At 55.2% G+C, this 40,914-nt stretch carries 48 protein-coding genes; 22 read left to right on the top strand and 26 right to left on the bottom strand.

Annotation, left to right across the window (positions count from 1 at the left end):
• Positions 1-181 precede the first annotated feature (181 nt).
• The 3 genes from AC3WTM_RS28000 to AC3WTM_RS27990 form a co-directional block, all read right to left on the bottom strand.
• Positions 182-1,153 (bottom strand): DNA replication terminus site-binding protein, encoded by a 972-nt coding sequence (locus AC3WTM_RS28000; protein ID WP_102685583.1) that lies wholly within the window; start codon positions 1,151-1,153, stop codon positions 182-184.
• A gap of 197 nt (positions 1,154-1,350) precedes the next feature.
• On the bottom strand, positions 1,351-1,536 hold the full coding sequence (locus AC3WTM_RS27995; protein WP_043094363.1) for a hypothetical protein: 186 nt from the start codon (positions 1,534-1,536) through the stop codon (positions 1,351-1,353).
• A 59-nt stretch (positions 1,537-1,595) separates the two neighbouring features.
• Complete coding sequence (locus AC3WTM_RS27990) at positions 1,596-3,098, bottom strand: 3'-5' exonuclease (protein ID WP_033050535.1); 1,503 nt, start codon at positions 3,096-3,098, stop codon at positions 1,596-1,598.
• Between the two features lie 147 nt (positions 3,099-3,245).
• On the opposite strand from AC3WTM_RS27990, the gene AC3WTM_RS27985 reads away from it, so the two are divergent.
• Together AC3WTM_RS27985 and AC3WTM_RS27980 are read left to right on the top strand one after the other, a co-directional pair.
• Positions 3,246-3,566, top strand: coding sequence for a hypothetical protein (locus AC3WTM_RS27985; protein ID WP_102685584.1), 321 nt, complete (start codon positions 3,246-3,248; stop codon positions 3,564-3,566).
• A gap of 100 nt (positions 3,567-3,666) precedes the next feature.
• Complete coding sequence (locus tag AC3WTM_RS27980) at positions 3,667-4,008, top strand: hypothetical protein (RefSeq protein ID WP_016502326.1); 342 nt, start codon at positions 3,667-3,669, stop codon at positions 4,006-4,008.
• Positions 4,009-4,178: 170 nt separating this feature from the next.
• On the opposite strand, the gene AC3WTM_RS27975 is transcribed toward AC3WTM_RS27980, so the two are convergent.
• Positions 4,179-5,045 carry a replication initiation protein gene (locus tag AC3WTM_RS27975; protein WP_011154372.1) on the bottom strand — a complete coding sequence of 289 codons (867 nt, stop codon included), beginning with the start codon at positions 5,043-5,045 and terminating at the stop codon, positions 4,179-4,181.
• A gap of 1,024 nt (positions 5,046-6,069) precedes the next feature.
• On the opposite strand from AC3WTM_RS27975, the gene AC3WTM_RS27970 reads away from it, so the two are divergent.
• From AC3WTM_RS27970 to AC3WTM_RS27935, 8 genes are all read left to right on the top strand, one after another.
• On the top strand, positions 6,070-6,549 hold the full coding sequence (locus tag AC3WTM_RS27970; protein WP_023049062.1) for a hypothetical protein: 480 nt from the start codon (positions 6,070-6,072) through the stop codon (positions 6,547-6,549).
• A 209-nt stretch (positions 6,550-6,758) separates the two neighbouring features.
• Positions 6,759-7,892: a ParA family protein gene (locus AC3WTM_RS27965; protein WP_033962545.1), complete on the top strand. Its 1,134-nt coding sequence runs from the start codon at positions 6,759-6,761 to the stop codon at positions 7,890-7,892.
• A 153-nt stretch (positions 7,893-8,045) separates the two neighbouring features.
• On the top strand, positions 8,046-9,062 hold the full coding sequence (locus tag AC3WTM_RS27960) for a ParB/RepB/Spo0J family partition protein (RefSeq protein WP_031312470.1): 1,017 nt from the start codon (positions 8,046-8,048) through the stop codon (positions 9,060-9,062).
• A 390-nt stretch (positions 9,063-9,452) separates the two neighbouring features.
• On the top strand, positions 9,453-9,758 hold the full coding sequence (locus tag AC3WTM_RS27955; protein ID WP_023049065.1) for a hypothetical protein: 306 nt from the start codon (positions 9,453-9,455) through the stop codon (positions 9,756-9,758).
• 929 nt (positions 9,759-10,687) lie between these two features.
• On the top strand, positions 10,688-11,671 hold the full coding sequence (locus AC3WTM_RS27950) for a ParB/RepB/Spo0J family partition protein (RefSeq protein ID WP_031312472.1): 984 nt from the start codon (positions 10,688-10,690) through the stop codon (positions 11,669-11,671).
• A gap of 65 nt (positions 11,672-11,736) precedes the next feature.
• A complete protein-coding gene (locus tag AC3WTM_RS27945; RefSeq protein ID WP_023049068.1) occupies positions 11,737-12,363 on the top strand; it encodes a hypothetical protein in 627 nt (208 codons plus the stop codon).
• 186 nt (positions 12,364-12,549) lie between these two features.
• Complete coding sequence (locus AC3WTM_RS27940) at positions 12,550-12,909, top strand: histone-like nucleoid-structuring protein, MvaT/MvaU family (RefSeq protein WP_023049070.1); 360 nt, start codon at positions 12,550-12,552, stop codon at positions 12,907-12,909.
• Positions 12,910-13,052: 143 nt separating this feature from the next.
• The gene (locus AC3WTM_RS27935) at positions 13,053-13,538 is read left to right on the top strand and encodes a hypothetical protein (RefSeq protein ID WP_023049071.1); all 486 of its coding nucleotides are present in this window, start codon (positions 13,053-13,055) and stop codon (positions 13,536-13,538) included.
• A gap of 49 nt (positions 13,539-13,587) precedes the next feature.
• Here AC3WTM_RS27935 and AC3WTM_RS27930 read toward each other — a convergent pair whose 3' ends face one another.
• The 10 genes from AC3WTM_RS27930 to AC3WTM_RS27885 form a co-directional block, all read right to left on the bottom strand.
• The gene (locus AC3WTM_RS27930; protein ID WP_023049072.1) at positions 13,588-14,844 is read right to left on the bottom strand and encodes a tyrosine-type recombinase/integrase; all 1,257 of its coding nucleotides are present in this window, start codon (positions 14,842-14,844) and stop codon (positions 13,588-13,590) included.
• Positions 14,825-15,250 (bottom strand): hypothetical protein, encoded by a 426-nt coding sequence (locus AC3WTM_RS27925; protein WP_023049073.1) that lies wholly within the window; start codon positions 15,248-15,250, stop codon positions 14,825-14,827. The genes AC3WTM_RS27930 and AC3WTM_RS27925 overlap by 20 nt, the downstream gene beginning before the upstream one ends.
• A 359-nt stretch (positions 15,251-15,609) precedes the next feature.
• Complete coding sequence (locus AC3WTM_RS27920) at positions 15,610-16,296, bottom strand: GNAT family N-acetyltransferase (protein ID WP_102685585.1); 687 nt, start codon at positions 16,294-16,296, stop codon at positions 15,610-15,612.
• A gap of 25 nt (positions 16,297-16,321) precedes the next feature.
• Positions 16,322-16,711: a hypothetical protein gene (locus tag AC3WTM_RS27915; RefSeq protein WP_102685586.1), complete on the bottom strand. Its 390-nt coding sequence runs from the start codon at positions 16,709-16,711 to the stop codon at positions 16,322-16,324.
• A 123-nt stretch (positions 16,712-16,834) separates the two neighbouring features.
• Positions 16,835-18,568, bottom strand: coding sequence for a DUF4942 domain-containing protein (locus AC3WTM_RS27910; protein ID WP_158247791.1), 1,734 nt, complete (start codon positions 18,566-18,568; stop codon positions 16,835-16,837).
• Positions 18,569-18,626: 58 nt separating this feature from the next.
• Positions 18,627-18,977 (bottom strand): hypothetical protein, encoded by a 351-nt coding sequence (locus AC3WTM_RS27905; RefSeq protein WP_102685588.1) that lies wholly within the window; start codon positions 18,975-18,977, stop codon positions 18,627-18,629.
• Positions 18,978-18,989: 12 nt separating this feature from the next.
• Positions 18,990-19,265, bottom strand: coding sequence for a hypothetical protein (locus AC3WTM_RS27900; RefSeq protein ID WP_033045049.1), 276 nt, complete (start codon positions 19,263-19,265; stop codon positions 18,990-18,992).
• Positions 19,266-19,279: 14 nt separating this feature from the next.
• Complete coding sequence (locus tag AC3WTM_RS27895) at positions 19,280-19,564, bottom strand: hypothetical protein (RefSeq protein WP_102685589.1); 285 nt, start codon at positions 19,562-19,564, stop codon at positions 19,280-19,282.
• A 13-nt stretch (positions 19,565-19,577) separates the two neighbouring features.
• Positions 19,578-19,817, bottom strand: coding sequence for a hypothetical protein (locus tag AC3WTM_RS27890; RefSeq protein WP_033045051.1), 240 nt, complete (start codon positions 19,815-19,817; stop codon positions 19,578-19,580).
• A 53-nt stretch (positions 19,818-19,870) separates the two neighbouring features.
• Positions 19,871-20,371 (bottom strand): hypothetical protein, encoded by a 501-nt coding sequence (locus tag AC3WTM_RS27885; protein WP_102685590.1) that lies wholly within the window; start codon positions 20,369-20,371, stop codon positions 19,871-19,873.
• Positions 20,372-20,493: 122 nt separating this feature from the next.
• Between AC3WTM_RS27885 and AC3WTM_RS27880 the strand changes: the two genes are divergently transcribed.
• Complete coding sequence (locus AC3WTM_RS27880) at positions 20,494-21,213, top strand: hypothetical protein (protein ID WP_102685591.1); 720 nt, start codon at positions 20,494-20,496, stop codon at positions 21,211-21,213.
• Positions 21,214-21,228: 15 nt separating this feature from the next.
• On the opposite strand, the gene AC3WTM_RS27875 is transcribed toward AC3WTM_RS27880, so the two are convergent.
• The 9 genes from AC3WTM_RS27875 to AC3WTM_RS27835 all read right to left on the bottom strand — a co-directional run bounded on the left by AC3WTM_RS27875 (position 21,229) and on the right by AC3WTM_RS27835 (position 26,102).
• Entirely contained in the window at positions 21,229-21,426 is a 198-nt protein-coding gene (locus tag AC3WTM_RS27875) for a hypothetical protein (RefSeq protein WP_102685592.1), read from the bottom strand.
• 165 nt (positions 21,427-21,591) lie between these two features.
• Positions 21,592-21,849, bottom strand: coding sequence for a hypothetical protein (locus AC3WTM_RS27870; protein ID WP_047297019.1), 258 nt, complete (start codon positions 21,847-21,849; stop codon positions 21,592-21,594).
• Positions 21,850-21,965: 116 nt separating this feature from the next.
• Complete coding sequence (locus AC3WTM_RS27865; RefSeq protein ID WP_084341938.1) at positions 21,966-22,319, bottom strand: hypothetical protein; 354 nt, start codon at positions 22,317-22,319, stop codon at positions 21,966-21,968.
• Positions 22,320-22,385: 66 nt separating this feature from the next.
• Positions 22,386-22,778: a hypothetical protein gene (locus AC3WTM_RS27860; protein ID WP_102685593.1), complete on the bottom strand. Its 393-nt coding sequence runs from the start codon at positions 22,776-22,778 to the stop codon at positions 22,386-22,388.
• 269 nt (positions 22,779-23,047) lie between these two features.
• Positions 23,048-23,578, bottom strand: a complete 531-nt coding sequence (locus AC3WTM_RS27855) for a protein-tyrosine phosphatase family protein (protein ID WP_102685594.1) — start codon at positions 23,576-23,578, stop codon at positions 23,048-23,050.
• A 26-nt stretch (positions 23,579-23,604) separates the two neighbouring features.
• Positions 23,605-24,285, bottom strand: coding sequence for a hypothetical protein (locus AC3WTM_RS27850; RefSeq protein ID WP_102685595.1), 681 nt, complete (start codon positions 24,283-24,285; stop codon positions 23,605-23,607).
• Positions 24,286-24,362: 77 nt separating this feature from the next.
• Entirely contained in the window at positions 24,363-25,244 is an 882-nt protein-coding gene (locus tag AC3WTM_RS27845) for a prohibitin family protein (protein ID WP_102685596.1), read from the bottom strand.
• A gap of 298 nt (positions 25,245-25,542) precedes the next feature.
• The gene (locus AC3WTM_RS27840; protein ID WP_033045061.1) at positions 25,543-25,779 is read right to left on the bottom strand and encodes a hypothetical protein; all 237 of its coding nucleotides are present in this window, start codon (positions 25,777-25,779) and stop codon (positions 25,543-25,545) included.
• Positions 25,776-26,102 (bottom strand): hypothetical protein, encoded by a 327-nt coding sequence (locus AC3WTM_RS27835; protein ID WP_060763795.1) that lies wholly within the window; start codon positions 26,100-26,102, stop codon positions 25,776-25,778. The genes AC3WTM_RS27840 and AC3WTM_RS27835 overlap by 4 nt, the downstream gene beginning before the upstream one ends.
• Positions 26,103-26,235: 133 nt before the next feature.
• Between AC3WTM_RS27835 and sppA the strand changes: the two genes are divergently transcribed.
• Positions 26,236-27,171, top strand: a complete 936-nt coding sequence (gene sppA / locus AC3WTM_RS27830; RefSeq protein ID WP_060763794.1) for a signal peptide peptidase SppA — start codon at positions 26,236-26,238, stop codon at positions 27,169-27,171.
• 66 nt (positions 27,172-27,237) lie between these two features.
• Here sppA and yejK read toward each other — a convergent pair whose 3' ends face one another.
• Together yejK and AC3WTM_RS27820 are read right to left on the bottom strand one after the other, a co-directional pair.
• On the bottom strand, positions 27,238-28,239 hold the full coding sequence (gene yejK, locus AC3WTM_RS27825; protein ID WP_043859657.1) for a nucleoid-associated protein YejK: 1,002 nt from the start codon (positions 28,237-28,239) through the stop codon (positions 27,238-27,240).
• 24 nt (positions 28,240-28,263) lie between these two features.
• Positions 28,264-28,809 (bottom strand): hypothetical protein, encoded by a 546-nt coding sequence (locus AC3WTM_RS27820; RefSeq protein WP_060763793.1) that lies wholly within the window; start codon positions 28,807-28,809, stop codon positions 28,264-28,266.
• 260 nt (positions 28,810-29,069) lie between these two features.
• On the opposite strand from AC3WTM_RS27820, the gene AC3WTM_RS27815 reads away from it, so the two are divergent.
• Positions 29,070-30,560 (top strand): DEAD/DEAH box helicase, encoded by a 1,491-nt coding sequence (locus AC3WTM_RS27815; protein ID WP_033045069.1) that lies wholly within the window; start codon positions 29,070-29,072, stop codon positions 30,558-30,560.
• A gap of 103 nt (positions 30,561-30,663) precedes the next feature.
• Here AC3WTM_RS27815 and AC3WTM_RS27810 read toward each other — a convergent pair whose 3' ends face one another.
• Positions 30,664-31,722 carry an RNA-guided endonuclease InsQ/TnpB family protein gene (locus AC3WTM_RS27810; protein WP_102685597.1) on the bottom strand — a complete coding sequence of 353 codons (1,059 nt, stop codon included), beginning with the start codon at positions 31,720-31,722 and terminating at the stop codon, positions 30,664-30,666.
• Between the two features lie 166 nt (positions 31,723-31,888).
• Here AC3WTM_RS27810 and AC3WTM_RS27805 point away from each other — a divergent pair, with 166 nt between their 5' ends.
• The 9 genes from AC3WTM_RS27805 to AC3WTM_RS27765 all read left to right on the top strand — a co-directional run bounded on the left by AC3WTM_RS27805 (position 31,889) and on the right by AC3WTM_RS27765 (position 40,843).
• Entirely contained in the window at positions 31,889-32,344 is a 456-nt protein-coding gene (locus AC3WTM_RS27805; protein WP_028622355.1) for a hypothetical protein, read from the top strand.
• The gene (locus tag AC3WTM_RS27800; RefSeq protein ID WP_028622354.1) at positions 32,341-33,807 is read left to right on the top strand and encodes a 3'-5' exonuclease; all 1,467 of its coding nucleotides are present in this window, start codon (positions 32,341-32,343) and stop codon (positions 33,805-33,807) included. Before AC3WTM_RS27805 ends, AC3WTM_RS27800 begins: the two co-directional genes overlap by 4 nt.
• Complete coding sequence (locus AC3WTM_RS27795) at positions 33,804-34,607, top strand: hypothetical protein (RefSeq protein ID WP_028622353.1); 804 nt, start codon at positions 33,804-33,806, stop codon at positions 34,605-34,607. Before AC3WTM_RS27800 ends, AC3WTM_RS27795 begins: the two co-directional genes overlap by 4 nt.
• A 66-nt stretch (positions 34,608-34,673) precedes the next feature.
• A complete protein-coding gene (locus tag AC3WTM_RS27790; RefSeq protein WP_028622352.1) occupies positions 34,674-35,402 on the top strand; it encodes a phospholipase D family protein in 729 nt (242 codons plus the stop codon).
• Positions 35,403-35,858: 456 nt separating this feature from the next.
• Positions 35,859-36,218 (top strand): hypothetical protein, encoded by a 360-nt coding sequence (locus AC3WTM_RS27785; RefSeq protein ID WP_023049098.1) that lies wholly within the window; start codon positions 35,859-35,861, stop codon positions 36,216-36,218.
• 93 nt (positions 36,219-36,311) lie between these two features.
• On the top strand, positions 36,312-37,280 hold the full coding sequence (locus AC3WTM_RS27780) for an AAA family ATPase (protein ID WP_023049099.1): 969 nt from the start codon (positions 36,312-36,314) through the stop codon (positions 37,278-37,280).
• 75 nt (positions 37,281-37,355) lie between these two features.
• Complete coding sequence (locus AC3WTM_RS27775; protein WP_033962538.1) at positions 37,356-38,555, top strand: DUF3150 domain-containing protein; 1,200 nt, start codon at positions 37,356-37,358, stop codon at positions 38,553-38,555.
• An 80-nt stretch (positions 38,556-38,635) separates the two neighbouring features.
• Complete coding sequence (locus AC3WTM_RS27770; protein ID WP_023049101.1) at positions 38,636-40,450, top strand: nitric oxide reductase activation protein NorD; 1,815 nt, start codon at positions 38,636-38,638, stop codon at positions 40,448-40,450.
• A gap of 69 nt (positions 40,451-40,519) precedes the next feature.
• Complete coding sequence (locus AC3WTM_RS27765) at positions 40,520-40,843, top strand: hypothetical protein (RefSeq protein WP_173677896.1); 324 nt, start codon at positions 40,520-40,522, stop codon at positions 40,841-40,843.
• Positions 40,844-40,914: the final 71 nt, after the last annotated feature.

The raw sequence follows: 40,914 nt of genomic DNA, 5'->3' as shown, positions 1-40,914 counted from the left end.
CGGAGAATGCTGCATCTCACTGATATCTTGGTATTTTTTTTAATCAGTCATTTTCTACTTTTTCATCAGGCGTCACATCAGAGCATGAAGAGATAATCTTAGCACCATAATTATTAGGGTGCTAATCATTGAACATAATCCTTATTATGCGAAGTCTAAGCTGTTGATTTTGAAGGGTAATCTATCGGTCTGAGATGTTTTTTACTGACTCTCGGTACGTCGATAGCACCTCGGGTGTCTCTGGCGCGCCGGGCTCCTGAGCAACTGGGTCCGCAGTGGATGAGGCTACGAAAAAGCGCCCCCCAGGGAGTGCCGGCAACCGTTGCTTTACGTCTGGCCGTTTTGCTGATCGCGAGTCTCTATCGAAGTTCTTGAGGCCAACGATCCTTGCAGCGGGTTGCCCATCGAGTACGAAGAATGGAAGGTTGGCATGCAGCATTGCGTCATACCGGCTGCGCTCGGAAAACCACAGCATGGCCCGCGGATGCGGAGCGATGGGCTTCGGCACATCCAACATATCGGTTTCAGCCATGTTCGCGATGCTGCGCAGATCGATCCACTGGGGGCTATTCACCACCGGCTCGCCGGTGGCCATAGATTTTTCATGGGCCTCGGCGAGCAGCACCTCACGGACGTGGGCAACAGTGACACGCTCTTTACCTGAGGTGTGACCGGCCCAGGTGAATGTGATCTGTCTTGGGGCAGCATCAAAAACCTGGATTGCGCGCTTCAGCTGGTTGAGAGAGAAATTTTTCCCCAGGGCCTGGCGCATGATGTGAGAACGGCGGCTGACGGCAACGTTGCGAAACACTCGCTCAGCCTCGATCGCATCCACCAGCTCGCTCTTGCAGCGGTTCACCGCCCTGCCCTCATCGAGTATCGATCCGGAGAGGATAAAGTACCCCGGCAAACGCAGCACGGTTCCTGGAGCCTGGCCGAGATCGCGCTCAAACTCGCGTAACGCCTCTACAGCGGCCTTGATCGCGTCAGTTCCTGTCAGTACCTGGACGTGGATTCGAGATGGCGTCCTCTGTTCAGTGAGGAGCGGGATGCGCCATATCATCCCGCCGACAACCAATGCGGGCCACTTCTCATTGAAAGCCCCAACGGTTTCGACCAAGCGCTCGTAAGCGGAGACAATTGCGTCAGTCATCTAGGATTCCTCATAATACCACCCCTTCACTACGGCTATACCGTATGCCCTCCTCCCCCTCCGCACCATGTTAACCAGGTGCGACGCCGAGGGTGCGAAAAGCGATCTCGCGATTGAAGGGGTGGTATTATCGAGTATCCCAAAATCCGCTCATAAAAAAACCCGTTCGAAACGGGCTTTTTTTGCTACGTGTCAGCTCAACGAATTTGGACTGCCTCAAGGGACAACAGATCCTCAATGTGATCCGCTGCATCGGCCCGCAAACGGCTCTCCAACCTTTCTCGACTGATGTGTTCAGTTTCGCTCGGCTCAACGAGCAAGACTACATAGCCTTGATTCCGCAGCTGCTGAAGCAAAGCTGCCTGGTCGCTGGAAATGGGCATGAAAATATCTCCTGTGATCAGTGGGTGATTTTCAAAAGTCGAAGCATGCTCGAGGAGCACTACGCGGCAGCCACCTGTTTCTTCCTGAAAACCATCGGGGTATTTGGCTTGCGGCCGTCACGCCGGTCGACGAACTCTTTCATGATCTCCAACATCGTCGAGTTGACAGCAAGAACTCGCATGGCGCGGGTACACGCGACGTAGAGGAGGTTCATCTCATCAATCCATGGTTCCTTTTCGTTCTCTGGATTGAATGGATCGAAGGTGAAATCCTCAGCCAGTTGCACCGCATCCCACTCCAAGCCCTTCGAACGATGTGCGGTGCTGAGGGTGATGGTGGCTTCAAGCTCATCAGTGACCGCATTGCGCCGCAGCTTGGCAAACAACTCCGGGAGATCCGCGCTGTACTGCTCGATGATCTTGATCGAGCGGTTCATCTCAGGGTCTTGGCTTTCATCGGCAATCTGCTTGTAGAGATCGTAATCGGGATATTCCTGGAGGAGTTTTTTCCCCTTCACTCGGTCACGCCACCCCTTCGATAGCGCATGTAGGTCTTCAAGATCCTGGAGGTTGTAACCCTCGATCCCCCCAACCCAGTAGATCTTTGCACCAGTCTCTACATTGGCCAGCGCCGTCTCGATCACTCCAACCACCGTCCGGCAGAGTACGGTGCGATGTTCAAGGTCAGCAGGTAGTGCCTTGGAAACACGAGTCTCGCCGCCAAGCCCAGCCAGTTGGCGGGATTCACCCTTGAACGCGAGAACCATGTTGGCGACGTGCGCAACGGCAGACCCGAACCGAAACGACTGAGTGAGGTAGTGGACTTCCGCTTTGTCGAGCCAGGTTGCATTGAGAGCATCTACGGCCCCCCTGAAGCGGTACAGCATCTGATGGCCATCACCACAAACGACTACGCCCATTCCGTATGCCGCCTGCTGCGCAAGCACACCAGCAATCACTGGATTGATGTCCTGCGCCTCGTCTCCAAGCGCAATATCGTAACGATCCCGCAGATTTGGTTTCGAGAGTGCCCAAAGCTTGAGATAGCCGTCGTGAGTGATATTCGCAGCCTCGTTTTGGATGTCGCACATTTGCAACCAAAGCTGCCTGGCTCCCTCTACGATGCTGCCGGCGGCGCGCTTCATTCGCTCCGTTTTGAGCTTGTTGACGGGGCAGTGACATAGCTCGATGTCGTCATCCGCGCTGGCCAAATAATTGTTCAGCGTCTCTTGCACGCTGCGCACCAATTCCCAGTTCTGTGAGCCGATAATTCTTGCGATGTCGGTCAGGCGCAGGTTGCTCGTGAGCTTGTGTCTGTACTTCGATCCGATCGACGCATAAGCCAAGCCGTGGGCTGTTTTGCACGTCACGTTCGGCGGAAACTTTTGCTTGGCAGCAATCTCGACGCTTTTGTTGTAGCAGAGGTAGAGCAGACGGCATTGAGGCCGAGCCTTGGCATAGCCAACAAGCGTGGTGGTCTTCCCAGTTCCAGCAAAAGCCACAAGCTTGACGATACGGGCCAACGAGTTAATCGCAGGCCCCTGTTCGTGGGTGAAGTTCATCCCTTGGATCTCCGTTCTGATATGCCTCCATGGTTGCATAGCCACGCACAAACCCAAGCGGGGGCTGCTAGCTCTGCCATCTACAGGATTTGGGTATTCCTGGAGAGGTGGCAATGTCTTCTCACACCCGGAATCAGAGCAGCAACCATGACTTACGACGAGACCCTTGCTTCCTATCAGCGTCTTCTTGAAGCCAATCCAGGGAAAGCATTGCAAATCGGCGACGATTGCTACGCGGTGCTGATCAACGGAACTTTGAGCGGGGCATACGCCACCCTGGATGGGGCTGTTGATCTTGGGACAATTTTCCACTTTGATCGAGAAGCTTGGGATGCCGAATGCGAGTGTTGGGACGGTGATGTTTCTGGCATGCAAACAGCATTTTGCGTAGCCACTCCCTCCCTTGTTGATCTTCCGCAACCACCCGCGGGGAATGGCACGCCCAACCAAGGGAAAAAAGAATGCTAGGGTTTGCCGCCAATCCGATGCCGAACAAAGCCAGGGGAATTCCGTTTGGGATTTACGGGACTGCTGGCAGGATGAATGCAGATCAAGGGAGCCGTAGCTTATGACAGCCATCCAACTTTTCCAGCAGCGCCAATCGGAGCCGGTATGCACCGATCTGATTCAGATGATTCGTGACGGCATGATTCGCCGGCTAAAGCGATTTGTTGTAGAACCTTACGATGACGGCATCACCTGGGGGATTCAGACAGTCGCCATAGCAACACCTGATGCTGATGACGGCGACCAGTTTCCGGTGGTGATTGTCGACCTCCACGAAGACGACCAGGCTGCAATGTCATTTGCCCTGAGCGTCTTCGACGCGCTAAAAAATGCAGGCCGAGCATCAGGCGAGGATGTATGCCAATGGCGGCGAAGCCTCTTCACGCTTGTGCCTAATTACTGAGCACTGCGCGCCCCAGACCAGGCCAAGAAAAACCCGCCATTAAAGGCGGGTTTTTTGTGGAAGTGGCACCAAAAGGACGGCAAATGACGATTCGAATACCTAGGCGGAAAAAAACGGCACCGGCGACACTGCTCAAAAAGGCACAAACGGTCGTCAGATGACGACGCAAGCTAATCTGGTTGCTCTCCTTCCTCTGCCGAAACAGCGAACAGCAGACCGGCTTCTTGTGCTTCAGCCAACTCACCCAAAGGCTTCGTGATCAGCCATTCGCTTTCTTCGGCAGGGTCATACTCAGGAAGCGGGGGAAGATCTTCAGGGTCAAGTTCCAGATTAAGCGGGAGCTGTGCGAGGTCACAGAAGGTGAACTTGATTGCGATCACCTTCCGCCCTTCCCTCCTCAACTCGTAGCTGACATCCAGGTTGCTCTTAGTCTTCAGCTCCTCAACTGCCGGATCTATGACTCTCTGGCGAAGGTTGTTGAATCGTTGATAGGCATCCGACAAGCCAAGGGCGACCCGCAAGGCTTCAACCTCGATGTAGGCCCATCCAGTCTTCCGAAACTGCATCAGCATCTCGAATAGCCGGAACGAATGGCTTGAGTCCAGGCAGGCAACGCGCCGTAGATCATAGCTGGTCACTTTGCTGTACAGCATCGTGAGATAGGGCATGACATGGATGGTGAACGACAATTCAACGCGACCTTCACCATCCAGATATTTGGCCCGATCAACCCACCGCTTTCGCTCCATTCCAGACCCGTCAAAGGTCTTGATATCGCGCTCGTATAGCTCATCAGCTGCCACTTTCATCTGCTCATAGGCATGCCTGAGCTGGACGCCGTAGATATCCGAATAGTCCACGGCCGACACTGACACCTTTTTCGGCATGGGCCTTCTTGGATCGAGCTTGCTAATAGCCGCGAGGATCAATCGCTGCTCGTTGAGAGTCAGCCGGTACGATGCGGTAATCAGCGTATTGGATTTCGTGACCCGGAGCGGCTTAGGTTCCGGCTTGGTAGGTTTGGGTAAATTGGACATAACTGGCCCTACGATTAGTAACGAAACCCTACAGAGAGTTTCCCCTGTAGTCGATACCCAGGATTTTTTTAATCTCTCGACCCCAGTAACCACGGGCCCCGCAGATCACCACCTGTTCACTTGGCTCGGCGTCGCATGAATCTGTAGTCGATAGATAGCAGCCGTAATTTGTAGTCGATAGGCTTCCGTCCACCCCGTACAACAGCCGTAATCTGTAGTCGATGGTGCGCGGCACCTTCGATCCGCAGCCGTAATCTGTAGTCGATAGCAAAGAATTGGGTGGCACTGCTACGGGCAATGGCCGTCCAGGCATAGCCGTAATCTGTAGTCGTATCGAGCAAATGGCTGCTATCGCAGCCGTAATCTGTAGTCGATAGGCTCAGGTGAGGACAGGAAAGACTATTTATTGGCGATTCCACGCAGGAGTGGGGCAAAACATCGAGAAACGTCAAAGAAACGGCGAATAAATATAAATATCATTTAAAAACAAGGACTTACAGAGTTTTTGCTGTAGGCAAAGGCCAGGCTGGCAAATTCAGAGCACAAAATGGCTTGAAATCGAGCCATAAAAACTCAAACTCGTGCTACGTGCACAACCCAACAGCCGGAATCTGTAGTCGTTAGACGCAGCCCAGGGCCTTCATCTAGCCTGTGGATAACGGCCGGAATCTGTAGTCGTCACAGCCGGAATCTGTAGTCGCATCAGCCGTAATCCATAGTCGCAAAGCCGGAATCTGTAGTCGCAATGCCGTAATTTGTAGTCGATAGTCCTCTGGAGGCCCCGTGGCACAAGGGCTCCAGCCTTCTAAAAACAAGAGAACAACAAGAGAAAAACAATTAAAAGGCTTTTAAAACTGGAAAGCTGATTTTCTGAAGGTTGAGAAGCAAAGGCCAAATCCAAAGCCAAAAGCAGACTCAGAATCCGAGGGCCGTTTTTCCGACGACAATTCGGTTCGAAAGCAGCACACCCACCAGGTCGGCGAGGAGAAAATGATCCCAACCGAACACGACCTGGAGGAACCCAATGAATACTGCCGCTTTCGCGGGCGTCGCAGCTTATCTGCTCAGCATGGCTGCTATAGCGCCGGAGCCGGTAAGCCTAGCTGTAGGCGTTACGACGATCGTAGACGTCCAGCAGCACTACACCATCATCGACAAGATTGGTACTTCCTACACCGGCGGGCCGGTACTTAACCTTTCAGAGTGGGAGGTCAACCTCGAGGGTGTCACTGACATTCAGCTGGCCTTCAACGCTGAAGGGGTCCTGGATGTCGCTACGGTAAAAGCTGACAAGCTCCACCTGGAGGAGGTGCTGAATGGCTTGAAGAGCCAGCTGCAAATCAGCACTGATGAATCCAGCCTTGGCTTTGAGAACGTGACATTCTTGTCTGGCTCCACCGAGGTGGTTGTCGAATCGCATCCCCTGGATACCCAATTCACAGTCAATTACATCAGCGCCGACTTCAAACGCGCACGCACCCAAGCTCAAAAACAGTACGCCTAACTAAATCACAGAACAGCCCTCCTCTTTCCATACAAAAACCAGTTCGCTTCAAACCATAAAAAACAGCCATAAACCCGAACTGATCGGCAGGATACCTAGCCATCAGTTCGGGATAAGCAGCGGAAAAAAGGCCCGTACCATGATTTAGCCTTGAAAATATGGCGTTACGTATTATCATCCCCCTGTATTCAGCAAATGCAGGGATTGTCATGCAGCAGTCAAGCGAGCAGTTTGAAGAAGAAACGGTCAACTACACCGACTTCGACGCCCTCCTCTATCCCCCCCAGTTCGCGGCCGACTGCTTCGGCCTTACCACCCGTCGCCTCAAAGATATTGAAGACGAAAACGGCATCGAGATTCGCCGGGTTCCGCGAGGTACTGTCACCTCAAGGGCTTATACGCTTCGCGATATTTTTGACATCGCTGCGCTTCGCCGAGCGAAAGGCTACGCAAAGGGACTGCCTCGGCAGATTGTTATCTCAACGTTCGTGCAGAAAGGCGGTACCGGAAAGACGACAACCTCAGTCAACTTTGCTGTATTCCTTCAGCTTGCAGGTCTGAGGGTGCTTTGCGTTGATAACGATCCTCAGGGCGATTCGTCCAGCGTGTTTGGCTACGATCCAGATCTCGCACTATCAGATCTCGAGGCGATGGGAATACCAGCCGATCGCTATGTCGCCGGCCATTTTGGCAGCCTCCTGAGTCCCGATCTCCGGGTGAGATGCTTTGATCCGATGACTTTCGAGGAAGTCGTCAAGAAGCCATTCGGTGAGAACGGGCCACACCTGATTCCTGCCGATGCATATCTGGAAGACCTGGCCGTGGCACTCGATGCCGAAAACAATATGGACTTCTGGTACGCCGGGTGGCTTGAGCGGGCGCGTAGCGGAGAAATCCCAGGTGTCGATATCTCCTCTTATGATGTGATTCTGTTCGACAACGCGCCTACCGCCTCCAGGCTCACCAAGAACTCTATCGTTGCCAGCGACTTTGTGCTCTGCCCCGTGCGGATGGACAAATTTTCGTTCCGGGCTCTGATGCGGCTTAACGACTGGATGGTCCGATTTGCGAAAGCGTATCGCCGCTCTCCAGGAGTGCTCGCTATTCCTACGATGTTCATCCGCAACCGCAAACGCATCCTCAGTAACCTGGTTGTCCTGAATGATCTTTTCCCTGGTCGGGTATCAGAGGAAAAACTCTATTACTCCGAGGATTACGGAAAAGCACTTGATCAAGGCGTTCCCCTGCTTGTCTGGAAAGGTGCGTCTTCCAAAACGATTGACTCGATGCGCAGCGTGTTTGGTGAAGCGCTGAAACGAATACGCGATCTGGCCGCGCAGTGATTGAGGTGGTGCTCGGAGCACCAGGGTCGTTAGATTTGAGTGGTGCTCGGAGCACCACCAGCGAAAATCAGAAAATAATGGTGCTCGGAGCACCACTTAAATCTTGAGAATTGAGTGGTGCTCGGAGCACCACCACTAGGTTTCGGAGGAAATATGGCCAAGTCGGAGGATTACCCAGGTCAAAAAAAGACCCCCCCTCAATGGGTCACTGGAGTTCGCCCACCCGCGGAAATTGCTGAGCCTAATCTCAGGGTCTCCGTTGCAGACATGCTCGCCGCACAACGGGCAGAACAGGAGGTCAGTGCGCCAAGTCCGGCCGCAGTGTTAGCTCCAGCACCAGGTCATAATGATGAGGCTGTTGCCGCAAGTGATAGCGGCGTTCTTGCTGAGGTGAAGGTCGATTCGATTCGGGTATCTCCGTTTCAACCTCGTTTGACCTTCAGCGAAGCAGCTATTGAGGATCTAGCGAACTCGATCGCCTCTGTTGGACTGGTAAAGCCGTTGACGGTCCGCCCTGTCGGGGATGGAGTTTATGAGTTGATCGGCGGCGAGCGCCGTTGGCGTGCTCACAAGCTGCTGGGCAGGGAAACCGTGACCGCCTATGTACGCTCCGTTACGGATGCAATGGCGAAGATTCTGGCCCTAACCGACAACGAGGGACAGGAAGCTCTGACCGAGTATGAGCGCGGCCGTTCTTATGCCGCGATCATGCGAGCAGGGGAGGAAAGCTCGATTCGTGCTCTCGCGCGCAGGGTAGGGGTCAACCATTCGATAGTTAGCAGGTGTCTTCTCCTAATGGATCTGCCAGAGGAAGTGCGAGCAATACTCGACACGAATCCGGGGCTTATCGGCGGGAAATGGGCAAAGGACTTCATTGAATTCAGTCGTACCGAGCCGGCGCTGCTTCTGCAAGCAGTTACCTCTATGCGCGATCATCAATGGACGCAGGAGCATGCCCTACGATGGTTAGCGAAGGAGCTTGCCTCGCGTGATCAGCAGAAGACGCCGGGCAAGTTCACCGATAAAGAAATCAGTGGGATAGGCAAGGTTCGTGTAGATGGGAAAAAAGTCGAGTTTCGATGCGAGAAAACGGTAGATGCGAAGCGGCTGGCGGAACAATTTGAGGCTTTCTTGAAGACCATTGATCGCTCCCTGATTACAAGCGAATGATTATCAGTAGTGTCGTAATGAATTATTTCAGACGCGAAACTGGTTAGAAAACGCGAACACGAAGGCGAAATGCCATGACAGAATATGGTTTTCAGACTTCGAGATAGGGATATATGGCAACCGCAGTCGCGCAACCAGAGCTCAGGGTGCAACCGCAGACACGATTCACCACGCTCGCACAGCTGTCAAAAATTGAGCCTGAGCATTTGCTCGGCCTGAGCCGTATCGAGCTGTTTTCTGTGATTTCAGAGCACTGGCTGAAGTGTTCGGCCCCAGCGCGGATTCACATGTTGAGCAGCGAAGATCGGTTCATCCGAGGCGAGGCGCGGGCTCAAAACAAAGCACTAAGCGTCACGCAAATTTGCGCAGACCAAGCGCCAGGGGTTATCTATGAGCAATTCAACCAAACACCGTATCTCGCTGGCGTATGAGCACGAAGGTGAGGTGCGGCAGGCTTCAGCTGAGCTGAACCTAACGAAGACCAGCATCATCTTTAGCGGACTCCCGAGCATAAAATTCAAGGTCTCCCTGAGCGATCCTGAACAGGTCATATTGCAGTTGCCGACAGACCGCAAAGGAAAAAAACCAACGGTGTCTTGCGACATCTCCTCGATTCCTGAGCTGGAAGCGGCGATGGCAGAGGTGCGCAGGCAAGGCTGGCTCAGGCCGAAGGTGTCGGTGAGTGAGTGCGAATGAACCGTGGCCGATGCCTAGATCCGAGCTCGATCCGATCGGAGTCGATATTCAGGACGCGCACAAGCTCATTCGCTTCCCTGGTTGCTTGAGCGCGCGCGGAGAGTAGGGCGAGCGCCATGGGCTTAGCTCAGAAGCTCAAAGGTTGGCTATCCACGGGCCATCCCATACTCCGGACGGGAAATGATCTACATAGATCTCCGCGATAACCTATGCTTTTACCACCGCCAGTTCGCTTTCCTTCTGTAGGAACGGGTCGGCTTAGCGGCGCTCAGAAAAGCTCAAAAAACATCAAATTAATGAAACTTATCACGCCTTAAATGGTCTGTGATGGCCTAATGTTTGCTGTAGACATGGCCCTAGCTTATGCTGTGCTGTGAGACAACTTTTTATAGGTGTTGCCGTCCTGCAACCAGTTTACGAGCTGAAAAGATGACGAACCTTTGACGCCGTTTTTGTGTAGTGATGCAGGACTGTATATTTATACACTGATTAGCATGCAGCCTTTGCCTTGACAGAAAATACCGAGATTCAGCCATGATCACAAAGATGCCGCCTCATGTAGTCAGAAGCTTTCCCTACTGGGAGACGCCACCAGAGCCGGGCCAGGATTTACATGAATTGAAATGGGGTGTCATGGAAGTCCTTTCAGACAAGTCGCTTAGATTCGTTGACACAAAACCAGATCAGGAAGCTCTCGAGGAATTAATAAGCCAACTTCAAGAGAAGATTTAATATTGATTTAGATTTGTTTTACTGGCTTCTGTAGATCACAACCCCTGCTTAAACGGCAGGGTTTTTTTTGCGCGAATGTCGACGCCGGGCCAACAAGGTGGCCGCAAATTCAGACGCAAAAGCGACCTGAAAAGGCGTCATTTATTTATGTGTTTGACATATCGTTCCTTGATAAAACCTGGAGCGAGAAGCTGCTTATGCAAAGCTATGATTTGGAGTTTCACGACTACGCTCAGCTATTTCCGCTAATTATCGGTGATGACTACCAAGCCCTGCTTGAAGATATCGATACCAACGGACAGCGTGCCCCGATCGTTCTCCATGAAGGCAAGATCCTTGATGGGCGTAACCGATATCGCGTTTGCAAGGATCTGCTGATCGAACCCCAAACAGAGGAATACACTGGAGATGATGCGCTGGGTTACGTCCTCTCTCTGAACCTCTATCGCCGGCAGCTCACCGTGGCACAACGGGCTTTGATCGCTGCCGAGTTGTCCTCGCTGCGTGGGTGCAGCGCTATCACTGTTGACCTGGAGAAGGCAGCCGGGCAGGAGTTGGAAGCCGCAAAGATGGCTATTGAGGAGGCAGCCAAAGTCCTGGGTATCAGCCCACGCTCTGTGTCTTCTGCCTGCAAGGTTGTCCGGGACGGCACCCAAGAGCTGTTGGATGCTGTCAAATCTGGTGAAGTGAGCGTATCCGCAGCGGAACAGGTGGCTAAGCTCGAAAAAGAGGCTCAGCAAGAGTTGTGTAGCCGCGGGCCTAAGGCAATACGTAAGGCCGCGAAGGACATGAGAGAGGAGGGCAGAGCGAAACCTACGTTGTCCAATAAGTCACTTCCGCCCCCAGAAAAAAGCAGTGACCTGCCACCGCCGGTGCCGCTTGACGATGATGAAGATGCTGATTCAGCACACGAAGTGCCGGCTAACCAAATAGCCGCGATCGAGCAAGAGTCGGACATTTTCTATACCTCGGAGAGAAAGCCAGCGGCTCAGCTACTGTTCGAAATGGCTGATGCAGGAATGCAGTTCGGTCGAGAAGCTGAGGGCGTTGCCGACGACATCATGAATGAGGTTGAGGAAGGCCTCGATCTTCAGTTCCTTGCGTTTGTTGTGGACGTAGCAAAGAGGCTGGAGAATCGGGTGAAGGCAAAAATGCAGGCCAGATACGCTGAGGAGACGTGAGGGTTGGGATTTTTTGGAAGGGTGATTTCATAGGTTAAAGCCCGAACAGAAAAGGAGTACCCCACATGCAAACACCTCAGGAAGACACCGTAATGGATTTTGGCCCGAACCTCTTCGGTGGCGAGGGTGGCTCCGCGTCCAATTCTTCCGCTGATGATTCAGGTGCTACGAACGACGCTCCAGATGGGGCGGCGAGTATTTCTCAGCAGATGGCTAAAGGTTGCACCGAAGAGGAGACAGCCGAGGCCGCCGGCGGCCAGGCGGGAGGTGACGATGCTCCCTCGAGCAGCAATGGTGCATCTGGCGTGAATACTGAGAAGGCAGCCACTCAAACCAAGGCAGGGAAGTCCGAAGTAGGCACCAAAGCCTTGTCCAGTGCGAAAGCGGCCGTGAAGGTTTTCGAAAGCATCAATGGGTTCGACGAACAAAGCGCGACTCAGCGTACCGTTGTTCGCGATCTGATGCTGAAGCAGTCCGAAGCCATGGAACTCAAGCTCCAGGGCAAGAAACCCCCTGAGGGTGAAGACTTTGATGCCATTGCTAAGCAGCTCCGGCGCGAGAACAACCGCCTCGACTCCCTGCTTGAAGGAAAGGAATCACTGTTCGGCAAGGCCCGGAAAGCCGCCGAAATTGCGATCGAAAACATGCAGGGCGTAATTGCCGAAATCAACCGCTTGGAGGAGGAGGGTTAGCCCTCCTGGACGACATGAACAAGAAACTCTTCGCCAACATTCAGTTTTATGCCTTCTGGCCTTCCGCCGGATTCCTTGCAGGCTATGCATTCCTTGCAACGGCAGGCATGATTTAACCAGCAGCTCTAGCAAGCCTGGCGCATCTCGTCACGGCTCAGGCCATGAAACCAAAACCAAGGAGACAAGATGTCCCTCATCACCGAGTACCGAGCCACAGAGGAAGCCATCAAGGAGCTTCAGGACCGACTGGAGAAGCTGAGCGGAAATGAAGCCCTTTTGAAGGAGATGGAGTTCGAGGAAAAGCTACGATCCTTGATGTCTGAGTATGGCAAGAACCTGCGTGACATCATCGCGATTCTTGACCCGGACTATCGCAAGCAGGTTTCCCATCAGCCTGGCAAACCTCGTGCCCAACGAGCAGTCAAGATCTATCGGAACCCCAACACGGGTGAGATCGTTGAGACCAAGGGCGGCAACCAGAAGACGCTCAAGGAATGGAAGCAACAGCATGGAGCTGATGTAGTCGAGACATGGCGAACCCAGTGAGCCGGCGCTTGCGCTGAGCTTCCAGAATAGAAGGCCGGTGATCCCGGCCTTTTTTATGAGCTCGATTTGCCCACGGGAATTTGGGTTTTTCCAATTGAATGAGAACTTGAAATGGAGGTAAATAACTATCAACGGAGGATCAGATGGAAAGCACTGAAAACGTCGATGAGCGCCTGTTGGCCGCGGTTATGGATGAAGCGCAAACAGACTTCAGCATAGCCAGTATTGCAGTTGAGAAGATCCGTCAGGGAGCTGAAAGCATCGCTGCCGGCATGCACGGTCGCAACCATGTAAAGGCGTCATTCGAGCATTATGACGGTACACCGATGTCGCCTGAAGAAGCTTTGGCTCACCAGTGTGTTCATGCAGCAAGTATCGGAAAATCCCTCGGCCAGGAATTTCTTCTGAAGGCACCTGCTGCCCTCCTGGAGCAATTCTCCGCCGTTGCAGGGAACCGAAACGTTGCTGACAGTGGGGCAATGCTCGCCGGCCTGCTGCATGGGTTCATGATTGCCTTTGCCACGAGGGAGACGGAGGATAGAGCGCTGAAGGCACTACTGGAGGTAGCTCGGATCTGCGACGAGGCAAACAATATTCGAGGCACCACCTTCGGCCAAGCCAGCGAATAAGCTGGCTGTTACTCGGGCGCTCCTAGCAGAGCGCCCATCATCTCCTCCATCAGGCAGCCGGCTGGACCTTGGCCGGGTCAGACCCCGGATTAGGGGGCATCTCCGAAACTTCCGACACTTTACCCCTCACCTGGGGAGCATTGGCGGCAAGAAATCTACCCCAATCCTCCATCAGAGCGCGACGTTTATCCAGCAAGTCACCTCGGTTATATGCTGCTTCGACCTTACTGTTGAGGGTGTGTGCGAGAGCCATCTCGCAAACCTCTCGCTGGTGATCGGTTTCTTCCGCGGCCCACGTCCGAAAAGTAGATCTGAACCCATGCGGTACCACTCCATCGACCTTGAGCTGATCGAGCACCCTTGCCATTGCGTTGCCGGGAATCGGGCCTGTGCGCCAGGAGTTGAGAAATATCCATTTGGCATGCTTTCCGACCTGCTGCCGTAGCACCTCGATCATTTGGTCCGTAAGTGGTACCCGGTGAGCCTTGCCCGCTTTCATGCGTCCTGCCGGGATCAACCAGATTTTCTCCTCCCAATCTATTTCTGCCCACTGGGCCCCACTCACCTCCTGGTTACGTGTTGCTGTCAGAATTGCGAACTCAACAGCACGAGCTGCTGCACCATCCAGCGAGTCGAGCCTGGCCAGCAGCTCGGCCGTTCGTGAAGGTGTCGGAGACGGGAAGGGGACTACCGTATGCGATTGCTTGGGCAAGAGCTTGTCGAGGTGACCGCGCCACCGTGCGGGGTTTTCGCCTTGCCGAAGCTTCAGTGCCTTGGCTGCATCGAGCACGAGCTCAATGCGATTCCGGATGCGGTTCGCAGTAACCGGGATCTTGCTCCAGATCGGCGTCAGCACATCCAGGATATCGTCCGTGTCGACCTCGGCTATCCGAAATCCGCCTATGACAGGGTAGACATGCTTCGTGAGGGAATTCTGCCATTGCTGGTGATGCTTCTTGGACCAGCTCGAGGAATGCGTGCGTATGTACCTTTCTGCCGACGCCCGAAATGTGTGGCTCGTTGTGGCTCGCGATGCTTTGGCAGCTTTGGCCTTCGCGCGTTCAGCGGCTGGATCAACGCCGCGTGCGATATCGAGTCGGTACTTGTCAGCCTCCAGTCGTGCGTCTCTGAGGCTCAAGGCAGGAAACGTACCCAGGGCAAGATCGTGCCGTTGCTTCGCAAGCATATAGCGAAAGACCCAGCTCTTCCGCAGGGTAGCTGATACACGAAGAATCAACCCCCTTCCGTCCTGGTAGGAGCCGGGCTGGTCGACATCCTTGACGAACTTAGGGGTTAGTTTGCTCATGAGGTGCCCCCCCGGTCACCGGGCCGTTCCTTTCATCCGCCGGCACATCATCCTGAAAAGCGAGAGAAATGTTCTCCGGCCGAATGAGGTGAGGACACGCAAGCTCGTACCTACCATCTGAAACGAGGTGTAAACCTGAGCGATCGACGGCAAGAACGGAAATCGCTCCAGGCTCGTCATCGAGCGCTTCACCAAGCCAGTTACTGAGTGCGTCCTCTACTGCCAGCATCGACCCGAAGAAATAGACCATTTCCTTGGCCTCACCGAGTAGCGCGGAGCGAGGCCCAATCTGCGGCCGTAAGCCATCACGAAATATGGACTCGAGATGACGGGTTGGCGTGACGTGATAAATCTCACCAGAAATCGGCTCGCTTTGAGCGTGCTCATTCGAATCATGGGTTTTCACTACGGATTCCTCGCGGCTCGTTGGTTCGCAGGCGCTGATACTGCGATCGCGCCAGATCTCGCCGGAATGTAGGAGGATAAGGTATCCCCATACAAATCGGCTACAGGCCAGAACCTATAAGACGTTTGGAAAATCCCAAATGATATGTCCCACACCATAGCCCACAGTTGCGCTCGAGCTGTTTGACCCTACCAGGAATGAAGAGGACCCAGCCCGGCGAAAGCATGTATGTTTGGAATAGAAGAGGTAGGGGAGGAGGGGGAGGGGCAACCAACCCGGCAGGTGGCCTAAGTTCTCGGCCGGGTCGTTGCCTGACCAACCTATGTAGATGGATCATGAACCGCTAAGTCCGACCGTGGTCAGTAGCCCGTTTTCGATGCCGCTGTTTTGCGTTTCTCAACGAAAGCCGTGACCTCTTTAGAGATGCGCTTTGTTTCCGCGTCATACTCATCATTGATAGCGACTGCTCGCTTAGGGCCGAGCTCGTTGATCAAGCGTTGTGCTTCCAGCGAAACGGCTCTTTGACTGTTCAAGTAATTGGGGTCTATGACATTCATATTGTACGAGTCGCCAATTCGCATAGCGACTTGAGCTCCTTGGGACTCGCACATTACGAATCCGATCTTTTCATACGCTTCTACGAGTGTTGGAAAGCAGCTGAGTGCTATATCGGTGAAGCGTGGTTTCAGGCTGTCAATCATCGCAGTCATGACCCCCTGATTGCGATGTGCTGAATCAACGCAGATATAATTTATTCCACAAGCAGTTGCGGAGTCATTAGCTCGGCTCAGGGTCATGAAACCTATAACTTTTGATGCAACATTTACAGCGATTACTACTTCAGAATTGATCTGAAGGCTAATTGCTGGATCAAGCTGAAGGGCGATATCAGTCAGCATCCAGGCGCGAACTACGCCGAACATGGGGTGATCAGCGCTGATTGGCCGGTTGACCAAATCTAGGCTATAGCGTTCAGCCATCCGCAGTATTTCTTCCTTCTGCGAATGACTAAGTGTTCTAAGGCTTTTGATTGCAACAACTTCCATGATTACTCCTTTGTGCTCGCTTCGATTATCTGCTTTCAACAATATGCCACTGACCGTCCCAGTTTCGGATTTTGCATTTAGCAGTCATCCCACGCCCTGTATGGATGCCTTGAACAACGCCCTCACCAGGCCCCGTGCTGGCAAAGTTCACACGGCCACATTCTTTGAAGGCGACTTGGTTCATGAATCCCCCCCTGCTTTGAACTGCGTCCTTCCCAGCTGCTGTATCGACCGCACGCTGGCCGTTTGTGATGCGAATAGCTTGAATCACCGTCGAGCCGTCTTCTGCTTTGCTGTAGCGCAGAGTGCGCTCGTGCTCGACAGCAGCGGTACCGGCTGCGCCCCCCGAATCTCGCGACGAATCGCAGCCGACCAGCGAGAGGCCAACAAGGGCGTAGATGAACAATTTGCGCATAGATGAAGCTCCAGTGATTTGTCGCATAAGCATGCCAGCGCGGGAGAAATTGCCAACTCAAGTAGGTGCATTTACTGCACCGCGCTATAGCCGTCGCCCGTCTGGGTAAAGCGGGTGTGGTGATTACAGGGGCTTTCTAGTGGCCTTGAGCAGCAGAACGCTGATAGATGTACCGTCGAATGCGTTATCAATCGCCTCGGAGAATTCGAGCTTGAAGCCAGGTAGCAGATCGGCAGCGAGCCTCCGGGCGCTTGTCGGCAGCACTGCCCCAAGTCGTCCGCCGGTTTCAATAAGTGTGCCGGCGTGACGGAGGTGTTCATGCCAGCGGCCTTCGCTGTATGGCGGATTCATGGCGATCACGCTGAAGGAGGTACCAGGTTTCCAGGCGAGGAAATCCCCCTCGATGACGTTGTGTCCTTTCTCTCTCAGTATTTGGCAATGCAGCGGACTGACCTCGACGCAACGGGTGCGATCCTTGGGCAGCAGATCAGCAATGCCGCCCTGGCCAGCCTGAGGTTCGCATACAGTGTCGAGCAGGCTGATATCCAGCCAGTCCACTAGGCGCTGTGCGAGATTCGGAGGGGTCGGGTAGAACTGATAGCTCTTCTGGTCGGGAATGCTGCCACGTGCGGCAACCTCTGCAACAGCGTCACGCGGGTCATAGTCGAACTGCCAGTAGGTTAGGCGGCCATGCTTGGGGCAGGTGGTCAGAACCCCGCCCAGAGCCGCCATGACGCTGCCCACCTCATCAAGCAGGTGTTTGCTGTCCGCACGCTCGCGCACGGAGATACACAGCGTATTGGGTACGTTAATTCGGTCGTATTCGCGGCGGAAGTTGGTCGTCTTCTCCAGGTAGCAGTATGTCTCAGCGCTGCTGAGCAGCGATGTCACAGCGTTCGATAGGGGGCGCTCGTAAAGTGTCTTGCTGTTGAAGCCAGATGCCTTCGGCTTTGCTGGGCGCTTGCGGAAGCTCTCCGGGATGGCCATCGGGTGCAGGAACGCCAACACGCTATTGAGCCTGTATGCCATGTCCGGATGGACTTCAAGGTGAGCGGTACCCACCTTGTATGCCCTAACGCGAACGCTGCCGCCATCTATCTCAACCCACTCGCCCCGGCTTGCCCGTGCCAGGTGCAGGATGCGAGTGGTAGAAGCACGGCACGGATCATCGCGGCCCATGAACTTGGCTACCACCATGCGTAGATCGTGGATATAGCCCTCACGGTCATGATCGGTCGATCCCCAGTCGTTATAGACGTGGCTCATGATTGCGCGCTTGTAAAAGCCTTCTGGCTGATTGGTCACATGGGTACGCGACAGGGCTCGGAAGATGCCATCAACACGCTCGGCCAAGAATTCAACACGGCGGGAGAGGAGGCTTTGAATCGTTGCACGCAGGTTGTCGAGATTGAACTCTGGCATATCCAGCTCAGGGTTCTCGCCGCGTTTGTATTTGTGGTCGCGCCAGGCGTTCAGGGTTTTGTGCCATTGGCTACGGCGGGCCTGCGGCATGTGCTCCATAAGGTCGGTTTGATTGAGCGCACGCTGCCAATAGGCTGCGGTCAACTCGTTCAGCGCGCCCTCAAGCTGGAATATTTCGCCGAAGGCGCTGGTATGGCGAATGCTTGCGCTACGACCGTACTGGTCATTGCCATTACCATCGAAGAAATAACCCAGCACACCAGAAACCTTTTCCTGGGTGATGATCCCATGTACCTCAATGACACGGGCCTTCTCGCGCTCGTAATCGCCGGCCAGCAACGTCAGCGCGTCAAACTGAACGGGGGCAAAAAATTGGTCGATGACATCGCCATGAAGGACTGGACTGGAATGACGGTCGTTCTCGAAAAGCTGCATAAGTGAAAACCTCCTTGGTTTCCACCAACTTCTCATTGTCCCGAAAAATCCCAAGCTGTCAGTCGATCACGACTTCTCTCGCTGAATCCCAGTCGCTGGGGGCAGCATCTCCAGTGGCGAAGGCAAATCGCATACCCACGGTCGGCCTGCCTCTCTTCATGAGGTATGCCGCAGCGCCTGCGCACATCGACTCGTGCCCCGAGGACTCATAGCTCCCCTCATCGTCCCAGTTGCCACCCCGTTTTGAATGCACGGTCTTGTGACACTGGAAAGTCGAGTGATCATCCTCGATCAGGGTAGAAATAATCCCCTCCAAGCGCCCGCGGCTTAGCGGAATGGCTCCCTCCTTCAGGAACGGGCAATTCGCACATGGTTTTTTCAGTCGGTAGTGCTGCTTGATCGGATTCACTGAACCGTTTCCTTAGCGCGAAACATCAATGGCGAAAACCTCGACTGGATCTGCCCCAAAGTGCGGATGAACGATCGTCGTCAAGCGATAGCCCTTCCAGGGCAACACAAGTCTTCGTGCGTCATCTCCGCGCTTCGGATAGCCACGTGTCAGCTCTATCTGGTCGAAGCTCTGCCCCTCCAAACGCCGACGCCAATAGGGTGTGGCAGCCCGAAATTCTTCCGGCTTGACGCCAGCCTTGATCGCGTCGAAATACTCGCCTTTGAGTGGCAGCGTCAGGGTTCGCATGGAGCGGGTTCCTTTCAGTTCGTTACGGTCACGGGGTCAGGCGCTGGGTAGGTCACGTTAGTAACCGGCGCAGCGCTGTCGCGCAGTTTCCGCACCGGGCGGCCGTGCGCGGCGTCGGCATAACCCAGGCGGGCGATACGCTGCGCGCGGTAGACCAGGCCGAGCGGGTTGGGCCAGGGCCTGCCGGCTTCGTAGCGCTTGCGGCCGGCCATATAGGGAACGTCAATATGCAGCGAATCGAGGCCCGCCGACTCAGCGCACAGGCGGGCAATGTAGCGGTCTAGCAGGTCGGCACGCATGGGGCGAGTTCCCTCAGTAGCGGGCTGGATTGCCTTTGTACTGCCAGCGCTCGATCAGCGCCGCAGTCCATTCAGGCCCCAGGCGGGCCAGTGCTTCGGCGATAGTGTCATTGCTCTGGTTCAGCAGCTCGGCGCTGTTCGCGGCCAGTGCGACATAGAGGTATTCGCCACGACTCAGGGCACCAACACAGTCAAGGTCGCCCTTGGCCACGCGCAGCGCCAATGCGTCGAGGTAATCCAGTTGATCGGCCATTTGGTCATTCTCCTTCTGTGGTTGGGTGTCGCTATCGGTTGGGTTTAGGGTGTCTATTCAGAGCGTTCGCGTTGAATCCAAAGCTGATCCTGACTGAACACGATGTAACTGTCCCGAGCCTCGGGCACTACCTTTCTAAACTGCGCATCTGTCATGTCGTCGAGCCGGCTGAGGTCGCCACTAGCGCTTAGCCGCTCAATCACCTCGGTGGTGAGCCCTTCGTAGCGGTTGAGATAGACGATTGCATCCATCCCCGCACGTTTCGCGCTCGCGATTATGGATTTCCAGTTACCGCCGCGATCTTTGCTTCGGCGAATATTCTTCGCCTTCAGATAGGCTCGGATGACACGGGAACCCTTGCCAGCACGCATGGAGGCCTGTTCTGAGGTACCAAAATGAAGCCCACCGTCGACCGTTTTGGACGGATCAAGGGTGTCGAACTCCCCATTGGTTCGATGTTCCAGCAGCAAAGGAAAACCCGAGGAGTCAACCACCACGGAAGGGCTGAGCCATTTTTTGAAGTCATCCTCAGCCGAATCTAGCCCGCTGCGCATAGGTTTTCCTGTTGGAGAGCTACTAAGATGTATGGATTATCCCACTTGCCAGGCACAACCCAAGCACCTGGCCTGAAGCAGGATTGAACGCCACTGGCTGTCCGGACGAGCGAAGAGTGAAAATGGGAAAAGATAAAATTCACTGGAGAATCAGCGCGGAGGATGTCCTGGCCGTTCTGGAGTATTACAACGCCGCTAGCCTGAAAGCCCAACAAACGGCGCTTTCTGGCACGGCGACCCAGCTTGAGAAATTGTTGGGAGGCCCACTGCATAAACTCCTCGAGCCGGAGGAGGCTGACGCTATCCGAAAGGCTGGAGAGATCGTCCGCTCGATCAATATTCGTGTTGAGCACGCCAAAGAGATCAAGCGCCGGGAGGAGAAGCAGAGGGAGGCTCGGCTTAAGGCTCGCAAGGCCCTGATTGACGCCGAGGTTAGAGCTGCAATCCCGAGGCCCCAGGCAACGGCGGAGGACGCAATACGGATTACAACGCTGGCGATGGCGCTTCACCAGGAGAAATTCATCCTGGATTTCTATGATGTCCCAACCATGACAAGTCAGTACCAGGAGCGACTACAGCGAGCGCTCAAGGAAAAGGCACTGGGTGGCTACGTCGATTTCGCTTATACAGACATCGTGCGCGGATTATCTGAAATCCTCGACTATCGGCAGAGTGGGAGTCCAAAGGCGGACATTGCGGCCGCACTTAGCTTGTGTGAAAGCTGGAAGCCAAAACACCGGACGGCGCAGGAATTCCTGGAGTTTGTCCATCGCCAAATAGCCATTGAGCACTCGGCCAACGTAGAGAGATTGCCGGCCAAGAAGAAGCCGGCCGGCAGGTAGCCACAGCAAACCATCTCACAGCAATTCAGGCTGAGCCTGAAGGCGGGCCATGATTCGGCTGTTCATGGCCTGCCGGTCTGCGGCCATTCTGGCCTCTCTGGCGGCACCTACGCCGTTGAACTGGTTGACGACATAGATCAGGTACAGCGGATCGCTCGGGCCTACCCAGGCGTTCCAGGCTGCACGGCATTTGGCTCGGGTCTCTGCATTCAAGGCGAAATACGCAGCTTCGGTTCGACCTGGTGCAAACGGAGCGGGTTAATACCGCTTTCCCTGGTCAACCCAGCCTGCTTTCACAAGCTCCGACCTTCAGGCCGGGGTAGTTGACTCGCTCTGTGACAGTGCGTTTTTCCTGACGAAGCAGGTACTTCTTGAATCTCATGACCGACACTCCAGCGCCCGGCGGGTAAGAGCGGCCAGCAGTAACCCCAGGGCGCACCAGGTGGCCAACATGAGTAAGCCGAGGAGTGCGATGCCAGCGGTGCCGAAAAGCCCGCCAAAAAGCAGCAGGAAAGCCTGAGGCGCGGCTGCGAACACCCCAGACCAGATCAGCGTGGCATTGGCCACCCCGGCTAGGAACATGAGCCATGCAAGGTATTCCGGCAAATAGCTCGACTTGAATGAAGGGGACTGCATGAGGCAACTCCTTGTTGTCAGAGGGGGAGATGCCTTCAGGCTATTTCCATTCCGGAATATCCCAAGCCAACAAAAAGCCCGGCGAACCGGGCTGAGATTGCTCTAGGTGCTAGTCCTCAAAATGCAAGCTCTTGCTGGCGGTCTGCGTAGCCGCACCAACGGGCGAAGCAGTCGGGATTTCCTACCTCCATCTCTATGTTTCCTGCATAGCCGTGGGTGCGCGCGTCACGGATCAGCTCTGCGATAACTTCGGGACTGTCTCCCATCTCGAAGCAGGTATCAAAAGTACGCTCGCCCAGCCCTTCAAACCCACGATCCCACAACTGGTAGCTGGTGATCTCATGCACGAGATTGTGGCGGTAGGCCAGCTGAACAAAGCGCACACGAGCTTTGAAGCCCGAAGCGGTTGTAAGGCCTACCTTGTCGCGTAGACCAAACAGTTCGGTGATGGTGGCGGTGGTGTAAGACATATGGCGATCCGAGTTATCCAGGAGATGCCATCAGGCTACGGCATGAGCTGGGAATCCCAACCAAACTCAACGAGCCACGGGAGGGCCGATGCCAAGCGGCGGCATGATCAGGATTTCGTAGACAGAAGGGGGCAGGGGATCAATTTGCACCCTGATGCCGGTGTATTGGGCTGAAGGCCTCCCATCCAGAGGAAAAACGCCGTGGGGAATTTCAGGATCGGTGCCGAGCCACATCCGGGCGCGGTAGTCGACCCGGTAAATCCCAACCTCGATCCAGTAGTGGGGAGAAACGGCCCGGCCAGCAACGAGCAGTTGGCCAAGCATGCCTTGGTAGGGAATTCCTGCCTGAGCCAACCGGGTAGCAACCAGCCTGCACATCCCATCGCACTCGACAGGTGCGCTATCCAAGGATTCTAAGAGCCTATCCAGGACTGCGGCGGTGATCGGGCGGTCAGTCATAGTCCTTTGCCTTGAGGAATGTTGATCGTTCGTGAAGATGGCCAGAGTACGGTGGCTAGAGGGAAACCCAATTGCTGGTTGAGCGACAGTGCGCTGCTCAAAGAAAAGCCCGCCTAGGGCAAGCCTGGCGGGCTTCGGAAATAAAATGGGCAGCTTCAGCGACACCACAGACGAGACAGGTGAGGGGAGGAGTGTCTTGGGAGCGTAGCTTCTACCATGAAGCTGCCCAGGGCCTAATTTACCATGACTCGCTGCGGTCTTCTGCTCTCTCAGGAGAACAGCGATTTGATTGCCGAGAGAAGGCTTCGCTTTGGCGCTTCTGGTTCCGCTGGAGTGCTTGCCGCACGGTAGGCCGCCATCAGGTGAACATCATTGGCCAACATCCGGTAGACACACTGGTTTGCGTCTGGGGTCGGCTTATGCAGTTGGTACCCATGATGTTTGCTGATAAACAAAGCAACCGCGGCACTGCGGGATCGGCCGGCCTGGCAATTGACAGCGATATTTTCCCCTCTATCTGCAATTTCTCGTATGCGCTCCCGCAGCACGTCAGCCTTGCTGCTGAGCAGGTAATCGACGTAATTCCGCTCAAAATCTGGCCCGTATATCTCAATGACTTCTTCGTCAAAGCCAGCATCAATGAAGTGGTGGTAGCTCACGCTCTTCCAGCGTGCTTCGTCGATGCAGGCCTGATCTTCAAGGCCATCAGATATCGATATCAGATGGCAGTCAGGGCCTGGCGAGTATGCTTCAGCCTCGCTGCGCGATAAGAAGGTGCAGCTGGGTATGGTTCGGTGCATTTTTCTCTCCGTTGCCACCGGCATGTCTACTGGGTTACCGAGGCCCTGAATTTCGATACATCGCTGCGCTGGGCTTCCACTACGTTCTGTAGTTTGCCGACATGAAACGCGGCGATGACCGGGCTCTGAAGAAAAGCAACACCGGGAATGGTGTTTGGCAGCAGCGCCGTAACCTTGGTATGCAAATGTGCCCGGATCGGCTCATACCATGGCGCGTAACCACCCTCTCTCTTTTGGCTCGGATTGCGGTAGATGGACTGGCCGTCGCCCTCTGGCAGCTTGAGCATTTTCCGACACTCCAGTGACTCGTAGCTGAAACAGCCGATTTTCATATCACCGTCCAAGATGCCTTGACGCAGAGCACTTACCTCGGACGTTGCGAAGATGAAGAACATGCCCAGCACGACCAGGAAGAAGCCGGCCACGCGCAGGCTTAGCAGTTGCCCTAGCCCATACAGCGCAAGTAGTCCCCCCATTACGGAGCCATGCCAGTAAAGACCAACTCGAGGGCTGAGGAACGATGCGTTCCGCATATCTTCGTTGGTGATTGGCACCTGGAAGGTCAACCAGGCGGATGCGAGGACGCAGATCGCCAGCCACGCGAAGATCAGCAAGCCAGCCGTCGCGATGACAATGCTCATGAGCTTTTCAGCCTGAGTTAGCAGGGCCTGCTTGGGCATATCGGAAGAGGGAATTTCTGTGGACATTGGTAGATTGATCCCTTTTTCAATGACAAAGCCCGCGAGCTGGTCAGGCTTGCGGGCTTCTTGTGTGGGAGGAAGGATTACTTCTTGGCGTCGATGAACGGCAGGGTTCCGCCTGGAAGTACCGTGGTAGGCAGCACGCCGTTCCAGCGCTCGGCTTTGGTAAGCTCGACCAGGCCGGGGTTGCTGCCCAGGGCGCGGGCGCGGGCGTCGATGGCTTTTGCTTCCGCTTCACCGCGCAGCTGGATGCTTTCCGCTTCGGCACGTGCGGCGGCCAGTGCCGAATCCGCGGTAGCCTGGGCCTGGGTGACGACAATCCGCGCCTGGATCTGCTCAGTGGCCAGTTGCTGCTCGCGAGTCTTCACGGCAACCTCAGCGCGCATGCGCTCTTCGATCGACTTCTCGTAGGCGTCACTGAAGTCGATGTTCTCGACCTGCACACTGTCGATCACCACCGGCCCACTGACTGCGCTCTTGATTGCAGAGGCGATATCGGCAACCAGCTTGCCGCGTTGCTGTACGGCATTGACGGCGGTGTATTGACCGAAGACGTTTTCCACCTGTGTTGGGACATGCCGGCTGATTGCTCTTGTCAGCAGGCCGTCCAGATCGGCGTAGCCCTTGTAGACCTCCGCGACCTCGCCTGCCGGCACGTGCCAGCTGACCGAGACCGACAACGTTGCAGCCTGTTGGTCACGGCTGTATGCCTGCAAACCGTCCCACTTGGTGGCGTTGTTCTGTATCGAGATCGCTTTGGCGCTGTCGATGAAGGGGATTTTCCAATGCAGCCCTGGATCTGCCACCTCCATGAAGGCACCGTTGCGCAGGACCACTGCGCGTTCTTTCTCGTCGACGGTATAAAACGAGCCAAGCAGCAGACCCATACCTATAACGGCCACAATGGCAATCGAGCCGAGAGCCAAGGGAGATTTGGACGAGGATGAGAAATTGTTGAATTGCATTCCGATGATCCTTGTTGGTTGGTCGGCGATTAGTTTGTTAGGTATTGGCTGAGGAAGGTCTCGATTTCAGACGGTTTTTTCGCCTGAAAGCGGGCTGCGCTGTTTGCGGTTGTGCGGTGTTTTTCTCCTCGGTTTCAGTCGCGGTTGCATTGGCCACGTTATAGGCCGACTTAAAAAACCCAAGTCACCTCAATGCGGCCGGCTACCAAGCTGATTGAGTCGTGGGGCCGGCCGCGCAAGGAAAAGCGAGAACAAAAAAGGCGACACAGCCGGTCGCCTGATTTCTATGGGCCTCCTTTTAGAGGCTCTTCAACACACCCCAGTGAACTGGACGGCGATCCGCCTTTTCCAGTGCCTCCGCTGCTACCGAGGCTTGCTCGTGCGAACTCCACACGCTGTCGGAGCAACGCTCAACTCCGTGCTCCTGGTCTCGGAAAATCAGGTCAAAGGTCGGTGCCTCGTACTGGTCAGAGATATCCCGCACTACAAAGCGCTCGTGCTCGAGGTGATGTGTCACGGCGGATGCGGCGCTCACAGGCACGATCCTGCTTTCAGGGGAGCTGAGGATGCAGACCCCGAGGGGACTCCCAGCTGCTCCGCCGAATCACTCTTGGGGGGCAAGCTCGACGCCGAACCGTCGCGCTCTGGTTGGGAGATGGACGTTTCGATGTTGCAGCGACCGATCTCAATTCCAAGCTCATTGCTGGCCTGTTGGGAGAGATCTTGCAAAGCATCCTCAACAGCTAATTCGAGCTTGGCCTTCAGTCGAGAAAGTGCTTGTGGTGAGCCAGTAACTCCAATGGCCAGGCTGAGGTTAAGTCCAGCCTGATGCCGGGCTTGGGGCGTGACGACCTGCATAAATGGTTCTCCGTATAGGTTGATCTGCCTCCTTCTCTCACGATCGTCGAGAATCCCAAGTTCCCGTTGCCTGTTCAGGATTGCTTCTCCTCAGTGTTTAATAGCCGTGTATAAATTTTCTGACGGAAATCCCATGGATCAAAGCCTTGAAGTCTTGGAGCGAACGCTGCAAGCAAGCATCAAAGAGCAGCGCTCAGCACGTCGCTGGAAGAATTTTTTCCGTCTCGCGACTCTTGGGATCGTCGTGACTGCCTTTGTGGTCGGCGGAAGGGCAGACCTTGATGGCGTTGGGGCCGATGTGCCGGTAACAGCAAAAATCAAGGTGAGGGGAGTGATTGCGGATGGGGAGGAAGCGAGCGCTGAGAACCTGAAGCGTAGCCTCGGCAAGGCCTTTGAAAGTGAGAATACGAAAGCTGTGATTTTGGAAATCAACAGCCCAGGCGGTAGTCCCGTCCAAGCAGGCCATGTTTACGACGAAGTTCGCCGCTTGCGTGCACTGCATCCAGACACGAAGGTTTATGCCGTCATCACAGATCTGGGGGCCTCCGGTGGCTATTACATTGCCAGCGCAGCCGATGAGATATTTGCGGACAAGGCCAGTTTGGTCGGATCGATCGGTGTAACCGCGGCGAGCTTTGGTTACGTCGAGCTCATGCAAAAGCTTGGGGTCGAACGCCGCTCCTATACGTCCGGCGAACACAAGGCCTTCCTCGATCAATTCCAGCCTCAAAATCAAGAGGAGACGAAGTTCTGGGAAGGGGTGCTCAAAACAACCCACAACCAATTCATTCGCTCGGTTGAGGCTGGGCGGGGAGAGCGTTTGAAAGCGAAGGAGAATCCCGACCTATACTCGGGGCTGATATGGACTGGTGAGCAAGCGGTAGGACTGGGGCTGGTTGATCGCCTGGGTGATTCTGACTACGTGGCTCGTGAAGTCGTAGGTGTGAGCAAGATCGTTGACTTCACCCGCAAACAGAATCCCCTGGATCGCTTTGCCAGCAAGATCGGCGCTTCGGTTGCCGAACACCTCTCATTGCGGCTTGGGTTCGACGGCCTGAGCTTGCGCTAAAGCCCAGCAGGAACCCGGCCAGGCTAAGCAGTATCTGCCCCGTCCAGAGATGGACGGGGCATTTTTTTAGCCGCGCTTGAGTTGATCACGCAACTGAGTGGGTAGATTGCGAATAGTCAGCGTGCCGGCATTCTCGTCGTAGTCGATCTTGGAGCCCAGCAGGTGGGCCTCGAAGCTGATCGACAGACCTTCGGCGCGGCCGGTGAAGCGGCGGAATTGGTTCAGGGTGCGTTTATCCGCTGGGATCTCAGGTGACAGTCCGTAGTCGCGGTTGCGGATGTGATCGTAGAACGCCTTTGGTCGATCTTCATCGATCAGCCCGGACAGCTCCTCCAGCGTCATCGGCTCGCCCAACTTCGCCTGGCTGGTCGCGTAGCCAACCAGAGTATTGGTCTTCTCCCGCGCCTGCTCCTCGGGCAGATCCTCGCTCTCGACGAAATCGCTGAATGCCTTGAGCAAGGTGCGGGTTTCACCGGGGGCGTCTACACCCTCCTGGCAACCGATGAAATCACGGAAGTAGTCGGAGACCTTTCGACCGTTCTTGCCCTTGATGAACGAAATGTACTGTTTGGACTGCTTGTTGTTCTGCCACTCGCTGATGTTGATGCGCGCTGCCAGGTGCAGTTGGCCGAGATCCAGGTGCTTGGCTGGGGTCACGTCCAGGGCGTCGGTCACCGCCACGCCGTCGCTGTGGTGCAGCAGGGCGATGGCCATGTAGTCGGTCATGCCTTGCTGATAGTGGGCGAACAGGACGTGGCCGCCGGTGGAGAGGTTCGATTCTTCCATCAGCTTTTGCAGGTGCTCTACGGCAGCGTGAGTGAAAGATGTGAAGTCCTGGCCGCCCTCGATGTACTCCTTCAGCCATCGGCTGAAGGGATAAGCGCCGGACTCCGCATGGAAGAGCCCCCAGGCCTTGCCCTGCTTTGCGTTGTAGCTCTCGTTTAGATCGGCGAGCATGTTGTCGATGGGTGGCGACACACCCAGCTCGCTGTCGCGGGCGTGCAGGACGGCTGGAGTACCATCAGGTTTTTTGTCGATCTGATGAACGATGATGTGACGGATTGGCATGAGCAAAGTCCCTGTAGTTTGGGGTTAGTAAGGCGTTTCGTGGGGGTGTTTCGACAAATGGGCGGTGAGCACTTGCTTACTGAAGTCGGTCAGGATTTCAGGAGCAAGAACGGAACCGGTGATTGCAGCGGCGGGGCGAAAAATCCTCTTGCCGGAAGCCGTGAGCCAATCGAACACCATGAAGTGTTGGTGCGCTCCAGTTTTGAGAGGCGGCAGCGCCTGCCAGGTCATAGTTGAACTGGCGTATAGCGACAGTGCTGATATGACGGTTTGCGACTCCCCTGCATTGCGGCTCCGCTCGGGCAGAGCGTCATAGGCGCTGAGGGTTGCGCCGAGAACATCAGCGGGCTGAAGTCCGTCAAGATTCTTCAGATCCTCGCCGCTCTGCATTGCTCGATAGCCGTCCAGCGTCAGCTGGCCAACGAGTCGGGGGCCAGCAACCAGGTTGTATGAGTACAGCCAGAATCCAACGGCATTTCGTGCGCCGGCTGCTTCATCATCGATAACCCAGCTTGCATGCCGCAGCGACTCAGCAAACTTGCGAGCGCGCGCCTTTCCTACGTCATCCATCTACGACTCCTATCTCTTGGCCTGCGTCGACGCCTGTGCGAAAGCTCAGGCAATGTCGAACACAGTCGCACGCCGGCCGGAAAACCCAAGTCGAGATGCGAGCATCAGGAAGAGCCTGTATCGGCGCATTGGCAGGAAAAAATATCCGTCTCAATCAGGCTGCGCTCTGTTGCCGTCTCCATTCCACGGATCGAGCACCTGGCTTGGGTTATTTCGAAGCGATGGTTTCCTACCTGTAGTTCTTACAGCGGGAAACCTCGATGCAGCTCCGACCCTACCAACAACAGCAGGATTTTGAACTCCGCAAGGGCATAAGCCTTGGCGCGATCATTCAGATGCTGATGAGTCCTACGGGCTCCGGTAAGACAGAGGTGGCCAAGCACATCATTGCCGGTGCGCAGGCGAAGAACCGGAGGGCCTGGTTCATCGTCGACAGCGTGAAGCTGCTCGATCAGACGCTTGAGCGGTTCCACAAAGATGGATTGGTCGCCGGTGCGATTCAGTCAGACCATCCCTGCACTGACTATCGAAAACCCATCCAGGTCGCAACGATCCAGAGCTTGCGTCCGCGCCTGGACTACATGCTCAACCACCACAAACCACACCTTGTTCTCATTGACGAGGCGCATGTCATCCACGAAGCCCATATTGAGCTGATCACGTGGTGCCGGCGGAACAAGGTGCCAGTTATCGGGCTCAGTGCTACCCCTTGGCGGCGAGGCCTGGGCCGCATCTTTGACAGACTGGTCAACTGCATCTCCCTTTCCGAGCTGACAGACCAAGGTTTCCTTGTCCCTACACAGTGCTACGCGCCCTCCGTGCCTTCGCTGAAGGGGGTGAGCACGAAGCCGAATGGTGACTGGATCGAGGACGAGCTTGCCACGGTCATGGGTGACGCCAAGCTGCTTGGTGACGTGGTAACGCACTGGAAAGAACTGGGTGAAAACCGCAAAACGATGGTTTTCGCCTGCAACGTCCAGCATTCCAAGAAGCTCGCTGCTGAGTTTTTAAAAGCTGGGGTTGCCGCAGCTCATATCGATGGCTATATGCCTCCGCATGAGACCGAGGAGATCTTGCGCCAGTACAAGGCGGGCAAGATAAGGGTCTTGGTCTCAGTGGCTATGCTGATCAAGGGGTTTGATGACCCCTCGACCAGTTGCCTCGTGATAGCGCGGCCTACCAAGTCCCTGATGCTTCACTACCAGATGATTGGCCGCGGGCTGCGACTCTCGCCTGAAACTGGAAAAATCGACTGCATTATCATTGACCACTCCGGGAACCTCTTGCTTAACGGGAAGCCAACGGACGAGGTGCCCGATGCCATGGACAATGGGGAAGGGGAGCGTCTTGACCGCCGCCCGCAGGACAAAGGCGATCAGGAGAAAAAAACCAAGCCATGTCCGAAGTGCAGCTTTGTTTTCAGCGGATTGCTCTGTCCGAAGTGTGGCAATGAAATCGTAATACCGGATGGGGTGGCGGTGGCCACCGGCAAACTGGTGAAGCTAGACGATCGACGCAAAGTGCTCGGGCCGACCAGTAAACAGCACACTTTCTGTGAGCTGCTTGGGTACGCCCGTGAGACCGGCAAGAAAGACGGGTGGGCTCAGTACGCATACCAGGCATACATGAAAGAGCTGCCAGATCGCGCATGGATCGGTACCGTGCAACCCAAACCACCGAGTGAAGACATGAAAAGCTGGGTGAAGGGCTATAACGTCCGTCGCGCCAAAAGCAAACGCCGATTCGGGTGAGCCGGTGGCTTGGGATTATCTAGAGCCATGTTTCACTGCTTTCAGCTGGGACTTAACACCCATGCGATTTTTCAACAACCAAGGATTGACATCCTCCCCCGGCTTAAACGCCGGGGATTCCCTCTCCAGGACGCTCATGCCCGAGCGCGAGAATGTTCCTGGCCGCGTTCACGTCGCGGTCGTGAGTGACACCGCACTCACAGATCCATTCCCTTATTCCAAGCCCTGCGATACCTCTCGGCCTGCTGGCGGGCAATGCACCGCAACAGCTACAGGTTTGGGTGGTGTACGCCTCGTTCACGACCCTGAAGACGATGCCTGCGTGCGCGCATTTGTAGGCCAGCATCGTTTTCAGTTGACCCCAGCCGGCATCGAGCACCGACTTGGCCATCCTGGTTCTGACGAGTTTCTGCGGGCTGACATCGCCCACGATGATGGTGTTGCAGCGCTCGACCAGCGAGCGGCTGAATTTGTGTAAGGCATCCTTGCGCCGGTTGGCTATCTTGGCGTGGATTGCCCGCACCCGAGCTTTCTTGCCGGCACGCTGGGCGCTGGCCAGCTTGGGCTCCAGGTCGCGGTAGAAACGGCCATTCTCCAGCCGCTGCCCGTCGCTACAGGTGGCCACGTCCTTCAGGCCCAGGTCGATGCCAACGGCCCCTTGCCCCGTCGATAGCTGGGTCTCCAGCTCGACGACCACATTGAAATACCAGCGGCCTCGGGCGTCTTCGCTGAAGCTGCCGGAGCGGAGGCGGTACTGGCCCAGCCCGTAGCTGTCCCAGACCTTGAAGCATCTGCCATTGTGGAACACCTGGCCGTTCTTCCAGCTCGCTGCGCCGGATTTGAACGGAATCCAGCCGAGCGAGCGGCGAACACCGATCGATTTACGCCAGCTCAGCCGGGCCTTCTTGAACTGCCGGCGGCGCGTGGCGTATTCCCGCGACACTTCCTGCAATGTCTGCGAGTGCAGGCCCAGTTCCTTGCTTGCGCCCTGGGTATAGCGATCTAAGTCGTAGGCCGACAGAAAGACCCCGCGCTCACGGATCGAGCGATGGCTGAGTTCGTTCAGGTAGTTCCAGACGAAATTCACCTGCCGGGCCATCTGGCGCAGCAGCTGAGTGTGTTTGTCTCGAACGCGAACCTGGAGGGTCTTGGTGTGCTTCATGTCGGCAGCGTGCCATAGCTCTGGAATAACCCAAGGTGAGCCATCGCTATTCTCCGGCCGCCCCGATCTAGGGCGGCGTCTGCGTAATTCAGACCAAAAAACCGCCCGAAACCAGACCTTTCCCCGCGACCTGCATGAAACGATCTCCTCACCTAAGGAGACTCACATGCCCAGCGAAAAATATCTTCCGGCGATATGCCGATCACCACTCATTGACTACCTGGCAGGCATCGGCTCGCACGCGGTCATGATTCTGACGTTCAGGCACAGCGGCGAAGAGCTGCGCTCGATGTCCAGTCGTCACGCTGCCGGCTTGATGGCAGTAGCGGTTGGCATGGTCGTCGCCTGTACCCACCTCGCCCCGAGCTCCAGCTCCACGCATAGCTTGGCGCTTTACACACTATTTCCCCTCCTCATAGCAGCAGCAGCCTTACGCACCTTCGGAATGCATGCCGTTGCAGGGTATGCGACGTTCCTGGTGGTGACAGAGCCGGTAGCCCTGGTTGTTCGCCATCTCCCAATGGGCGACCTGATTGATGCCGTGTTTTCGTTCTGGTGCTTAGCAGCGCTGTCTGTCTACGGCGGCAAATGTGCAAAAAACAGAATGGAGTCGCCTCAATGAAGTCGACCGCAGAACAGCTCCCCATCATCGAATACCAAGGTGACCATCTGGTGGTGAAGGCCTATGCCGGGTGCGGCAAGACGACAACGCTTGTTGCCTACGCCAACCATCACAGCCACTTGCGCATGCTCTATCTGGCGTACAACCGCGCTATCCGGGATGAAGGCGCGGAGAAGTTTCCGAAAAACGTAGTGTGCAAGACATCCCACCAGTTGGCCTGGCCGCAGTTTGGCCGACACTATCAGCACAAGCTCGGGAACATCCGTCTGACGGATGCTGCCGGGCTCCTCAAAACACGGAACTGGGGAGATGTTCGAGACGCTATCGCTGTGCTCAATGCCTACCTTTCGAGCGCTGACGAAGAAATCAGTGAGGCGCATTATTTTGCTGCGCTCAGCGAGGAAGAGGCAGCGGAGCACGGAGCCGATCACCTCGACCGGACGATAAATTCTGCCCAGAAACTCTGGGACGAGATGATCGATACCGAGAGCAAATTCCCCTGCCAGCATGACGCATACCTGAAGCTCTTCCAGCTCAGTAATCCCCAGCTGCCGTATGACGTGATCCTTTTCGATGAGGCGCAGGACAGTAACCCCGTAACTGCCTCCCTGGTCGCTGGTCAGAAGGCGAGGAAGATATTTGTCGGCGACAAATGGCAGCAGATCTACCGTTGGCGAGGGGCTGAGAACGCACTTGATACGCAGATTGTGCAGGGCGCGGCGTCGATGTTCTTGACCAACTCGTTCCGGTTCGGGCCGATGATTGCCGGCGTAGCCAATGCGATCCTCAAACAGCAAGGGGAAACACGTCCCCTGGTTGGGTTTGGTGCCCGCGACAAAGTGACGACATCGCTGCCCTCTGGATGTAACCACTACACCGTGCTCAACCGCACGGTGATCGGCGTGATCATGACGGCCATTGATGCTGTATCTGACGGCCAAGTTGTCTACTGGAACGGGGGGATTGAGGCATACCAAATCTCCGACCTCGAGGATGTTTACCATCTGAAGGTCGGCCGCAAGGATGAGATCCGCAACAAGCGCCTTTTCGGGCAGTTCAGCGACTTTGGAGGGTTTGCCGAAGCGGCAGAGGAGTCGAAGGATGCCGAGATGAATCGGATGCTCAGGATACTCAAGGAGCACAACGACATTCCGAAGTTGATCTCGGCGCTACGCCGCAACTCAACGGATGATCCTCTTGATGCAGATGTGATTGTGAGCACCTGCCACCGCTCGAAGGGGCTGGAGTGGGATGTGGTTGTCTTGGAAGAAGATTTCCCAGACATCTTCGACGAAGAGAAGATCACCCCTGATCAGCGGGTTGATGAGTTGAATTTGCTCTATGTCGCAGCCACAAGAGCAAAGAAGGTGTTGGTGATCAACAGCATCACCCAGGTCGTGATCCAAAAAAGTCACGCTGAGGCCAAGCGGGAGATGGAAGCAGCAGCGGGGCAGCGCGCATGATCTACCTCTATCTCGCGCTTTTACTGGTGCCGGCCGGCGCGATTTTTGTCTGGGGTAAGCTGGTGTCACAGTTTTCGGTAAAGACGTGGATCGTCTATCGGAACACTGGAATCATCGGCGGGCCTGTACATGAAATGGCGCACGCGATTGCATGCCTGCTCTTCGGCCTGCGAATCAGGAAGCTTGCTCTATTCGCACCGGATGCAATCACTGGGCAGCTGGGCTACGTCGAGTTTTCCTACAGCCCGTTTTCTCTGCGCAACTCGATTGGTCTCCTTGTTCAGGGCATAGCGCCCTTGTTGGCCGGGGGCGCAATCGCCGTTATCTCCCTTGGCACATCATACGATCAGAGCCTTCCCGACCAGGGATTGGTGCCGTTGGTTGTCTGGATCGGCGCTGTGGCCACCGGTTCTGTTACCGCGATCGTCGACTTGGGTACTGGCTCATTGCAGGGGTTTGCTCTGGCGTTACTCGTCCTGGTTATCTCGATGCACGCCATCCCAAGCACAGCCGATACCGCCCTGGGTCTCAAGGGATTCGCGATCATCGCGGTCGCTTTCGGCGGATTAATTTTCTTGCTCCAGATGATCCCATTCCAAGGAGAAGGCGTAGCAATGGCGTTCATCATCAAGGCAGCGGATCTGGGGACGCGCTATCTCGAGATCGGCATGTGGCATGCACTCAACGGCGCGGTGACGGTGGTGACCCTATCTGTAGTAGCGAGCTTAGTGCTGATCCTGCTCCCAGCGTTTTTCTTCCATCTAAAATCCTTCTGGGATGGAGCCCGTGGCCATGTTTGAGCACTTATGGTGCATGCAATCGCGGGTGCATTAGGCCCGAGCAATTCACGAAGTCAAGGAAATTATATGCCCAAGTTTCTTAACACCAGCGCTACCAATTACTACCTGGAGGAGCTGATCAAGAACGCCAAAGAGCGGCTGATCCTGATCAGCCCGTTCCTCAAAATCAATGATCGCATCCGCGAGCTGCTGGAAGACAAAAACCGCATGAAGATTGACGTGCGGATCGTCTACGGCAAGAGCGAGCTCAACCCTCAGGAAATTAACTGGCTCAAGGCCCTGACCTTCGTTCGCACGAGCTTCTGCAAGAATTTGCATGCCAAGTGCTACCTCAACGAAGAAGTGGCCATCATCACGAGCCTCAACCTCTACGAGTTCAGCCAGGTCAATAACAACGAGATGGGCATCCTGCTGACCCGGGAGGCTGACTCGGAGTGCTACCGCGATGCCTACGACGAGGCTCAGCGTATTGTCCGTGTAAGCGATGAGGTGCGTATTGCAATGGAAATGGTCGTCAAGGTCGAAGGCGGTGGCGCTGCTGCTCAGGCAGCATCGGCATCGACCGATGAGGCTGATGGTGGTTCAGGCGCTATGGCCAAGCTCACCTCTGCAAAGTTGGCTGCAAAAATGGGCATCAAGACGAAAGACCTGATGGATCGGCTTGTTGCGGGGGGATACCTCGAGCTTCGAGATACCATGCATTACCTGACAGACCTTGGTAAATCCGCAGGTGGCGAGTTCCGGAAGGGGCCTGGCGGTTTTTACTTTTTATGGCCGTTTGATTTTGATTTTTGACGCTTGTGTCGAGGCCCGACCGGCACGGAAAGCAAGCCTGAATGCCATGGAATTCCTCACCTGATGTGAGCCGGCCCAGAAGCACGATAAGCGAGCCGCCCAAGGCTGACTAAGGGCGGCTTTTCTTTCTCCTCCGGGCCTGCTTGACCGCAAATTTGCGTGATCCCAGAGGGTTGCAGGCATCCCTGTAAATAGGCATCATGGCCCTACCGAAAGGTGCGTAAGCTGCGCGCTATTGCAGCTCAAGAACCCTCACAGTCCCGATCGGGGCTGTTCAAGTAAGCATAAGTCCGTCTGACCTATGCTACCCCCCAGAATCAACCATCCACGCATGAGCGTAGATGTTTGTCCGTGCCTGGCACGGGTCGTTAGCTGCGACTCTAATCAGCTTAAAAACCTACCCATGCGGGGAAACCCGTATGGGATTTCTCCGCTCTGAAAACTGGAGTTGAGAATATGAGCAATACCAACGAAGTCGTTAATCTGACCAAGTTTAAAACTACCCGTGAACTCGAAGCCTTCGGGGTTCGTAATCTTACGAGTTGGAAGGAATTTCAGGAGATTCGTAATCTCCTTTTCTTCCCGGTGTTGCCGACCAAGGAAAGTGTTGCAAAGCGCGTTGAGCGTCTTGCCGAAATTGCCCTTGCTGAAGCAAAAAAATCTGGCACAACTACCGTTCTGGTCAGTTGCCCGCCATGGATGATGCATTCGCTGTGTGCCGAGCTGGTTTATCACGGGCTCACACCAGTCGTAAGCTTCACCAAAAAAACCAGTGAAGACAGCCTGTCTGTGATTGATCTGGTAGTTGCTGCGTAAACCTGCACAAAATAAACCGCCCACTGGGGGAGTCTTCCCCTATGGGGATTCTCCTTTTCTTGGGCAACTGCTTTCGAGAACGGAGAATATAAAATGCAATTCAATGCAAAAGTTGAGATGAAAGAGTTCGGCTTCAATACCAACGCGCAAGCGCCAGGTTTTGCAGAAGGACACCAGTGGATGCATCACGTCGCGCCGAAGAAGAAGTATTTTTTCCGCGAGATGCTGGTCAAGCCGTTCATGAGTTGGCTCTACGCTCCGTTTGGGGATAGCTGCATGCTCCTCGGCCCAACTGGATCGGGTAAGTCTTCGCTCGTAGAGCAAGTCACTGCCCATCTTAATTGGCCCTGCATCACCGTTTCGGCACATAGTCGGATGGAAATGCCGGAGCTTACTGGTTACAACCTGCCTGTCACTGATCCGGTGAGCGGCGACCTGAACACGAAGTTTGTGGATGGGCCGCTGACCCAAGCAATGCGTAATGGGTTTGTGTTCGTGCTCGATGAGTACGACACGCTTGATCCGGCAGTAACTGTAGGTCTGCACGCTGTCATGGAGGGGAGACCCTTGGTGATTGCGGAAAACAATGGTGAGGTTGTGAAGCCTCATGCCAACTTCCGGTTTGTCGCTTGCGGCAATACGGCGGGACAGGGTGATGCATCGGGAGTACATGCTGGCACCATGCAGCAGAACCTGGCATCGCTGGATCGCTTCCGAGTGTTTGAGGTTCCGTACCTTGAGGCTGATAACGAAGTAGCAACTTTGATATCTGCTTTGCCAATGCTTCCGGAAGAGATGGCGAAAAACATGGTGAAGGTTGCGAACTCCATTCGTAATCAACATCAAGGGTTAGGTGGTAATTACCTAAGCGTCACGATGTCCACTCGGACATTGCTTCGCTGGGGGCGTATCTCTTGTGGATACACTCACCAGGGCGCGGCTAATCCGCTTCAACTTTCGCTGGATGAATCGCTGCTCAATCGCTGCGATTTAGTTCAGAAGACAGCAATTCGTAAGATCGCCCAGAGTGTCTTTGGTGGCGATTGGAAAGTTGCTGTGTAAAAACCCTAAGGGGGAATCTCCCCCACCGGGCGCGATTCCCCCTTTTTCATGCATGTGAGAAAGGAGAATCGTGAAATGTCCATTCAACAGAATGAGATCAAAATCCTAGACCAACTACTGCTGGTCGATCTTTCCGGCATCCATCTGTGGACTGCTCGGAAAAAGCTTAAACCTGAAATGCTGGAGGGGAAGATTCCTCCTGCTATTTTGGCTTCACTCGGCTCGATGCGTGTAATCGACCCGGAGAAGCTGAAACCGTTTGAGAAGATCAAGCGGCAGGCTACAAAGGTGGTGGAAGAGTGTGGTGTGCGGTTCCTGGGTGGCTATGCAGTTTCCCAAGACAAGATCCAAGAGGTTGTTGACCGACTGGAGGCGCTCAAATCGCAATTCTACGACTTGAAAAACAACTTTCTCCCTAACTACGAACGCTGGATCACTGAGTGGATCGACAAGGGCTGGGAGAAGCAAGAATGGCGTGATGCTATCCGCACCTCGGTGACACCGAAGGCGCAGGTAGATGCAGGGATGCATTTTGGGTACGCGGCATGCCGTGTTTCCCCTGATGGCGACAAGCACCTCTCTAACACGCTGGGTACGCAGGTTCGTGGTTTGTCAGATCAGCTGTACGCTGAGACGGCAGATACAGCCGAGCGCTTGCTTGAAACAGGCTTGGCCACTCGTGGCCATGTCACACAAACGACGCTGAACACTGTTCGGAAGATCAACGCCAAGCTTCGCGGCCTGATGTTCCTGTCCAGTGAGGTCAAAGCCCTAACCGAACACATTGAGGAAGTCCTTGCGGCTCTCCCCAAGTCCGGGGTGGTTAATGGCTCTCAGTACAACAGTGTTGTAGCCCTTGTGTCGGCCCTCTCTGATGAGGACTCGATCAAGCGGCTGATCAAAAACCTGAACATAGCTAACGGTCATGAAGATGCATCGATGGCCTTCGTTCCAGCATTGCCTTCAGTTGAAACCGAGGCCCCGGCCAGTGTTGAAACAGAGGCTCCTACAGCAGTTGAGATCGAGGCTACGGCCGAGACTGTCACTGCTGTTGCTGTACCTGATGCTGAAGTACCCGCGGATGCCGTAACGATGGTCGAGGAAGAGCTGAGCGCAAGCGTAGCTAATCCGAGTTGTCACGACAGCATCAACGAAGTACCAGCAAAACCCGAGGTTGTTGAACCAGCTGAATCCGTTCCAGTGGAGCAGTCTGAAGAACCCCTCGTAATCAATCCGTCCGAACCCGATATGCCCTTCGGCACCTTCTGGTTCTGACATCACAAACAAACCCCGCGTGGGAGTAACCCTCCTCGCGGGGTTACTCCTTTTCGCGGTGGCGAGAAAGGAGATAAACGATGAGCAATCAATCCCTGGTCGGCACTCTTCCGATCTATGCACAGCACCTTGCCGAGCTAACTGGCGTCAAAGTGCATGTTGAGGGTATCCAGGCTAAGACAGATGGAAAAAACGTATTTGTCCCCTTCACCGAGGACGATCTGCCGCTGTCCTTCGGGTACATCGCACATGAATGCTCCCATGTCCGCAACACAGACATGGGCTGCTTTCGCGACTCAAGCCCGACACCCTTCCGCAAGAATCTGCTGAACATTCTTGAGGACATCCGCATTGAACGATTGAGCATGGATCAGTACCCAGGTACTGAGTCGGACATCCGCTACCTGAACCGCAAGGTTCTGCTTGAGCCGTTCCGGCCTGAGCAGGTGGATGACTGCCCGGCGCTTCATGTGATTCACAACGGAATTCTCTACGGCGGTTACTGGCTACTCCAGGAACCGCAGCTTGAGGTTCCAGCAAAAGCCTACCTGGCCCGTATGGAGACCCTTCTTGGGGCTGACCTTACGGATCAGATCCTGACCCTGGTGAAGAACACCCTGACGTGCGAGAGCACAACAGATGTTCTCGCTCTGGTGGACGCGATTATCGACCTGCTGCCTTCGCAAGAGGATGAGCAGGAAGATGAGCAACCGCAGCCCGAGCAAGGCTCGGAGGGTGCTCCTCAGGACTCGCAAGAGTCGGGTGGAGGCGATCAGCAGCAGGAGCAGAAGCAAGACGGTGGTGCGGGTGCAGGTGATGAAGGCAAAGAGGAGGGGCAACCCGAATCCAAGCAGGAAACATCTGATGGAGGCCAGTCCGGCTCCGAGCCGCAAGACCAATCCCAACCAAGTAGCGGCAGCAATGCCGGCGACGATGGCCAAGAAACCTCGCAGTCCAGCAATGGCAGCGGCAAACCTTCCCCAGAAGCCAGCAACCTGCGCGAGCAGGCCAAGGATGCAACCGAAGCCGACCTGAAAGGGTTGATCTCGGAAGTTGGCGACAAGGCGGGTGAGTTGCTAGGCCGTAAGGCAGTGCGCGACGGTAATCCGCTCCGACCATTCTCTCTGGATGGGAGGGGGAGGAACCGATCCGATCAAGCGAGCGTCCGCCGTGTGCAATTGGGCATCGAGCAATCGGCCGGTCTGCGACAGTGCCTTAATGGGCTGTTACAGGCGCAGGTTGATTGCCGTGTTCGGCTGAAGCGGCAGGGCAAGCGGATCGACACTGGCCGTATCGCCATGATGAAGGGCGGCGAAACGAGGGTGTTTAGAAGTAAGTCTCGAGCAGAGCGTCAGTCTGCATCGATCCAGATTCTTCTCGACAAGTCGGGGAGTATGAAATCTGCGATGGATCAGGCCGAAGCCGCAGTCTATGCGGTTCTAAGCGCGCTGGAGGGACTTCCGCTGGTGACAACCGGCGCGATGTCGTTTCCCAACAAGGCGAACGATGGCGTTGAGCGCTGCGCACTGATCAAGAGCCCGAAAGAGCGATTGATCAGGGCGGTAAGCGAAGGTGGCTTTGGTGCGATGTCGGAGGGCGGTACGCCTCTTGCGCAAGCACTGTGGCCGGCTGCTGTTGAAGTTCTTCGTGCGAAGGGCGAGAAGAAGATTCTTTTCGTCATAACGGATGGGGAACCGAACGCAGGTACTACTCATGCAGCGAAAGAGTTTATTCAGCGGTGTGAGGTCAGCGGTATCGAAGTGATTGGACTTGGTTTCGGAAGTGCCAATGAGCACATCCTGAAAGCATTGTTCAGCCAATACCGTGCTGTTGGGGAGGTTGCGAATCTCAAGAACTCGCTCTTTGAGCTTGTTCGCGAAGCATTAGCCGCCTGACAAATAACCATTCAACCCACTAGGGGCTTTCCCTAGTGGGAGGCCTCTGTCGGTTTGAGGAGGTCTGAAATGGAAAATACTGCGACTGCGTTGCCCTTGCTGGATCTGTTTGGGGAACAAGTAATTATTCAGCGCCGCTCGTTTGAGCGGAGACCACGGAGAAAGGCAAGCCATGCGCGAGTCTTTCAACTTGGATTTCTCGACATTCTGGAAATGTCAGACGCTGAGTTGGAAGCCCTGCGGACACGAGACGAAATCACCGATGATTACGTTGAGTGGATGCGGGAATACCTGCTGAAAATCACTCTGAGGCAGATCATTCATCCTCAGGTCAGTGAGCAGAATTGGCGCGAAGCAATGGATTGGGTACTTTCGGACGAAGTTCATCGGTAATCCTCCCATTTTTAGTACTCACCAGAAGTAGAGGTCAGGCCGCGAGGGCCAACTTCTGTTTGGGGGTGATG

Source organism: Pseudomonas sp. EU05-FHT14B02, assembly GCF_058791055.1.
Note: the sequence above shows the minus strand (reverse complement) of the source record. Positions and strands in the feature narration are given on the sequence as shown.

Bases quoted from the DNA above. Each gene is read 5' to 3' on its own strand.
- AC3WTM_RS28000 (WP_102685583.1), bottom strand. From the start codon at position 1,153: ATGACTGACGCAATTGTCTCCGCTTACGAGCGCTTGGTCGAAACCGTT.
- AC3WTM_RS27995 (WP_043094363.1), bottom strand. From the start codon at position 1,536: ATGCCCATTTCCAGCGACCAGGCAGCTTTGCTTCAGCAGCTGCGGAAT.
- AC3WTM_RS27990 (WP_033050535.1), bottom strand. From the start codon at position 3,098: ATGAACTTCACCCACGAACAGGGGCCTGCGATTAACTCGTTGGCCCGT.
- AC3WTM_RS27985 (WP_102685584.1), top strand. From the start codon at position 3,246: ATGACTTACGACGAGACCCTTGCTTCCTATCAGCGTCTTCTTGAAGCC.
- AC3WTM_RS27980 (WP_016502326.1), top strand. From the start codon at position 3,667: ATGACAGCCATCCAACTTTTCCAGCAGCGCCAATCGGAGCCGGTATGC.
- AC3WTM_RS27975 (WP_011154372.1), bottom strand. From the start codon at position 5,045: ATGTCCAATTTACCCAAACCTACCAAGCCGGAACCTAAGCCGCTCCGG.
- AC3WTM_RS27970 (WP_023049062.1), top strand. From the start codon at position 6,070: ATGAATACTGCCGCTTTCGCGGGCGTCGCAGCTTATCTGCTCAGCATG.
- AC3WTM_RS27965 (WP_033962545.1), top strand. From the start codon at position 6,759: ATGCAGCAGTCAAGCGAGCAGTTTGAAGAAGAAACGGTCAACTACACC.
- AC3WTM_RS27960 (WP_031312470.1), top strand. From the start codon at position 8,046: ATGGCCAAGTCGGAGGATTACCCAGGTCAAAAAAAGACCCCCCCTCAA.
- AC3WTM_RS27955 (WP_023049065.1), top strand. From the start codon at position 9,453: ATGAGCAATTCAACCAAACACCGTATCTCGCTGGCGTATGAGCACGAA.
- AC3WTM_RS27950 (WP_031312472.1), top strand. From the start codon at position 10,688: ATGCAAAGCTATGATTTGGAGTTTCACGACTACGCTCAGCTATTTCCG.
- AC3WTM_RS27945 (WP_023049068.1), top strand. From the start codon at position 11,737: ATGCAAACACCTCAGGAAGACACCGTAATGGATTTTGGCCCGAACCTC.
- AC3WTM_RS27940 (WP_023049070.1), top strand. From the start codon at position 12,550: ATGTCCCTCATCACCGAGTACCGAGCCACAGAGGAAGCCATCAAGGAG.
- AC3WTM_RS27935 (WP_023049071.1), top strand. From the start codon at position 13,053: ATGGAAAGCACTGAAAACGTCGATGAGCGCCTGTTGGCCGCGGTTATG.
- AC3WTM_RS27930 (WP_023049072.1), bottom strand. From the start codon at position 14,844: ATGAGCAAACTAACCCCTAAGTTCGTCAAGGATGTCGACCAGCCCGGC.
- AC3WTM_RS27920 (WP_102685585.1), bottom strand. From the start codon at position 16,296: ATGGAAGTTGTTGCAATCAAAAGCCTTAGAACACTTAGTCATTCGCAG.
- AC3WTM_RS27915 (WP_102685586.1), bottom strand. From the start codon at position 16,711: ATGCGCAAATTGTTCATCTACGCCCTTGTTGGCCTCTCGCTGGTCGGC.
- AC3WTM_RS27910 (WP_158247791.1), bottom strand. From the start codon at position 18,568: ATGCAGCTTTTCGAGAACGACCGTCATTCCAGTCCAGTCCTTCATGGC.
- AC3WTM_RS27900 (WP_033045049.1), bottom strand. From the start codon at position 19,265: ATGCGAACCCTGACGCTGCCACTCAAAGGCGAGTATTTCGACGCGATC.
- AC3WTM_RS27895 (WP_102685589.1), bottom strand. From the start codon at position 19,564: ATGCGTGCCGACCTGCTAGACCGCTACATTGCCCGCCTGTGCGCTGAG.
- AC3WTM_RS27890 (WP_033045051.1), bottom strand. From the start codon at position 19,817: ATGGCCGATCAACTGGATTACCTCGACGCATTGGCGCTGCGCGTGGCC.
- AC3WTM_RS27885 (WP_102685590.1), bottom strand. From the start codon at position 20,371: ATGCGCAGCGGGCTAGATTCGGCTGAGGATGACTTCAAAAAATGGCTC.
- AC3WTM_RS27880 (WP_102685591.1), top strand. From the start codon at position 20,494: ATGGGAAAAGATAAAATTCACTGGAGAATCAGCGCGGAGGATGTCCTG.
- AC3WTM_RS27870 (WP_047297019.1), bottom strand. From the start codon at position 21,849: ATGCAGTCCCCTTCATTCAAGTCGAGCTATTTGCCGGAATACCTTGCA.
- AC3WTM_RS27865 (WP_084341938.1), bottom strand. From the start codon at position 22,319: ATGTCTTACACCACCGCCACCATCACCGAACTGTTTGGTCTACGCGAC.
- AC3WTM_RS27860 (WP_102685593.1), bottom strand. From the start codon at position 22,778: ATGACTGACCGCCCGATCACCGCCGCAGTCCTGGATAGGCTCTTAGAA.
- AC3WTM_RS27855 (WP_102685594.1), bottom strand. From the start codon at position 23,578: ATGCACCGAACCATACCCAGCTGCACCTTCTTATCGCGCAGCGAGGCT.
- AC3WTM_RS27850 (WP_102685595.1), bottom strand. From the start codon at position 24,285: ATGTCCACAGAAATTCCCTCTTCCGATATGCCCAAGCAGGCCCTGCTA.
- AC3WTM_RS27845 (WP_102685596.1), bottom strand. From the start codon at position 25,244: ATGCAATTCAACAATTTCTCATCCTCGTCCAAATCTCCCTTGGCTCTC.
- AC3WTM_RS27835 (WP_060763795.1), bottom strand. From the start codon at position 26,102: ATGCAGGTCGTCACGCCCCAAGCCCGGCATCAGGCTGGACTTAACCTC.
- sppA (WP_060763794.1), top strand. From the start codon at position 26,236: ATGGATCAAAGCCTTGAAGTCTTGGAGCGAACGCTGCAAGCAAGCATC.
- yejK (WP_043859657.1), bottom strand. From the start codon at position 28,239: ATGCCAATCCGTCACATCATCGTTCATCAGATCGACAAAAAACCTGAT.
- AC3WTM_RS27820 (WP_060763793.1), bottom strand. From the start codon at position 28,809: ATGGATGACGTAGGAAAGGCGCGCGCTCGCAAGTTTGCTGAGTCGCTG.
- AC3WTM_RS27815 (WP_033045069.1), top strand. From the start codon at position 29,070: ATGCAGCTCCGACCCTACCAACAACAGCAGGATTTTGAACTCCGCAAG.
- AC3WTM_RS27810 (WP_102685597.1), bottom strand. From the start codon at position 31,722: ATGAAGCACACCAAGACCCTCCAGGTTCGCGTTCGAGACAAACACACT.
- AC3WTM_RS27805 (WP_028622355.1), top strand. From the start codon at position 31,889: ATGCCCAGCGAAAAATATCTTCCGGCGATATGCCGATCACCACTCATT.
- AC3WTM_RS27800 (WP_028622354.1), top strand. From the start codon at position 32,341: ATGAAGTCGACCGCAGAACAGCTCCCCATCATCGAATACCAAGGTGAC.
- AC3WTM_RS27795 (WP_028622353.1), top strand. From the start codon at position 33,804: ATGATCTACCTCTATCTCGCGCTTTTACTGGTGCCGGCCGGCGCGATT.
- AC3WTM_RS27790 (WP_028622352.1), top strand. From the start codon at position 34,674: ATGCCCAAGTTTCTTAACACCAGCGCTACCAATTACTACCTGGAGGAG.
- AC3WTM_RS27785 (WP_023049098.1), top strand. From the start codon at position 35,859: ATGAGCAATACCAACGAAGTCGTTAATCTGACCAAGTTTAAAACTACC.
- AC3WTM_RS27780 (WP_023049099.1), top strand. From the start codon at position 36,312: ATGCAATTCAATGCAAAAGTTGAGATGAAAGAGTTCGGCTTCAATACC.
- AC3WTM_RS27775 (WP_033962538.1), top strand. From the start codon at position 37,356: ATGTCCATTCAACAGAATGAGATCAAAATCCTAGACCAACTACTGCTG.
- AC3WTM_RS27770 (WP_023049101.1), top strand. From the start codon at position 38,636: ATGAGCAATCAATCCCTGGTCGGCACTCTTCCGATCTATGCACAGCAC.
- AC3WTM_RS27765 (WP_173677896.1), top strand. From the start codon at position 40,520: ATGGAAAATACTGCGACTGCGTTGCCCTTGCTGGATCTGTTTGGGGAA.